The 57671-nt window shown below is 39.4% G+C and carries 51 protein-coding genes and 1 pseudogene (2 of these 52 cut by a window edge); 17 read left to right on the forward strand and 35 right to left on the reverse strand.

What is annotated here, in order from left to right; translation table 11 throughout:
- Positions 1-1908: the 3' portion of an adenosylcobalamin-dependent ribonucleoside-diphosphate reductase gene (locus HMPREF9455_RS05620; protein WP_006798651.1), read on the forward strand. The gene continues 639 nt to the left of window position 1, outside the view; 1908 of the gene's 2547 nt are visible here — the last part of the coding sequence; the start codon falls outside the window, past its left edge; it ends in the stop codon at positions 1906-1908.
- A 92-nt stretch (positions 1909-2000) separates the two neighbouring features.
- Here HMPREF9455_RS05620 and HMPREF9455_RS05625 read toward each other — a convergent pair whose 3' ends face one another.
- Positions 2001-3248 carry an ABC transporter permease gene (locus HMPREF9455_RS05625; RefSeq protein WP_006798652.1) on the reverse strand — a complete coding sequence of 416 codons (1248 nt, stop codon included), beginning with the start codon at positions 3246-3248 and terminating at the stop codon, positions 2001-2003.
- 71 nt (positions 3249-3319) lie between these two features.
- A complete protein-coding gene (gene ruvB / locus HMPREF9455_RS05630) occupies positions 3320-4342 on the reverse strand; it encodes a Holliday junction branch migration DNA helicase RuvB (RefSeq protein ID WP_006798653.1) in 1023 nt (340 codons plus the stop codon).
- A 626-nt stretch (positions 4343-4968) separates the two neighbouring features.
- Between ruvB and HMPREF9455_RS05635 the strand changes: the two genes are divergently transcribed.
- Positions 4969-5538: a phosphatase PAP2 family protein gene (locus tag HMPREF9455_RS05635; RefSeq protein ID WP_006798654.1), complete on the forward strand. Its 570-nt coding sequence runs from the start codon at positions 4969-4971 to the stop codon at positions 5536-5538.
- Here HMPREF9455_RS05635 and HMPREF9455_RS05640 read toward each other — a convergent pair.
- From HMPREF9455_RS05640 to HMPREF9455_RS05655, 4 genes are all read right to left on the reverse strand, one after another.
- The gene (locus HMPREF9455_RS05640) at positions 5527-6300 is read right to left on the reverse strand and encodes an SDR family NAD(P)-dependent oxidoreductase (RefSeq protein WP_006798655.1); all 774 of its coding nucleotides are present in this window, start codon (positions 6298-6300) and stop codon (positions 5527-5529) included. The genes HMPREF9455_RS05635 and HMPREF9455_RS05640 overlap by 12 nt on opposite strands.
- A 4-nt stretch (positions 6301-6304) precedes the next feature.
- Complete coding sequence (locus HMPREF9455_RS05645) at positions 6305-7201, reverse strand: YitT family protein (protein WP_006798656.1); 897 nt, start codon at positions 7199-7201, stop codon at positions 6305-6307.
- Between the two features lie 6 nt (positions 7202-7207).
- Positions 7208-10009: a leucine--tRNA ligase gene (leuS, locus tag HMPREF9455_RS05650; RefSeq protein ID WP_006798657.1), complete on the reverse strand. Its 2802-nt coding sequence runs from the start codon at positions 10007-10009 to the stop codon at positions 7208-7210.
- A 453-nt stretch (positions 10010-10462) separates the two neighbouring features.
- Entirely contained in the window at positions 10463-11722 is a 1260-nt protein-coding gene (locus HMPREF9455_RS05655) for a DNA recombination protein RmuC (protein ID WP_006798658.1), read from the reverse strand.
- A 115-nt stretch (positions 11723-11837) separates the two neighbouring features.
- Between HMPREF9455_RS05655 and HMPREF9455_RS05660 the strand changes: the two genes are divergently transcribed.
- The 3 genes and pseudogenes from HMPREF9455_RS05660 to HMPREF9455_RS20975 all read left to right on the forward strand — a co-directional run.
- Complete coding sequence (locus HMPREF9455_RS05660) at positions 11838-12176, forward strand: hypothetical protein (RefSeq protein WP_044215480.1); 339 nt, start codon at positions 11838-11840, stop codon at positions 12174-12176.
- A 2-nt stretch (positions 12177-12178) separates the two neighbouring features.
- Complete coding sequence (locus tag HMPREF9455_RS05665) at positions 12179-13111, forward strand: bifunctional methionine sulfoxide reductase B/A protein (protein WP_006798660.1); 933 nt, start codon at positions 12179-12181, stop codon at positions 13109-13111.
- A 147-nt stretch (positions 13112-13258) separates the two neighbouring features.
- A pseudogene (locus tag HMPREF9455_RS20975) lies at positions 13259-13648 on the forward strand (DUF5606 family protein); the annotation flags it as partial.
- 13 nt (positions 13649-13661) lie between these two features.
- Here the strand turns inward: HMPREF9455_RS20975 and HMPREF9455_RS05670 are convergent.
- The 10 genes from HMPREF9455_RS05670 to pyrH form a co-directional block, all read right to left on the reverse strand.
- A complete protein-coding gene (locus HMPREF9455_RS05670) occupies positions 13662-14813 on the reverse strand; it encodes an OmpA family protein (RefSeq protein ID WP_006798662.1) in 1152 nt (383 codons plus the stop codon).
- Between the two features lie 35 nt (positions 14814-14848).
- Positions 14849-15946 carry a GDP-L-fucose synthase family protein gene (locus tag HMPREF9455_RS05675; RefSeq protein ID WP_280985159.1) on the reverse strand — a complete coding sequence of 366 codons (1098 nt, stop codon included), beginning with the start codon at positions 15944-15946 and terminating at the stop codon, positions 14849-14851.
- Between the two features lie 23 nt (positions 15947-15969).
- On the reverse strand, positions 15970-17124 hold the full coding sequence (gmd, locus tag HMPREF9455_RS05680) for a GDP-mannose 4,6-dehydratase (protein WP_006798664.1): 1155 nt from the start codon (positions 17122-17124) through the stop codon (positions 15970-15972).
- 163 nt (positions 17125-17287) lie between these two features.
- Entirely contained in the window at positions 17288-18484 is a 1197-nt protein-coding gene (locus tag HMPREF9455_RS05685; protein ID WP_006798665.1) for a peroxiredoxin family protein, read from the reverse strand.
- Between the two features lie 21 nt (positions 18485-18505).
- The gene (cls, locus tag HMPREF9455_RS05690) at positions 18506-19939 is read right to left on the reverse strand and encodes a cardiolipin synthase (protein ID WP_006798666.1); all 1434 of its coding nucleotides are present in this window, start codon (positions 19937-19939) and stop codon (positions 18506-18508) included.
- A 69-nt stretch (positions 19940-20008) separates the two neighbouring features.
- A complete protein-coding gene (locus tag HMPREF9455_RS05695; RefSeq protein ID WP_006798667.1) occupies positions 20009-20401 on the reverse strand; it encodes a hypothetical protein in 393 nt (130 codons plus the stop codon).
- Positions 20402-20408: 7 nt separating this feature from the next.
- Positions 20409-20774: a ribosomal maturation YjgA family protein gene (locus HMPREF9455_RS05700; RefSeq protein WP_006798668.1), complete on the reverse strand. Its 366-nt coding sequence runs from the start codon at positions 20772-20774 to the stop codon at positions 20409-20411.
- A gap of 70 nt (positions 20775-20844) precedes the next feature.
- The gene (rsgA, locus tag HMPREF9455_RS05705; protein ID WP_006798669.1) at positions 20845-21771 is read right to left on the reverse strand and encodes a ribosome small subunit-dependent GTPase A; all 927 of its coding nucleotides are present in this window, start codon (positions 21769-21771) and stop codon (positions 20845-20847) included.
- A 104-nt stretch (positions 21772-21875) separates the two neighbouring features.
- Complete coding sequence (gene frr, locus HMPREF9455_RS05710) at positions 21876-22439, reverse strand: ribosome recycling factor (RefSeq protein WP_006798670.1); 564 nt, start codon at positions 22437-22439, stop codon at positions 21876-21878.
- Between the two features lie 93 nt (positions 22440-22532).
- Positions 22533-23243 carry a UMP kinase gene (gene pyrH / locus HMPREF9455_RS05715; protein ID WP_006798671.1) on the reverse strand — a complete coding sequence of 237 codons (711 nt, stop codon included), beginning with the start codon at positions 23241-23243 and terminating at the stop codon, positions 22533-22535.
- 702 nt (positions 23244-23945) lie between these two features.
- Here pyrH and HMPREF9455_RS21315 point away from each other — a divergent pair.
- The 5 genes from HMPREF9455_RS21315 (at position 23946) to HMPREF9455_RS05735 (ending at position 27183) form a co-directional block, all read left to right on the forward strand.
- Positions 23946-24095: a hypothetical protein gene (locus HMPREF9455_RS21315; protein WP_157256592.1), complete on the forward strand. Its 150-nt coding sequence runs from the start codon at positions 23946-23948 to the stop codon at positions 24093-24095.
- Positions 24096-24690: 595 nt separating this feature from the next.
- Positions 24691-25395: a hypothetical protein gene (locus HMPREF9455_RS05720; protein ID WP_006798672.1), complete on the forward strand. Its 705-nt coding sequence runs from the start codon at positions 24691-24693 to the stop codon at positions 25393-25395.
- A 37-nt stretch (positions 25396-25432) separates the two neighbouring features.
- Complete coding sequence (locus HMPREF9455_RS05725; RefSeq protein WP_006798673.1) at positions 25433-26251, forward strand: peptidylprolyl isomerase; 819 nt, start codon at positions 25433-25435, stop codon at positions 26249-26251.
- An 18-nt stretch (positions 26252-26269) separates the two neighbouring features.
- Positions 26270-26605, forward strand: coding sequence for a cupin domain-containing protein (locus tag HMPREF9455_RS05730; RefSeq protein ID WP_006798674.1), 336 nt, complete (start codon positions 26270-26272; stop codon positions 26603-26605).
- A gap of 14 nt (positions 26606-26619) precedes the next feature.
- Positions 26620-27183 (forward strand): NUDIX hydrolase, encoded by a 564-nt coding sequence (locus tag HMPREF9455_RS05735; RefSeq protein WP_006798675.1) that lies wholly within the window; start codon positions 26620-26622, stop codon positions 27181-27183.
- Between the two features lie 240 nt (positions 27184-27423).
- On the opposite strand, the gene HMPREF9455_RS05740 is transcribed toward HMPREF9455_RS05735, so the two are convergent.
- The 13 genes from HMPREF9455_RS05740 to purD form a co-directional block, all read right to left on the reverse strand.
- Positions 27424-28071 (reverse strand): NAD(P)-dependent oxidoreductase, encoded by a 648-nt coding sequence (locus HMPREF9455_RS05740; protein ID WP_006798676.1) that lies wholly within the window; start codon positions 28069-28071, stop codon positions 27424-27426.
- A gap of 64 nt (positions 28072-28135) precedes the next feature.
- Positions 28136-28381, reverse strand: coding sequence for a hypothetical protein (locus HMPREF9455_RS05745; RefSeq protein WP_006798677.1), 246 nt, complete (start codon positions 28379-28381; stop codon positions 28136-28138).
- Positions 28382-28831: 450 nt separating this feature from the next.
- Entirely contained in the window at positions 28832-29335 is a 504-nt protein-coding gene (locus tag HMPREF9455_RS05750) for a pyridoxamine 5'-phosphate oxidase family protein (protein ID WP_006798678.1), read from the reverse strand.
- 66 nt (positions 29336-29401) lie between these two features.
- Positions 29402-31690 carry an alpha-L-rhamnosidase-related protein gene (locus tag HMPREF9455_RS05755; RefSeq protein ID WP_006798679.1) on the reverse strand — a complete coding sequence of 763 codons (2289 nt, stop codon included), beginning with the start codon at positions 31688-31690 and terminating at the stop codon, positions 29402-29404.
- A 144-nt stretch (positions 31691-31834) separates the two neighbouring features.
- Entirely contained in the window at positions 31835-32788 is a 954-nt protein-coding gene (locus tag HMPREF9455_RS05760; protein WP_006798680.1) for a hypothetical protein, read from the reverse strand.
- Between the two features lie 209 nt (positions 32789-32997).
- Positions 32998-34803 (reverse strand): translational GTPase TypA, encoded by a 1806-nt coding sequence (typA, locus tag HMPREF9455_RS05765; RefSeq protein ID WP_044215482.1) that lies wholly within the window; start codon positions 34801-34803, stop codon positions 32998-33000.
- 124 nt (positions 34804-34927) lie between these two features.
- Complete coding sequence (locus HMPREF9455_RS05770) at positions 34928-35692, reverse strand: FkbM family methyltransferase (protein WP_006798682.1); 765 nt, start codon at positions 35690-35692, stop codon at positions 34928-34930.
- 69 nt (positions 35693-35761) lie between these two features.
- Positions 35762-36547 (reverse strand): acyl-ACP--UDP-N-acetylglucosamine O-acyltransferase, encoded by a 786-nt coding sequence (lpxA, locus tag HMPREF9455_RS05775; protein WP_006798683.1) that lies wholly within the window; start codon positions 36545-36547, stop codon positions 35762-35764.
- Positions 36548-36649: 102 nt separating this feature from the next.
- Positions 36650-38035, reverse strand: a complete 1386-nt coding sequence (locus tag HMPREF9455_RS05780; protein ID WP_006798684.1) for a bifunctional UDP-3-O-[3-hydroxymyristoyl] N-acetylglucosamine deacetylase/3-hydroxyacyl-ACP dehydratase — start codon at positions 38033-38035, stop codon at positions 36650-36652.
- A 20-nt stretch (positions 38036-38055) separates the two neighbouring features.
- Positions 38056-39096 (reverse strand): UDP-3-O-(3-hydroxymyristoyl)glucosamine N-acyltransferase, encoded by a 1041-nt coding sequence (lpxD, locus tag HMPREF9455_RS05785; protein ID WP_185095951.1) that lies wholly within the window; start codon positions 39094-39096, stop codon positions 38056-38058.
- 124 nt (positions 39097-39220) lie between these two features.
- On the reverse strand, positions 39221-39691 hold the full coding sequence (locus HMPREF9455_RS05790; RefSeq protein ID WP_006798686.1) for a DUF4251 domain-containing protein: 471 nt from the start codon (positions 39689-39691) through the stop codon (positions 39221-39223).
- Positions 39692-39780: 89 nt separating this feature from the next.
- Entirely contained in the window at positions 39781-40788 is a 1008-nt protein-coding gene (locus tag HMPREF9455_RS05795) for a hypothetical protein (RefSeq protein WP_006798687.1), read from the reverse strand.
- Entirely contained in the window at positions 40789-42060 is a 1272-nt protein-coding gene (gene purD, locus HMPREF9455_RS05800; RefSeq protein WP_006798688.1) for a phosphoribosylamine--glycine ligase, read from the reverse strand. It abuts the gene before it with no gap.
- Between the two features lie 136 nt (positions 42061-42196).
- Here purD and HMPREF9455_RS05805 point away from each other — a divergent pair, with 136 nt between their 5' ends.
- The 5 genes from HMPREF9455_RS05805 (at position 42197) to HMPREF9455_RS05825 (ending at position 49407) form a co-directional block, all read left to right on the forward strand.
- On the forward strand, positions 42197-42961 hold the full coding sequence (locus HMPREF9455_RS05805; RefSeq protein WP_006798689.1) for a tRNA threonylcarbamoyladenosine dehydratase: 765 nt from the start codon (positions 42197-42199) through the stop codon (positions 42959-42961).
- A gap of 152 nt (positions 42962-43113) precedes the next feature.
- Entirely contained in the window at positions 43114-43569 is a 456-nt protein-coding gene (locus tag HMPREF9455_RS05810) for a hypothetical protein (RefSeq protein ID WP_006798690.1), read from the forward strand.
- Between the two features lie 530 nt (positions 43570-44099).
- Complete coding sequence (locus tag HMPREF9455_RS05815; protein ID WP_006798691.1) at positions 44100-46103, forward strand: OPT family oligopeptide transporter; 2004 nt, start codon at positions 44100-44102, stop codon at positions 46101-46103.
- A 301-nt stretch (positions 46104-46404) separates the two neighbouring features.
- A complete protein-coding gene (locus HMPREF9455_RS05820; RefSeq protein ID WP_006798692.1) occupies positions 46405-48369 on the forward strand; it encodes a carbohydrate-binding domain-containing protein in 1965 nt (654 codons plus the stop codon).
- Positions 48370-48582: 213 nt separating this feature from the next.
- Positions 48583-49407, forward strand: coding sequence for a hypothetical protein (locus HMPREF9455_RS05825; RefSeq protein WP_006798693.1), 825 nt, complete (start codon positions 48583-48585; stop codon positions 49405-49407).
- Between the two features lie 5 nt (positions 49408-49412).
- Here HMPREF9455_RS05825 and HMPREF9455_RS05830 read toward each other — a convergent pair whose 3' ends face one another.
- From HMPREF9455_RS05830 to HMPREF9455_RS05840, 3 genes are all read right to left on the reverse strand, one after another.
- Complete coding sequence (locus tag HMPREF9455_RS05830) at positions 49413-50717, reverse strand: NAD(P)-dependent oxidoreductase (RefSeq protein ID WP_006798694.1); 1305 nt, start codon at positions 50715-50717, stop codon at positions 49413-49415.
- A 443-nt stretch (positions 50718-51160) separates the two neighbouring features.
- A complete protein-coding gene (locus HMPREF9455_RS05835) occupies positions 51161-51706 on the reverse strand; it encodes an RsmD family RNA methyltransferase (RefSeq protein ID WP_006798695.1) in 546 nt (181 codons plus the stop codon).
- Positions 51703-52512, reverse strand: a complete 810-nt coding sequence (locus tag HMPREF9455_RS05840; RefSeq protein WP_006798696.1) for a DUF3822 family protein — start codon at positions 52510-52512, stop codon at positions 51703-51705. Before HMPREF9455_RS05840 ends, HMPREF9455_RS05835 begins: the two co-directional genes overlap by 4 nt.
- A gap of 196 nt (positions 52513-52708) precedes the next feature.
- On the opposite strand from HMPREF9455_RS05840, the gene HMPREF9455_RS05845 reads away from it, so the two are divergent.
- Both HMPREF9455_RS05845 and HMPREF9455_RS05850 read left to right on the forward strand, forming a co-directional pair.
- A complete protein-coding gene (locus HMPREF9455_RS05845; protein ID WP_006798697.1) occupies positions 52709-54121 on the forward strand; it encodes an ATP-dependent DNA helicase in 1413 nt (470 codons plus the stop codon).
- Positions 54122-54304: 183 nt separating this feature from the next.
- Complete coding sequence (locus HMPREF9455_RS05850; protein WP_044215615.1) at positions 54305-55300, forward strand: family 43 glycosylhydrolase; 996 nt, start codon at positions 54305-54307, stop codon at positions 55298-55300.
- Between the two features lie 30 nt (positions 55301-55330).
- Here HMPREF9455_RS05850 and HMPREF9455_RS05855 read toward each other — a convergent pair whose 3' ends face one another.
- The 3 genes in view from HMPREF9455_RS05855 to HMPREF9455_RS05865 are tightly spaced (at most 8 nt apart) and all read right to left on the reverse strand, a layout consistent with a single transcriptional unit that may run on beyond the window.
- The gene (locus HMPREF9455_RS05855; RefSeq protein WP_006798699.1) at positions 55331-56272 is read right to left on the reverse strand and encodes an alpha/beta hydrolase family protein; all 942 of its coding nucleotides are present in this window, start codon (positions 56270-56272) and stop codon (positions 55331-55333) included.
- A gap of 8 nt (positions 56273-56280) precedes the next feature.
- Entirely contained in the window at positions 56281-57285 is a 1005-nt protein-coding gene (holA, locus tag HMPREF9455_RS05860) for a DNA polymerase III subunit delta (RefSeq protein ID WP_006798700.1), read from the reverse strand.
- A gap of 5 nt (positions 57286-57290) precedes the next feature.
- Positions 57291-57671, reverse strand: partial view of an AMP nucleosidase gene (locus HMPREF9455_RS05865; protein ID WP_006798701.1) — the final stretch only. 393 nt of this gene lie beyond the right edge of the window; 381 of the gene's 774 nt are visible here — the last part of the coding sequence; its start codon lies off the right edge, out of view — the gene reads right to left on this strand; its stop codon occupies positions 57291-57293.

Genomic DNA, 57671 nt, shown 5'->3' on the forward strand with positions numbered 1-57671 from the left:
GTTTCGGTAAGGATAGACGATGCTTTCATGCAGGCTGTTGTAGACGGATCCAAATATACACAGCAATATCCTATCGATTCATCGAATCCCACTACAGTAAAAGATATCCAGGCTACGGAACTTTGGAGAAAAATAGTTCATAATGCATGGAAATCAGCTGAGCCGGGGGTTCTTTTCTGGGATACCATTATTAAGGAATCTGTCCCTGATTGTTATGCAGACCTCGGATTCAAGACTATTTCAACTAATCCTTGCGGCGAAATACCTCTGTGTCCCTACGACAGTTGCCGCCTGTTAGCTATCAATCTATATTCATATGTGGTAAACCCGTTCAAAGACGATGCCCATTTCGACTTCGAACTATTTTCGAAGCACGTTGGACTGGCCCAACGTATTATGGATGATATCATTGATCTCGAAACCGAAAAGATTGACAAAATATTACAGAAAATAGATGACGATCCCGAAACAGACGAAGTAAGATGGCCTGAAAGACACCTTTGGGAGAAAATCCGCACAAAAACCCTTCAGGGACGTCGTACCGGAGTAGGTATCACTGCCGAAGGCGATATGATTGCGGCTATGGGACTCCGCTATGGTACAGAAGAAGCGACTGCTTTCGCCGAAGAAGTACACCGTGTTCTGGCTGTTGCAGCCTATCGTTCATCTGTAGAACTGGCTAAAGAGCGTGGAGCATTTGAGATATTTGATTTCAAACGTGAAAAGAAAAATCCGTTCATTAACCGTCTGGCAGAAGTTGATCCACAGCTAATCAAAGACATGGAAAAATACGGACGCCGTAATATAGCCTGTCTTACAGTTGCACCAACCGGAACCACCAGCTTGATGACACAGTCTACATCAGGTATTGAGCCGGTATTTATGCCAGTATATAAACGTCGTCGTAAAGTAAATCCGAATGATAAGGAAGTACGTGTTGACTTTGTTGACGAAAATGGTGACTCATGGGAAGAATATATCGTATTCCATCATAAGTTTGTAACATGGATGGAGAGCAAGGGCTATCCTACATCTAAAAAATACACGAATGAAGAGGTGGAGACTATGGTAGCCGAATCACCATATTATAAAGCAACTTCAAACGATGTTGACTGGCTGCAAAAGGTGAAAATGCAAGGCCGTATCCAGAAATGGGTCGACCACTCCATCAGTGTAACAATCAATCTGCCATCCGATGTATCGGAAGATCTCGTAAACGATCTATACATCGAAGCATGGAAAAGCGGATGTAAGGGCTGTACTGTTTACCGTGACGGTTCACGCGCCGGAGTATTGGTTGCTGCTGACAATAAAAAACAAGCAGACGAGAATTGTGATGACTGCTACGAACGTCCGGAAATCCTACAGGAGCGCCCTCGTGAACTTGCTGCTGATGTTATCAAATTCCAGAACAATAAAGAAAAATGGATTGCGTTCATCGGATTACACAACGGACGCCCATATGAGATATTCACCGGATTGTCGGATGATGATGAAGGCCTGATGCTACCTAAGAATATCAATCACGGAACCATTATCAAGACACTAAATGATGAAGGAAGCCGCTCTTATGACTTCCAGTTCAAGAATAAGAGAGGATATAAAACCACAATCGAGGGATTGAACGGTAAATTCAACCCTGAGTTTTGGAATTATGCCAAACTTATCTCCGGTGTACTTCGCTATGGTATGCCTATCGATCAGGTTGTGAAACTGGTACAAGGTCTGGAACTGAACAGCGAAACGATCAATACGTGGAAAAATGGTGTAGAGCGCGCCCTCAAGAAATACCTGCCTAGCGAAACCGAAGCTAAAGGTCAGAAATGCCCTGTGTGCGGACTGGAAACCTTAGTATATCAGGAAGGCTGTATGAAATGTACGAACTGTGGCGCATCCAAATGTGGATAAACAATTCATATGAGATATAACAGGATGCCCCGTTTTCTAAGAAAACGGGGCATTTTATATAACCTATTCCCTAATATTCTTTGGTGAGTTTACTATTCGAATCTTAATGATTTAGCCGGATAGATCTTAGCTATCAGATAAGATGGACCTATCATGGCTACAATGGAAAGGATCAATGTACCTATATTAATCAATAAGATATATAAGATATTGATATCTACGGGCATTTCTGAGACATAGTATGTTTCGGGATCCAGCTTTACCAGGCCGAAATTCTTCTGAATCACCAATATCGCAATAGCAATAACATTCCCCCAGAACATACCCTTCAGAATGAGGAATGAGGAAACATACAGAAAGGTTTTGCGAATACTGAAGTTACGCGCACCGAGGGTTTTCAGCATACCTATCATATTAGTCCGCTCAAGGATTATGATTAGCAATCCCGATATCATGGTAAAAACAGATATGACAAACATTAGTATAATGATAACCACGACATTCATATCCAGAAGTTCGAGCCAGTTAAATATCATTGGATTGAGTTCCTTAATGGAACGGGCAAGGAAAGTATTGTCTTTATGGTCACGATAGGTCATCATATCCACAAATACACGCTGATGGATTTCGTCCAGTCTATCATAATCATTTACAAGCAATTCGATACCGCTGACCTCATCATCATCCCAGTCATTCAGCCTTTTGATAAGATTGATATCCGTTATTACGAACAATTTATCATAGTCTTCGAAGTTTGTACTATATATGCCAGTTATATAGAACTTACGGAAACGGATATTCTCTCCCACAAAGTAGCAGAGGAAGCTGTCTCCGGCTTTCAGATTTAACTTACTTGCGATATTCTTAGACAGAATTGCCTGATTGGCATGAGTTGTATCATCCGGATTGACTACCGTACCGGCAACCATATTTTGTTTAAAGAAATCCCAATCATAATCTGTGCCGACTCCTTTCAGAACAACACCCTGGAAGGCACTATCAGTTTTTATTATGCCGGGCTTTGTGGCAAATACCTCTACATGTTTAACCCCTTCTGTCTTTTCGAGCTGGCTTATCAGCTCAGCACTGACGCATACGGGCTGTGTTTCGTAAGTACTGTTGTTTGCCAGATTGGTGATTTGTATATGGGAACCAAAACCTACAACTTTGTTGCGCACCTCTTTTTTGAAGCCCACAACGATAGACAGAGCCAGTATCATAGCCGCCAAGCCTATTGCCACTCCGGCAACAGCGATTTTAATGGCAGGAGAAGAAGCCCGCTTCTCCCCTTTCTCTCCATTAAAATGGATACGTTTCGCTATAAATAGTTCTAAATTCAAAATCAGTTATCAGCCAACAGTTATCAGTTATCAGTAAGAACCACTTATAACTTATAACTCATAATTCATAATTAAAACAAGAATCCCTGCTCGCTTTCTCTTTTCCGGCCCAAATGCTTGTAGGCTAGCTCGGTGACTTCCCGCCCGCGGGGTGTGCGTTTCATAAACCCTTCTTTGATAAGGAACGGCTCATAGACCTCTTCTATTGTACCTCCGTCTTCACCTAAAGCCGTTGCAATAGTAGAGATACCGACAGGCCCCCCCTTAAATTTATCGATAAGGATCAGAAGAATCTTATTATCTATCTCATCCAATCCGTATTTGTCAATATTAAGAGCTTCCAGCGAATAGGCCGCAATGGCCTTATCTATCTTGCCGGAACCTTTTACCTGCGCAAAATCGCGTACCCGGCGCAGCAATGCGTTCGCAATACGCGGAGTGCCCCTGCTGCGGGAAGCTATCTCTACAGCGGCTTCTTTAGAGGTAGGAACATCGAGTATATTAGCCGAGCGCAGGATAATATTCGTCAGTGTTTCTATATCGTAATACTCCAGATGCATATTGATACCGAAACGGGCGCGTAACGGACTTGTAAGTAAACCGCTCCGGGTAGTGGCGCCAATAAGAGTAAACGGATTCAGATCTATCTGTATAGAACGCGCGCTAGGGCCCTTATCTATCATAATATCAATACGGTAATCTTCCATCGCACTATACAGATATTCTTCCACGACAGGCGATAAACGGTGTATCTCGTCTATAAAAAGTACATCGTTTGGCTCAAGAGAGGTGAGTAGTCCGGCCAGATCCCCGGGCTTATCCAATACGGGGCCCGAAGTTATCTTAAACCCCACTCCCAGTTCATTTGCTATGATATTCGACAATGTGGTTTTACCTAATCCAGGCGGACCATGCAAGAGGGTATGATCCAGTGATTCACCCCGCATTTTAGCTGCCGTGACAAAAACCTGTAAGTTTTCCACCACCTTGCTTTGTCCACTGAAACTATTAAAAGTAAGCGGGCGCAAGGCATTTTCAAACTCCTTTTCACTGTCGTTTATATTTCCTCGGTGTATGTCGAATGTTTCTTCCATATGTTCGGATACAAATTTACATCAATATATTTAATTTACACACACTTTTCAGCTAACAGTTAACAGCTTTTACAGTTAACAGTCAGCAGTCAGCAGTAAACAATCCATAGCTTATAAAAACTTTGCGTCTTTGCGTCTTTGCGTGAAATAAAATAAAGTATCTTGTAACCCCTAACTGTTAAAAGGTAACAAAGGTTACAGGGAAAGCAATTAATAATTAAGAATGAACAATTAATAATTAGCTTGTTATGCTGAGCAGAGCAAAGCATCTCGTATCTTTCTCCGAAAAGGTAACAAAAGTAACAGTTTTTACAGTCAACAGTTAGCAGTCATCAGCTAACAACTTGTATCTCGTATAACTTTCAACTTAGTACTTAAAACTTACTACTTGTTAAAAAGTAACAAAGGTTACACCTTTTCATTCATTTACTAATATGCTAATATGCTAATTTACTAATCATTCTTTCAAAGAACTCTTTTTCTTGTAAACTAGTAAACTGATAACTAGTATACTTCAAAATACATAGATAAACTTTTACAAAAAAAGCAAAAGAGATAAATTTTATTATGGCATATAACCATAATATATTTCCTTTGCATTTCCAATTCATTATAAATGAACAAATATGTTAGATAAATTACGGTATTGGGACGAAGAACTTTTTCTATTCCTCAATGGAAAACACGCTAACTGGCTCGATCCCATCATGCTCTTTCTCAGTTCCTACACAAACTGGATTATGGCCTGTCTGGCCATGTCTGCCCTAATCTACTTCAAAGCGGAAGTATGGAAGAAAACAGGAGTATTCTTTTTTCTCTTATCCACCGGAGTCAGCGCCCTGCTTACAAATATAATAAAACTGATTATAGAACGGCCCCGCCCTATTCATAACGAATTATGGGAAGGCACGATTCACGCGATAGAAAAATATAGCAATAGTTTTAGTTTCTTCTCGTCTCATTCAGCTACTACTTTTACGATGGCTGTATTTTTCCTTCTCTTCTTTCGAAAGAAAAGATTCTACGGTTATATTGCCGTCTTATGGGCAGCAGTGGTTGCATATAGCCGGATTTACGTGGCCAAACATTACCCGTTCGACGTAATGATAGGAATTATATTCGGAATAATAATAGGAATAGCGGGCTATATACTTTTCCAAAGGTTCAAAAAGAAAAAGGAACTATTAAAGCCCTAACCACTTCCTCACTTTCTTCCTCTCCAATAGTGAATATACTTTCAGGCAAAAAGGAAACGCTCTACCAATAGGATATAATAAACGGAATAAAGTAGATGGATAAACATTCTTCTTACCTTTCTCAATACCTTTTATATACTTCCTTGCAACAATCTTCGCATCTTGCGCAGGAAAAGGAAGAGGGGTATCTTCTTCACCTGTAGCCTTATCAAAAAAAGCAGTGCGGGTAGCTACAGGATAAACCGCAGTTAATTGGAGGTTATTCGCTTTCTCATATCTGTAAGTCTGTACAAAATGATGCAGAGCGGCTTTTGTAGAACAATAGAGTGAATAGGCCGGCAAGGAAACTAATCCCGCCCCTGAAATAGTACAGGCAAAAGCTACCGGTCTGCCCTTATTGAGAGCAACAAGTCTTTCCAATGAATAAACCGGAGAAAACACATTCAGATCGTAGACTTTTCGGATATGCTGCCAATCGGGGGTTTCCAGCCTTTCTAGATATGCAAACCCTGCATTAGCTATAAAAATATCAATATGTCCGAATATCTGCTGTGCTTGATCAAAAACCTTATCTACTCCCTCTGCAGAACTGACATCAGCAGAGAATGGGTACACCACGCCCTCAACCTCCGGTATTTCATCTATATGACGGGCTACAGCAAGAATTTTCACTCCGTTGTATGAAGCAAGAATATCAAGTATCTCTCTGCCTATACCGGAGGAAGCTCCGGTGAGTATGATATGTTCGCCTCTGAGGTCCATAAGGTCAGGTCCTTATTTTATCAAAACCTTCACCGTAAACGCCCCGTACTGTACTTTGGGATATAAATGCTTTCTCATCTATACTCTTTATCAGGCGGAACATTTCTACAGCCTCTGTTCTTTTAGCCAGTACAATGATCACTTTGGTAGGCTTCTTCGAATACCAGCCTGTGCCATCCAAAACCGTGCATCCCCTATGTAATTCCTGATTTATCGCGGTAGCTATTATTTCGTATTTTTCAGAAAAGATGAGCACCTGCACCGACTGCCGGAAACCATTGATAACCATATCGATGCAATACGTCATCACACCCATCACTATCAGGGCGTAAACGATCTTCTGATAATCGTAAAAAAGAAAATATGAAGAAGAGATGATAATAAAGTCACAAAGAAGCATCCCCCTGCCAAAAGCAATATTCTTATACTTATTTATCAATGCCACTACAATGTCTGTCCCTCCGGTACTACCGTTGGCACTGAAAACAAGGCCTATACCCGTTCCGCACATCATTCCTCCTATTACGCCCGACAGAAGCGGCTCATTCTTCACAATAGGTTCAATTATATATGTCTGGCAAAGGGTGAGCAGGAATGTAAGCACAATAACTCCATAAATGGTCTTTATCATAAACTTAAAACCCAGAAGTTTCAAGGCTACTAAGAGTAAAGCACAATTTGTAAAGAAATAAGTATACTGAAGCGGTATTCCCGATGCATATTCCACAAGAAGGGCTATACCCGTAAGCCCCCCTGTAACAATCCCGACCGGTTTTATAAATCCGATAAGCCCAACAGCATAAAGCGCAAGGCCAAAGAATATGGATACATAATCTTTCCAGTAAAATTCTTTCAGGTATCTTTTAGGCATGCCTTCTATCCGTTTTTTCAGAGCATTCATCTCTATTTACAAAACAACATTAATCATTTTCTTTGGTACAAAGATGATTTTCTTAGGAGTTTTACCCTCAAGCCATTTTTGAGCAAGTTCATGTTTTAATACGGTTTCTTCCACCTCAGCCTGAACAGCGTCGGCCGGGAATTCTATATCGAAACGTACTTTACCATTGAACGCCACCCCATAACGGAACGAATCTTCGGCCAGATATTCTTCTTTAAATGCCGGCCATTCGGCATCGAAGATAGTAGTTGTGTTACCTAAAGCACGCCAAAGTTCCTCCGCGACAAACGGCGCAAACGGTGCAAGAATGACAAGAAACTCTTGTAAAACCGCTCTCTTGCTACATCTAGCGGCAGTCAGTTCATTTACACAGATCATAAAGGCGGCAACAGATGTATTGAATGAGAATGTCTCTATATCGCCCGAAACTTTCTTTATCAGCTTATGCAATGATTTTAATTCTTCCTTTGTCGGTTCCCCGTCCGTTACCACAAAATCATCTCCTTTGTAGAACAGGCTCCATGTTTTGCGCAAGAAACGGTGCACCCCGTCAATACCGTTCATATCCCAAGGTTTGGATTGCTCTAATGGCCCCAAAAACATTTCATACATGCGAAGGGTATCCGCACCATATTTTTCAGCAACATCATCCGGATTTACCACATTGTGATATCTTTTTCCCATCTTTTCAATAGTCCATCCGCATATATATTTACCATCTTCAAAGATGAACTCGGCATCTGCATACTCAGGACGCCATGCTCTGAATGCATCTATATCCAGAATATCATTACTTACAATGTTTACATCCACATGGATTTCTGTTGTTTCATACTGATCTTTCAAATTCACAGATACAAATTTATTAGTCCCGTTTATACGATATACAAGACTGCTACGTCCCTGTATCATTCCCTGATTGATAAGTTTTTTGAACGGCTCTTCTTCACACGAAACTTCTATATCATATAGGAACTTATCCCAGAAACGGCTATATATAAGGTGGCCTGTAGCATGCTCGGTTCCCCCGATATACAAGTCGACATTGCGCCAGTATTCATCTTTTTCTTTCGATACCAATTCCTTCGCATTATATGGGTCCATATATTGCAGGTAGTAAGCGGACGAACCGGCAAAGCCCGGCATGGTATTCAACTCAAGCGGGAATATAGTCTTATTATCTATTTTCGATGTTTCTACCACCACATTGTTTACTGTGTCCCAAGCCCATTTTGTGGCGCGTCCCAACGGCGGTTCACCCGTTTCGGTCGGCAGATACTTATCCACTTCCGGCAATTCCAAAGGCAACTTATCTATTGGAAGCATGTATGGCAAGCCGTTTTTATAATAAACAGGGAATGGTTCCCCCCAATAACGCTGACGTGAGAAAATAGCATCGCGTAAACGATAATTTACTTTTATACGTCCCAGCTTATGTTCTTTGATATATTCACGGGCTTTTTCGATAGCATCTTTTACAGTCAGGCCATCAAGGAAACCTGAATTCATCATAATTCCCTCTTTGGCATCGAAACTTTCTTCCGATACATCACAACCTTCTATCAACGGAATGATAGGTAATCCAAAATGCTTCGCAAAAGCATGGTCACGGCTATCGTGTCCGGGTACTGCCATAATAGCGCCTGTTCCGTATCCGGCAAGCACATAATCCGATATCCAGATAGGGATTTCTTTGCCGTTCAACGGATTTATAGCATATGATCCAGTAAATACGCCGGATACCTTTTTATCCATCAGGCGGTCACGTTCTGTACGGCGTTTTGTAGCCTGTATATAAGCGTCAACTTCTGCTTTTTGTTCCGGCTTGGTGACCTGAGATACATAATCGCTCTCAGGAGCAAGCACCATAAAGGTAACCCCGAAGATCGTATCGGCACGGGTGGTGAAGATATCGAATTTCACATCGGAATCTTTCACGCTGAATTGCATTTCTGCTCCTTCGCTCCGTCCAATCCAGTTGCGTTGGGTTTCCTTGATGGATTCACTCCAGTCTATCTTGTCCAAACCGTCAAGCAAACGCTGGGCATAAGCCGATACACGCAAGCTCCACTGGCGCATCAAACGCTGTTCGACAGGATATCCGCCACGCTCCGACAAGCCATTGATGACCTCATCGTTAGCCAATACCGTACCTAGAGCCTGACACCAATTTACTTTGGTCTCGCTGCGATATGCGATACGGTAGTTAAGCAATATTTCCTGTTTTTTCTCTTCAGAATATGCTTTCCATTCATCCGCGGTAAATTGTAATTCTTCACTGCAAGCTATATTCAGGCCGTTCGTACCCACTTGTTCAAAAGCATCAATCAATTCAGCGATCGGACGTGCCTGATCTTCATCATAGCAATAATAGCTGTTGAACATCTGTATAAATGCCCATTGTGTCCATTTATAATATCTGGGATCGCATGTCTGAATTTCGCGGCTCCAGTCGAAGGAGAAGCCAATCTTATCCAGTTGTTCCCGATAGCGGTTTATATTCTGCGCTGTAGTAACAGCCGGATGCTGACCTGTCTGTATGGCATATTGCTCGGCTGGAAGCCCATAGGCATCATAGCCCATCGGATGAAGGACATTGAAGCCCTTCAAACGTTTGTATCGGGAAAAAATATCAGAGGCGATGTACCCCAGTGGATGACCAACATGCAAGCCTGCTCCTGAAGGATAAGGGAACATATCGAGTACATAATATTTTGGTTTGTTGTAATCTTCTGTTACTTTGTAGGTTTTGTGGTCGATCCAATACTGATGCCAACGTTTTTCAATCTCTTTAAAATTGTATTCCATAACCGGGTATTTATTGCGATTTTTATTGGCGCAAAGATAGTTATTTCTTTACATTAATACGAATTAAGATGTGCGCTTTCTTTCACATACCAATCCCTATACTATCCGGAATTATGGATACATCTTATTCAAAATAGTCAGTTATTATTTTCAGGTTTCTTTATCTATATATCAAAGGTTCTTTGACATCTAATTACAGAATCTAAATGATTTGGGAAAAGACAACAGATAAAAAAGAGTAAAAAGTGTCAGGTTTGTCAACTTTTCACTTAAAAGCAATTTGCAGATAGATTTAGGCACTTCTATAAAATAAGAAAAGGTTGTCATCCCGACAACCAATCTTCATTGTTAACCTTAAATCTAATACCATGAAAAACACAGTACAAAGATAATTGATTTTTATGTTATAAAACATGTTTTGGTGTTTTTCTCTCAAAAATTAATAATATTTAACTATATATTACTATCCGGAAGTTCTTTTTGAGCCTTAACTCCCAATTCTTTAAGCATTTCTGCCTGACGCATCAGATTTCCATTACCTTCTTTTAACTGGGAGAATGCTTTATCATACGATTTTTGAGAACGCTCTATATTCTTGCCTACATCCTGAAGTGTATCCACAAAGCCTGCGAATTTATCATAGAGAGCAGCACCCCGCTTGGCAATCTCAATGGCATTACGGCTCTGATACTCCCGTTTCCACAAGTCGGAAACGACCTTCAATGACGCAATCAGGTTAGTCGGGCTAATCAGCAAGATACGCTTGCGGTAGGCATAGTCCCAAAGAGTTGAATCGAGCTGCATTGCCAGTATATATGCAGGCTCGTTAGGAATAAACATCATTACAAAATCGAGAGACTCTACATAGTCCTGATAAGATTTCTGGCTCAGTTCGTCTATATGTTGCTTAATGGATATCACATGCTCTTTTTCCGCTATCAGCTTAATGTCGTCAGAGTCCGCCTCCACATACCTGACATAAGCGCTCAGGGATACCTTTGAATCTATAATTATCTTCCTCCCGCCGGGATATACAACCACAACATCAGGTTGCATGTACTTATCCTGTGTATTACGGATACGGTTACCATTCTCATCCACAATGAATTCCTGGGTAAAATACTCTTCTCCTTTTTTCAGCCCGGACTTTTCAAGAATAGATTCGAGTATCATTTCACCCCAGTTTCCCTGTATTTTATTATTGCCTTTTAAGGCCTTAGTCAGATTATTGGCATCTTCGCTGATCTGGTTGTTAAGGGCGACAAGTTCCCTGATACGCTCTTCGAGAGAAAAACGCTGCTTAGATTCTTTATCATAGGTTTCCTCTACTTTTACTTTAAACTCTACAAGCTTCTCATTCAGAGGCTTCAGGATAGCTTCCATATTCGACCTGTTCATATCCGTGAAACGAAGCGTTTTCTCTTCCAGTATCTGATTGGCCAGTATCTGGAAATCCTTATTGAGTTGAGCACGGGTATTGAGAAGCTCTTCCTGTTGAAGCCGCAGCTGTTCATCCTTCGACTGTAACAAAGCTCTTGTTTCGGCTATTTCGCGGATTTTCTCCATTTGCTCTTTTTGTACAGCATCTTTATCTGCCGACAAACGGTTGATCTCATTCTTCAACTCCTGCTCACGCTGCTTATTTCCTTTCTGCATAAAAAGGACAAGCACAATTGCCAATACTAGTATAATAGAGGCATAAACTAATTCCATACTGATTTGTTTTAAAGAGAGCGAAAGTTATTCAAAATATAGCCTTTAACAAAATTTGCCTCAAAAAACTTGTGAACATTTGCTTTCGAAGATATTTTTGTTGGACAAAACCAAGATGAGAATAATATATAGTAAACATTTTCCACCAAAAGACTTCGGCGCAATTAATCTGCTTGGATTAATTATTGTACGTAAGGACTATGGTACGTTGAGTGAGGCAGAGAAGAATCATGAACAGATTCACACCCGGCAAATGCAGGAGATGCTGATTGTTTTATTTTATCTATGCTATATACTTGAATGGCTCATCAGGTTGATACAATATAAAAACAGGTTAAGAGCATATGAAAATATTTCATTCGAACGGGAGGCTTATTCCCAGATGTATGATCCATCGTATTTGAAAAAAAGAAAGCTGTTTGCTTTCCGTAGTTATTATAAAAAGAAAGAATAGATATGAAACGGTTGATATACTTATTATGCATAGCCCTGATGGGGATATCATGTGTCCGGAGTCAAAATAAAACAAATAACGAAAATATGAATTATAATAAACTAACACCGGAGGAAGAACGTGTAATTCTACACAAAGGGACTGAAGCGCCATATACAGGTGAATACATAAACAATAAACGGAAAGGCGTATATGTCTGCAAAAGATGTAATACTCCATTATATAATTCATCTGATAAGTTCGATTCGCATTGCGGATGGCCTTCTTTCGATGATGAAATAAAAGGGGCGGTAAAACGTGTACCTGATGCTGACGGGATGCGTACCGAGATTATCTGCAACAATTGCGGGGCACATCTCGGGCATGTGTTCCTCAATGAGGGGTTCACAGCCAAAGAAACAAGACATTGCGTTAATTCTATTTCTCTAAAATTTATTCCGGAAGAAAATAAAATGATTAAGAAAGCTTATTTCGCCTCAGGTTGTTTTTGGGGCACAGAGTATTATTTTATGAAGGCCAACGGTGTAGCGCATACATCCGTTGGCTTTATGGGCGGTCACGTAGACCACCCGAGTTATGAGCAGGTTTGTCAGAAGAACACAGGGCATCTGGAAACCACCGAGGTGGAATATGACGCATCTAAGACCACTTACGAAGACTTGGTGAAGTTATTCTTCGAAACGCATGACTTTACTCAAACAAATGGTCAGGGTCCCGACATAGGCCCGCAATATCTATCCTGTATATTCTATGCTGACGAAAAAGAAAAAGAAGTAGCAGAGAAATATATAAAAATACTGGAAGGTAAAGGATATAAAGTAGCCACTATGCTAAAACCGCTGTCTACATTCTGGAAAGCAGAGGACTATCACCAACAATATTATGAGCATAAGGGGACAAAGCCTTATTGCCATGTATATAAAAAGATATTCTAAAAGCAAATACGCTGTATTTTAATATCTTAACAAATACTTTTATATTTTTCTATATAGTAAATATGGTTATTAATAGCTTTAGCATTATTTTTGTCGCTTGACTGAAAGAATAAAACAATAATAATACTAAAACTAAATTAAATTGTTATGTTAAAAACAATCTTATCCGTTTCCGGTAAACCGGGGTTGTATAAACTTATTTCGAGCGCAAAAAACATGGTTATCGTAGAGTCATTGGTAGATGGCAAGAAAATGCCTATACATGCACGAGACAAAGTTGTATCCCTTGGAGATATATCTATTTATACAGAAACTGATGACGCCCCATTGAAAGGCATTCTGGGATCCATCAAACAAAAGGAAAACGGAGAGAAAGCTTCTATCAACACCAGTGCAAAACCGGAGGAATTGAAGAAATACTTTCTTGAGATACTTCCTGACTTTGACAGGGACCGTGTGTATCCAACCGACATTAAGAAGATAATAGGATGGTATAATATTCTTATTAATGCAAATATCGACTTCGAGAAAGAGGAATTTCTGACTCAGATTATTGAGCTACGAAAATTGCAACACGGTTCCATGCATTTTCAGCATATGGTTGTACTGTGTCACCTTTCCATTCTACAGTTACACGGTTGCTATCGATGTTGTACTTCTTGATCAACTCGTTTGCTACATTCTTAGCACGTTTTTCAGAAAGTTTTTCATTGATAGAAGGAGTACCTGTTTTCTTGTCTGCGTAACCTACAACTTTAACTTTAGCGCTAGGATTATCTTGAAGATATTTAGCTGTGTTAAAGATGCTAACTTCTTGGTTCTTGTCGATATTAGCGCTACCTAGACGGAAGAACACTACGTTAGACACGAATGAACCTTTAGTTTCAGGACATTTAGGACAGTCTTTAGTAACAATTTTCTCAACAACTTCTGGTTTTTGGTTACGAAGTCTGTCGTTTTCCTGACGAAGTTTGTTGATCTGACCATTCAAGTCATCGATAAGACCTTGATCCATCAATAAAGCTTCAGAGAAATCAGTTTTCTTACCTACTTTGAATACCAAGCTGGCAGAAGCAGCCACCAAACCATCATAAGAGTTTGCCCCCCCGTGGTTGAAAGCTTCTTTAAGCAACATAGCAGACAAATCGATATCCAAAGCTACTCTGTTAGAGAATTTGAATTTGTTGATGATACCACCGTTGATAGTGAAGTTTCTTTGTTTTCCACCTGGGTGAGTGTTACCATCCAATTTGTAGTCCCAACCGATAGCACCACCGATACCTACATAAGGGATAAGGCTATAAACACGTTTTTCGTTGTACTTTCCTAGATAGTTAGTTACATCCCACATAACATCAGCTTCTACACCGAAATATTTGTTATGGATCATGTCAGTAGCATTGTTTTGGAAATTGTGCAAAGAACCTCCTTGGAATTTCAAACGACCTCCAATATAAGGGTTGTACCATTTACCAACCTGAATAGTTGGAGCAACTGTAAGACGATTCAGGAAATCTGCATCTTTGTTGCTATCGCCTTGTACAAAATTAGCTCCAGCACCAAATCCAATAAACCAATTGTCCCAAAAACCGTTACGCGCAAAAGTTGCTTTACGGCCAGCTTTTGTGCTAAATCCACTCTCCTGAGCAGAAATAGTAATAGCCGCAAAAACTAAAACTAAAAGTAAACTTACTTTTTTCATAATCAATCTTTTAAATTATAATTAAACACTATTTATTAATCTACTATATATTTATTGTACCACGAATACATCCGGTTTAAACCTTCTTCTACTTCAACCTTATGTTTCCATCCCAATGAATTCAACTTAGAGACATCTGACAATTTTCTCATAGTTCCATCAGGTTTTTCTGTATTAAACCACAGCTTTCCTGAAAAATCCACTATTCTTTTTATAATATTCGCGACATCTTTTATCGATATTTCAACACCTGCCCCCACATTAATATGTGTATTTCGGATTTCTTTACCTTCTATAACACTAATTAAGTCTAAAAAGTTTACAGACTCCATTACAAAAACAGTTGCATCAGCCATTTCATCACTCCAGAGAAATTCCCGCATAGGTTTTCCTGAGCCCCATAACTCAACCTGAACATCAGGTCCAACTTTCTTAACACCATATTTAGACATAACATTAAGAATCTCTGCTTCTGAAGACTTTCCTGTTGTACCTTCTATCGGGCGTAAGTCAAAATCTTTCCTTATGATATCCCAGGCATTTGCTTCGAGACACTTCCCTAAGTGAATCTTGCGAATCATGGCAGGCAGGACATGTGATGTTTCCAAATTAAAATTATCATTCGGTCCGTACAGATTTGTGGGCATTACAGCTATAAAATTTGTATTATACTGAATGTTATAACTCTCACACATTTTTAATCCTGCGATTTTCGCTATAGCATACGGTTCGTTCGTATATTCCAAAGGCCCTGTCAGCAGAGCGTTTTCAGACATCGGCTGAAATGCTTCTTTGGGATAAATACAAGAACTGCCCAAAAATACTAATTTTTTCACATTATTTACATATGATTGATGAATAACATTATTCTGAATCATCAAATTTTCATATATAAACTGGCCGCGATATGTATTATTAGCCACTATACCCCCAACTTTAGCTGCTGCTAAAAAGACGTATTCAGGTTTTTCTTTTGCAAAAAAATCGGCAACTTCCGCTTGACTAGTCAGATCAAGTTCTGCATGGGTTTTTAATATAAAATTAGCATACCCTTTTTCCTTCAGATTCCTGAGAATTGCAGAGCCAACTAACCCTCTGTGTCCGGCTATATATATTTTATCGTCTTTTTTTATCATTTATTATCTACCGTTCCTCCTTACTCAAAGTAATTCAAAATCCGATATCCACCATTTTTCAAGAACTCCTCTTTTTTCATCAGCTCAATATCATGAACTACCATATCCTGGCAAAGAGCCTTAAGATCATAGGTTGGTTCCCATCCTAGCTTAGTTCTGGCTTTAGTATTATCTCCAATCAATATTTCAACTTCTGTGGGACGAAAATAGGCCGGATCAACACCGACTACAACTTCTCCTACTCTTTTCTTAAAGGAAGATAAATATTCTTCACCAACTACTTTTGAGAAAACATCGTCATTTATACTAACGATATAACCTTCTTCTTTTTCATTTTCTCCCTTAAATTCCACTTCAACACCCAACTCCATAAATGACATTTTTATAAAGTCCCGGATTGTTGTGGTTACTCCTGTGGAAATTACATAATCATCGGGAGTATCTTGCTGAAGAATGAGATACATCGCTTTTATATAGTCCTTAGCATGCCCCCAGTCTCTTTTGCTAGATAAATTCCCCATGTATACTTTCTTCTGAAGCCCGAGAGCTATACGGGAAACAGCACGGGTAACCTTTCTTGTTACAAAAGTTTCACCTCTCAATGGAGATTCATGGTTGAACAGAATGCCATTGCTGGCATGCATACCATATGCCTCCCTATAGTTTACAGTAATCCAATACGCATACAATTTTGCAACTGCATAAGGACTTCTAGGGTAAAACGGCGTTGTTTCTTTCTGCGGTATCTCCTGCACCAATCCATACAATTCGGATGTTGATGCCTGATATATCCTGGTTTTTTCTGTCAGGTCTAATAAACGAACCGCTTCTAAAATCCTGAGTGGACCTATCCCATCGGCATTAGCTGTATATTCAGGAGTATCGAAACTAACCTTTACATGACTCATCGCTGCAAGATTATAGATCTCATCAGGCTGAACATCACCGATAATACGAGTAAGATTCATACTATCCGTCATATCTCCATAATGAAGTATCATATTTCGGTTCTCATCATGCGGATCTTGATACAAATGGTCTATACGATCTGTATTAAACAAAGATGATCTTCTTTTAATACCATGGACTGTATACCCCTTTTTTATCAAATATTCAGATAGATATGCTCCATCCTGTCCTGTAACGCCTGTGATGAGTGCAACTTTTTTGCTCATATAAATTACTTAATAAATAACTTATTAAGATTTACTATTTCAATAATTATTTCTTTAACTCTATAAATCTAAGTCCAGTTATCCAAACAGAACATACAAGCCACAAAGATATAGTTTTTTTAACTAATACAAATAAAAATATCTTTATTTTGGTGAAAAAACTTCATTTTTCTTCTTTCAGGCTGGTATTGAAATCAATCCCTGCGACTAAAGCATAGCGTTTTATTACCACTCCTTTCTCATCTAATAAAAAGAATGTAGGAGTGCTCATTATTCCATATCCGACAAAGTTAACACCGGCAAAGCCCTTATAATCACAGAGCTTGTCAGAATCAGGCCATGGAAAATGCTTTACATCTTCGGCAAACAGATCCTTATTTGTATCCGAGGATATGGACACTATGCGGATATTTTGTTCCTTTAGTCTTGGATAATCACTTATCAATCGTTCTATTTGAGTATGACAATTCTCACAATCGGGCTGATAGAAAACTAATAGTGTACGGTTATATCCGGCTTCTGTTAACGACGGCGACAAACCCTCCAAAACCGGAGCGGGTGTTCCTTTGCGAACTTTAGCTAATGCAAATGCATCAAATATCCGACCTTGCGGAACAGCTATTCTCCCCGATTCTTCTATATAAGGTACTATAATATCAAAAGCATCATCCCATCCGTATTGTTCGGCAATAAGAATTAAATTATCAGCGAGATGCTCAAAAGCCTCTTGTGATTTTATACGTTTCATCAGACGTACCATATCTTCGGCCATCAACTGCTGATCGGCTGTCAAACGGGTCAATCCGTCTATAATATTATACCATATACCGCTGGAGTAGAGCTTATCCACATCGAGCTGATTTAACGCATACAAGCGGGCATTAGCTTTATCCATAAGGCTTCCGCCCTGAGTAATCAGCCTGTTCAATTGCTGCATATAACGAACCAATCCGATAAAAGATGAAGCATAGAGCGTTGTATCCTGAACCGGCCGGGCCCCTTCTTGTATCACAGAATATAAATATTCATTTTCCGGGGAATTTTTGAATATATATTTCTGATCGGAGGCTTGCTCTACGCTAAAATCTTCATTATTAACAATTATATTTAATGGCATAGCATCTTTTATCTGAAGCGATCCCATGCCCACATAATATTTTTCTTCTTCAGGTATGTTAATTATCACATCACCGGCAAACGAAAATGTCCCTCTTTGAATAGTATCTTGCTTTATACCTTTACTCAGGATAAATGCATATTCCTTATTTGACTGTTCGGGTAGCGATATATTTATTTTCTGAGCGCTCACCGCAAAAGTAATCAGATAACCTAAACACAATATCGATAGTTTCTTATTCATTCTATTTTTATAAGGCTTGAGTTATAACAACGGGGAGAACAACCGCATAACCGATTCTTTAAATTTCTCAAATCTCGACCTCTTATCCCACTCTTCGGCCGATAACAGAGAGGATTGCTCCATATCTCTGAAAAATATATCCTTTGCCGCATCACAAGTATTTTCATTATATATAAATGCGTCTATTTCAAAATTATGCTCAAAACTCCGCACATCCATATTTGCCGAACCGGTTATCGTCAGAGAATTATCAATAACCATCAACTTTGAATGCAGGAATCCGGCTTCATAGAAAAACACACTTACTTTTGCATCCAGTACATCCTTCAGGTATGACATAGATGCGATATGCACAAATGTAGTATCTGAATGCCGCGGAAGCATCAGCCTTACATCTACTCCTCGCATCGATGCCATCTGAAGAGCGAGCAATAATGCATCGGTTGGTACAAAATAAGGAGTTTGAATATAAATGCATTCCTTTGCATTGGATATCGCCTGCAAAATGCCGAGATGAATATCTTTAAACGGGCCTACGGGCCCACTGGTAACAAGTTGTATCAGATTATCGCCCTTACTTTCCAAAACAGGGTAATATGTATCGGAAGCCAGAAATTCTTTACGGGAAGAGTACCAGTCTATCAGAAAAGATGTCTGTAATCCGGCTACAGCCTTACCTTCTATCTTAATATGACTGTCGCGCCAAGTCCCGAAGCTCACCCCGTTAATATATCTGTCGGCAATATTCATTCCTCCAACAAATCCTACTTTACCGTCTATAACTACAATTTTTCTGTGATTACGATAGTTAACCCGGCTGGTTAAAAACTTAAATGCCACTTTAAGGAACGGCTGGACTTCAATGCCCTGCACCTGCATTTCCTTAAAAAAGCGACGTTTAGCTTTCCATGATCCCACATCGTCATATATAAGACGCACCTCTACACCTTCTGCTGCTTTACGCACAAGAATATCACGGGTTTTCCGGCCTATCTCATCGTCAAGGAAAATATAATACTGTATATGGATGTGCTTCCGTGCTTTTTCAAGTTCTTCGAAAAGGGCATCAAATTTTGCTATACCACTCGAATAAAAAATAACATTACTCCCCCCGTATAAGGGTGCGCCCTTTAATCTGTTCAGAAGATTTACCAATCCTTTTTGTTCGGCGGGCGGATTCAATGTCTCGAGTAATTCTTTGCGGCCTATAGAACGGCGGTTAAGCTTCTTGTACATCTTATGGGAGATAAGGCGCTGTTTGCGACTATCCTCTCCAAAAAAATAATAGATAATGAGTCCGACCAAAGGCAGTAGCAACAAGATAAGCACCCATGAAATAGTTTTCAAGGGATTCCTGTTTTCCGAGATGACAACTATCATCGTACCTAATGCTGTAACTACATACAGAATTTGGAAAATAAGAATTAAATTATCTGCAGCTTCCATCGATTCCATTGGCTCACAAATAGCTTATAGCACCAAAGTTATAATAAAATATGAGTTCTAGGCATTAACCTTTTAAATTTAATCGTTATTGTCGAGGCGATGAAGAATATCTTCACGCAGAACGACCCTATCCCAAGAGTAGGAGACATCTGTATTTTGCAAATACTCGATAAGAACAAGAGCTTTTTGCAGGTCTGCCTTATTCCTCTCCTCCGACAAATCATATTGCATCATCAAGAGTTTCGGATACTGTTCCAGCAAATCTCTGTCATTTATCTTTTCTATCAATATATCTGAGTCGTCAGTAATTGATGTACGAAAATTGGTGGAAAAGAAAGTAAAGCATTCGTTCAATATACCTTTCTGCTCCGAATCGCTCAGCTTCTCCCTGTTGTCTGTAAGTTGCTGCAACTTCTTCATGAATTCTTCGAGAAGCCGCATTAAAAAATCTTTCCTCCGTTGTTGTAGCATAACCTGATCATTTTTCTCTGTCTATCAAATAACAAATGACTCCTCCAATCGTATAACAGAGTATATCCATCCAACTGAATGAGGAACCGATAACTACACGCATTATTTTATTATCCTGCATACCCAGCACTTCTACCAAATGGAAGTATTGCCCTATTTCTACAAGGTAAGCAAATAAAACGACACCTGTAATTATATAAACAGCTTTCGTTTCTACAAAGGTCTTTACAAAATAATACATAAGAATAACAACCAGAATATCTCCCCCATATGGACGAATGAAGCTGTCATCTACAAATTTTGCGATAAGTACCTCTATTACAAATATAATAAGAAAAATGATAAAAGACTTTAGGTCGAATCTCCATTTCATATGTGTCAGGTTATTTTGATGGAATGCAAATATGACAAATTTTTAATGCTCCATTATTTAATGCATCAGGCTATTTCCTGTATTTCTCGTCAGCCTCCTCTTCCATCATATTCAGATACGACTTATAACGACTTTCACTTATATAATGCTTTTCGACAGCAGCCCTCACCGCACAGTCCGGTTCATTGATATGAATACAGTTGTGAAAACGGCAGTCTTTCGAGAACTTGAAAATATCGGGGAAGAAATGAAAAATCTCGTCCTTCTCCATATCCACCGTGCCAAAACCTTTAATACCGGGAGTATCTATTATAAAACCGCCCTGAGATAGTTCTATCATTTCGGAAAAGGTGGTTGTATGCATCCCTTTGCCATGATATCCGGATATCGCTCCGGTCTTCAGGCCTGTATTGGGGATAAGGGTATTAATCAGAGTAGACTTCCCGACACCTGAATGTCCGGAAAACAAAGTTATCTTCCCTTTTATCTTTTCTTGCAGGGCTTCTATTCCGTCTTTTTCTAAAGCTGATATTTTGAGACCCGGATAACCTATATGATTGTATAAATCAATCAGGGCATCCATATACTCTGTCTCTTCCTCTGTATAGACATCCGTTTTGTTAAATATAAGATTCACGGGAACCCGGTAGGCTTCTGCCGATGCCAAAAAACGGTCGATAAAGACTGTGGATGTCACCGGATGATTGATTGTAACGATAAGAAAGCACAGGTCTATGTTCGCTGCCAGGATATGGGATTGCTTTGATAAATTGGAAGAACGGCGGATAATATAATTCTTCCGATCTTCTATTTCGGTTATCAGAGCGGTACCCTCATTGTTTTCAACAATGCTGACCCTGTCCCCTACTGCGATAGGATTGGTACTGCGTATACCCTTCAGGCGAAAGTTTCCTTTTACCTTACATTCGATATTTTTACCGTCATCTGTACGTACCAGATACCAACTACCCGTATTTTTTATTACAAGACCATTCATATATCAATTAGCAAATAAGCAGATTCGGAGATTAGCAAATTAGTAAATTTTAAACTCGATTTGCTCATTTCCGAATCTGCTAATCTCCGAATTTGCTTATTATTTTACACTGTCAATATTTCTTTTTCTTTCAAAGCAAATACATCGTCGATTTTCTTAATGTATTTATCGTGGAGTTTCTGCATGTCATTTTCAGCATCCTTAGCCATATCTTCTGCAACCCCGTCTTTTACCGACTTCTTGATTGAATCGATAGCATCACGGCGCGCATTACGGATACTTACTTTTGCGTCTTCAGCTTCTTGCTTGGCTTGTTTTACCAGTTGCTTACGCCGCTCTTCGGTCAAAGGAGGAATAGACAGGCGGATAATCTCCCCGTTGTTATCAGGAGTAATACCCACGTCGGAGTTAAGAATAGCTTTCTCCACCTCTTTCAGCATTTGTTTTTCCCATGGTTGAATGACAATAGTCCGCGCATCCGGTGTATTAATAGCTGCTACGCCGCTAAGTGGGGTAAGTGAACCATAATATTCAAGTTTTATCCCATCCAGAATATGGGGATTTGCTTTTCCCGCACGTATACGGGATAGAGTTTCATCAAGAAACTCTACAGAAGCCTGCATTTTCTCTTCTGCTTTTTGTCCGATTTGTTTTAGGTCTGCTGCCATAATTTATATTTCAAGATTTAATAATTTCAAGATTTGCAAAATAAGATTGTAATTTATAGTCATCTTTTTAGGGAGATCAGAGATACTAAGTATCTACGCATGCACATAAGTACCTATATTCTCGCCTTTCATCAGCCGTTCCAGATTACCCGGAGTATCCATATCGAAGACAACAATAGGCAAATTATTTTCTTTACACATCACGGTAGCTGTCATATCCATAACTTTCAGCCCGCGAGTGTAAACTTCGTCATACGATATACGTTCAAATTTAGTCGCAGTCGGGTCTTTCTCCGGGTCTGCCGTATATACGCCGTCTACACGTGTTCCTTTAAGCATAACGTCAGCTTCTATTTCTATTCCCCGCAGCGACGAGCCTGTATCTGTAGTAAAGAATGGATTTCCTGTGCCGCATGAAAGAATAACAACTTCGCCGTTTTCCATAGACTCTATTGCTTTCCATTTGCTGTAGATCTCACCGATAGGCTCCATCCTGATAGCGGTCAGAACTCTGGCTTTTTGACCGATAGCAACCAATGCCGAGCTTAAAGCCAGACTATTGATAACTGTCGCCAACATACCCATCTGGTCGCCTTTCACTCTGTCGTAACCTTTCGAGGCCCCACTCAATCCGCGAAAAATATTTCCTCCTCCTATAACAATGCTGATTTGGATGCCCATATCAGCGACAGATTTTATCTGCTCGGCATAAGAGTTCAACCGGTTAACATCTATACCATATTGCTGGTCACCCATTAGGGATTCACCGCTTAACTTCAGGAGTATTCTTCCGTATTTTGCCATATTTCATTTTTTATACATGCAAATCTAGCACAATTTACTAAATTATGAAAACGAGCTTGAATAACAATTCACAAAAGACAAAGATAATTCTGTCTTGCGAGTTTCCTTGTTTTCCTTAAAAATAAAATTATTGGATGAAAAACAAAAGAAAGTATTCGTTTTTTTATTCTTTCAAAACATCAGGACAAGCTACACATGGGTTTTATCTTTTTGGGAGAAGTTTATCTATGTATTTTGAAGTATACTAGTTTACAAGAAAAAGAGTTCTTTGAAAAAATGATTAGTAAATTAGCATATTAGCATATTAGTTAATGCCAATCAGTAGTTAAAGTAACTATTGTAGTATAGAATTGTTCTATTATTTTCAGCTCCACTTCGTTGCGCTCAAACGTTCATTTTGGCATTGCCCAAAACGAACCAAAAGGCTAGCGCTTCGTTCCTCGGCGACCCAAAACCGTTTTGCCGTCTGAATCAAACACACGGGCTACCGCCCCGTTTGATTCTACGCCGTCTGCAACGGATTGGGTACCCCGCCTGCGTCACTAATGCGCAAGGGCTGACGCACGTGGGGATAAAGCAAGAAGAAACTCTATGTCGCCGCATTGCGGTTCTGGCCTCATTCCGCAGGCGGGGTACCCAATCCGTAAAGCGGAGGTGTAGGGCAAAATAGGGTAGCTGCTATACACGACTGATAATCCGGCTATGGATGATTCCGTATTATTTTGCCCCACCGGAGCTGCGGTTTTGGGTCGCCAAAGGGATGCAGCCTTGATTTTTTGTTTCGTTTTGCATCAAGGCAAAATGAAAAACAAGCCGGATGGCGCGTTAGAAAAAATAGAACGTTTTAAGTAGCGAGAGCAGAAGCTAAATTTATTTTGCTTATGCCGAGTCACGAAAAACGACTAATGGAATTGAATATTAAATCTCAACTACTGATTCGCATTAGTAAATGAATGAAAAGGTGTAACCTTTGTTACCTTTTAACAAGTAATGAGTAATGAGTTTTAAGCAATAAGTTGAAGAACTATATTTCTGTTAACTGATGACTGCTAACTGTTGACTGTAAAAACTGTTACTTTTGTTACCTTTTCGGAGAAAGATACGAGATGCTTTGCTCTGCTCAGCATAACAAGCTAATTATTAATTGTTCATTCTTAATTATTAATTGCTTTCCGTGTTACCGTTGTTACCTTTTAACTAAACATGGTTAACGTATACAAAAATGACAAGATAAAACAGTGAAAATTCTGTCAGATGTGTCAGGTTTTAACCAAATATGGTTAATAAACATAAATATGGTGATGGATTAGGCTTTGCACCTTTGTGAAAGAATATTTTTACTGATAACTGAAAAGCCGTTTGCCTTGTTCAAAAGATACTCATATGATAATATTTAGCTATTTTTGTTTCTAAGAATATCCGGAATAGAAATAAAAAATTATGAATTATGGTTATAAAAGGTTTGATTCTTCTGGTAGTAACTCTTTTGTCAGGATTGTTTATGATAGTGGCGATATTCTGGGCTATTGTGAAATGGAGTAACAAAAAGAGCCGTGACACGGGTTGCCTGTTGGCAATTCTTTTCTTTATACTTGCCATCTTTTGTGGGATCTATCTGGTATATAAAGGAGTAAATACCGTTATTGAAAAAGTACCCGAAATAAAAGAACAGGCTGTAGAATCTATCACCGATGCATATACTATGTATTATGACGATTCACCTTATATGAACAGCCTGAAAGCAATGCAGCCGACCGACTCCATCATTCCTGAAACGTATTTCACCTATGCCGGATTCAGGGACAGCTACCGCGTTCCGCTGATATATCCTTATTCTATAAACGCCATAGACGATATGGAATATGGTTCTCTGGATGATGAAAGCGGCATAAAAAATATAGTCAAGGAGAAAAACAAAGCTAAAAATGCACTCTCCAACATCACATTTTTTGCTTTCGATAAAAATATGCTGCTGGCAAAGACTGTATTGTATTCCAAGGCCGAAATAAAATATGTCATATTCCATTTTGCGACAAAACAGGCAGAAGTATTCGACAATGAAGTGGACATGAAAAAGAAAGCGGAAGTGGCAGGCTTTGATATGACAAAATCCATGGAAAGGATGAGTACATATTATTATGACTTGTTTTAAGAATGAGTACATTTGTACCTGATTTAAAGAAACCGATATGAAAAAACTTTGGTTTATACCTATAATCCTATTAACAATAACTATGTGCAGTAACAAACCCAAAGAACCTGTCGTGCTATTACAGACCAGCTATGGCAATATAAAAATCAAACTGTATAACGAAACGCCTATCCATAGAGACAATTTTCTCAGATTGGCTGAAAAAGGTTTTTATAAAGACCTGACGTTTCACCGGGTAATAAAGGATTTTATGATTCAGGGCGGTGATCCCAAAACCCGCAATATAGCTGATGGAGATTCCATCCCCGAAGATAAAACGATGGGAGATACCATTCCTTCCGAAATAAAATTCCCGCTGCATTATCATAAACGGGGAGCACTGGGCGCAGCCCGCTGGGGTGACGCTGAGAATCCGACAAAGGCTTCTGATGCTTCGCAGTTTTATATCGTTACCGGCGAGTTGGCTTTCGATAATAAATTGAACGAACTGGAAAAAACACGTTTCGAACGTTTGAAACAAAGTATCTATAACCGCTTGCAATCAGCGAATATGGATACAATCAAAGCTTTGTATAAAACCGGTGATCGCTCAGCCATAACAGAATTGAAAAATAAGATGCTGTCGGATGCCGAAGAGCAGGCAAATACACAAAAGCCGGAAATAACATACAGTGACGAACAACGCGAATATTATAAGACCAGAGGAGGTGCGCCGCATCTGGATAATGAATACACAGTCTTTGGAGAAGTAATAGAAGGCATGGATGTTGTAGACAAAATACAGAACGTGAAAACGAATGAGAAGGATAAGCCTCTGAAAGGCATCCTTATGAATATTATAGTACTGGAAAAATAAGTTTGGAATTACTTAAATATGAAAAAAAGTAAAGAATTCATTCTTCAAAAAGATATAATAACCGAAACTGTCGGAGATGGTGTTACCAGGCAGATACTGGGATATAATGATGAACTGATGCTGGTAAAAGTATCTTTCGAAAAAGGAAGTATTGGCGATATGCACAGCCATCCGCATGTGCAATCGTCGTACATAGAGAGCGGCAGATTTGAAGTTACTATAGATGGGAAAACGCAGGAACTTGCGCAAGGCGATGGCTTTTACGTGCCTTCCGGTGCTGTGCACGGACTTATCTGTCTGGAAAAAGGTGCAGTTATAGACGCATTTTCTCCTATGAGGAAAGATTTTATATAAGACAAACTACAATAATGAACAATAAAACTGATGACAAAGCCTGGAAAGTATTAAAAAGCGAATATCTCTTTCAGCAACCCTGGCTTACTGTCCGGCGTGAGCATATACAACTACCGAACGGGAATGAAATCCCTGATTACTACCTGCTCGATTATCCTGACTGGGTAAATGTTATAGCTATCACAAAAGACAAGAAATTTATTCTTGTTAGCCAGTACAGGCACGGGCTCGGATACACATCGATAGAATTATGCGCAGGTGTAGCTGAAAAGTATGACCCTTCATTTGAGATTTCTGCACAACGTGAGTTGCTCGAAGAAACGGGATACGGGAACGGTAACTGGACAAAATATATGGAAATATCGGTCAATCCTGGGACACATACCAATATGACTCATTGTTTTCTGGCTACTGATGTAGAAAAGATAGCGGAACAGAATCTGGAAGCTACCGAAGATATATCGGTACATTTATTATCAGCAGACGAGCTTGTGGTATTATTGAAAAAAGATGGTATCAAACAGGCTGTCCAGGCTGCTCCATTATGGAAATATATAGCTGAGAATCATTTGATTTGAGAGAATCTATTCTAAATTAGGTTCACAAAAGGCACTTCTATAAAATAAGAAAAGGTTGTCATCCCGACAACCAATCTTCATTGTTAACCTTAAATCTAATACCATGAAAAACACAGTACAAAGATAATCGATTTTTATGTTATAAAACATGTTTTGGTGTTTTTCTCTCAAAAATTAATAATATTTAACCAATTACGCAATTTTTGAAAAAATAACGAATAGATATATCCTATCCAATTTTCAATATCCCACAGTGAAGTGCTGGCGAGAAAGCTTTCGACTCTCAACCTCATCAACAATAGCCATAGCTAAATCCTCAACCGAGATAGAAGCGACACCTTCCTTTATTATGGGTTCATCCCGGCCTGTCCGGAACCGTCCGGTACGCCCCACCGATATATCTTTATTCATCTCTATCTGAGGTGAGAGATACAGCCAGTCAAGATAAGTTTCGCGTCTCAACTTATCAAAATAATCCCGCGATGCTTTAGCTCCTTGTATCATTTCTTTAGGAAATTCCGGGGTATCCACCAATTGCTTCCCGCCAATATATAAGCTACCTGCATTCCCTACTACAAAGTAACGCCTTATATTTGCAGCTCTTATTGCTTGCTGAATTGATTCGTATCCATTGAGATAATCATTATAAAGATCCGGGTTATCCCAACCCGCGTTGAAAGCACTGACAACAATTGAATTGTCCCTTAATATTTCTGTCAACGCTTCTTTATCATTTACATCTATACTTGCGACCTTTAAGCCTGTTTCTCCTATATCAATCTTTTCGAGATTACGAGCAATAGCTGTCACCTCATGTTCTTTGCTTAATAACTCTTTCAGAATGTGGGAGCCAACGAATCCCGTAGCCCCAATTAATGCAACTTTCATAATAATAAAAACTATAGTTTGGTAATCATCTCCAGCTACTGAAGAGAGAGTGTTGTTAAATGCTTTACTTTGCAGGTCTGAAGTTCGAATTCTTCAAGTAGTTCTTTATTCGCTTTGCACGATCTTCTTCCGACATACTGGCAGGTACTTCGATCGATGTTCTTTCATCTATTTTAATACATACAACCTCACCCAGGCTTTTCTTATGATCGTCTAAAATCTGCTTCAGGATTTCTTCCTGCGTAAAACGTTCAATTTTTCTCATACTGCGTCCTCTCCCTTTTGAGGGAGCCTTGTTTTGTACATTCATTTTCTAATGATTTTAATTATTACGGATTGTTAAAAATCCTATATGTTATACAGTCACTTATACAGAGCATTATTTTTACATGAATAAAAACGCTCATTTTTAGTGACTTATATAAACATAAGCCTTAAAGTATGGATTGCCAAATATTTTATATATACTTCACAAATAAAGGCTTAATAGGTCTATTAATAACAAATCTTATACATTTGTTATTAAGTAATTAATTTAGAGGAGATTTCATCGTAAGGTAAGAAAAAGTACTCTGGTTAATGACAGAAATCCAAAAATCTATTATGATATTGATTTTTTAATTGCACATGTTGGATATTCAGTATTAAGGCCCATCAGAGGAATTATTTCAGACAAAAGTGCTTTACCTGTAATGGTCTATCAAAGGAATCATTATCCTTTAAATTTTTTCACAACTTATATTATTATATTAATAGCAGGCTAAAACTCCGGTTTATCTTTATAGTTACGTGAATTCGGATGTGGAACGCCAAAAACCTTTGTGGAAACACTTTCGATTTCGACTTTCCATATCCGAACATTATTTATTGAAGGTATGGAATACGTAAATTTTCTTTCGGTATATTGCTGCATTATAATATCCAATGCCTTAATCTTTTCTTCAAAATTCTCTTCGAAAACAACACGACCGCGACATATAACACTACTACCTTTTACCCTATAACTACAGGCTACTTCCTTATTCTGATATGTTAATACAGGCTCTGTACAGAAAGTTATGCATACATTCGGATTTTTCTCCAAAGCCTTGATGCTCCCCCCCTCTTGAGCTGAATGCAAATAAATAATATCGTCCTGATAGCCAAAGTTCATAGGTATGACATATGGCATGCCATCAATATCAATCATACCGACATAACATATTTGGTTCTTTAGGATAATTTCGTTTATCAGAGTACGTTCTTCAACAGTCACTGTCATCATAGCATGCCAAACTTTATTTTGAGGTAAAGATAGCAAGAATATGTTTTCAGAAAAAGGGACTTATTCCTAATTCTTCACAGACAATATATAATCACCTGCCGGAAAAGCCAGTGTATGCTTTATCGGATGTTTATAAATATCCTTCGGTTGATATTGTCCAAGGGAGAGTTTCTTTCCATTTACTGTAATTGTTTTGTCCCGGCTTTCCGGCAAATAAACGACGGCCTGAGTTCCATGAGGTACGGAGAATTTCAGTAGAAACTCATTATCTGTATTTACAAACCCGGATTTTATTTTGCCTGCCACGGATGGTATCGTAATAGATGCATCAGAGAGCGACGCAGGATTTGGCTCTATCTTAAAGACTTTATATCCGGGTTCTAGGGGATAAATACCACAAAGATATTGAGCCAACACTGTTAAAGCACCTCCGCTCCAAGCATGATTTGCGCTACCACCCCCATATCCACCGACATCCCAACCTTCAAATAAGGTAGTATACCCCTTGTCATCCACCATATTAGAGAAACGACTCTTAGTTCTCTCCATAGCATATTTACCTTCTCCCATTATAAACAAAGCTTCCATGACATATTTCTCCATATAAGGACTTGCATAAAACTGTGTATTAAGCAGTTTTATTATATCGGGATATTTTGTTCTATCGGCAATACCGGCTATAACAGCCAAGGCCTGCACACGGTCATCGGTACTATCCTTATAATCATGGTGCCTGTATGCCAATCCGTTCCAACAGGAATTATAACCCGACTTTACTCTATCCATTATAGTCCTGTATTCGTTAGCATCATCGACAAGTCTCAGTTCTTCAGCCATCAGGGCCGCTCCTTTCAATGCCAGGTAATGCCATCCTGCAAATATCAATCGGATATCCTTGTTGTCACCCCAATCGCCCCAAGTCCAGCCTCCTGCACGGAAATCCGTTAAACCGGTATTGTCCAGCGTCCATAATGAAAGATATTTTTTTACGGCAGGATAAACCTCCTTTAACGTTTCTTTATCTCCTGTATTCATATAGTAATTCCAGAAACCATAGTACCCTATGCTGGCCAGCATTTGCCCAGGAAGCTCATTGTCATAATTTCCTGACGGAATAGGCGAGAACAGACTCCCGTCATTTTTCTGCCAAGCGGCAAGTTCTTTTATTGCTTTACTCATCAATGAATGCGTAGAAGGCGAGTATGTATAGAAACTCTGCCCCATAAGTACCACCACATCTCCCCACCATTGGGCCCGTTCTCTGTCTGGGCAATCGAAATATGTATCCCGCATGTTTATGTAAAGTGTACGGAGGGCTTTATCCCAAAAACGCAGATAAAAAGTATCACTACACGAAAATGCCCCTTGCACTTCTGTATTATAGCCGGTTTCCCGGTATCTTATCTCATCTATTTTCACACCCGATGGTACTGTTACATATATCTTTTGTCCATTGAGCCAACCAAGGGATTCATAGTTTTGACTTCCTTTCTTCGTTATATATTCAGCTCTCATGTTTATATCTCCGCCGGCCTCCATATGATCTGTAAAAATAGAGATCAGATTCCCCCCTTCTTTATCAGAAATATCTACAATAGGCGTCATTTGCATATTGTAGGGAAGGTAAGCTATAACCGTATCATTCTTCACACCTTTTATCCGTTGCAATTTGGAAGCTTTTTTAACACCGAAATCCTTCCAAAACGGGATCGGCCTTTTTATAAGGCTATTCCATGGAGCATCTCCCCAGTTGCCCAGTTCAACTGCATTTTCGAAACCATACAAACTTTGGCAATCTGCTGTTTGCCAATTATCAATATCCTCTCGCGCATCGAAACGGATATTTGACTCAGGCAGACGATAGTTAGGAAAAGGCTCCTCCGTATTGCCATAAGCAGGGTGTATCTTACACAACCACGAAGCATCGCTTATCAAGTTCTGAGCCCCCAACTTTGCATCAAAAATGAGTCCTGCTTTACCACTACTCTTATGAGAGAACCCCTCTTTGCCAAAATACCATAAAAGAACGGCTATTTTATTATCACCGCTTTTGAGGAAAGGAGCTATATTCACCTCGTCATAGTATGTGTCTCTCGGGTTAGGCCCACGCTTAAGTCCTCCTTCAAAAACGACCATTTTCCCATTAATCCAAAGCCAGTATTTACTGTCAACCGCAATCCTGGCGATAACTGCAGTCGGCACTTTTTTAACTAATACGTCTTTACGGTAAGCAACCCAGGTATTCGGTTCATTTACTTTTTCTTCAGTCGATGTTATCCATCGGGATTGGGCATTTGTAATTTGAAAGCTAGTGAAATAACAAGCTAATAATAAAATGTTAATAATATTTTTCATGTTCCATAAATTAGTGAAGCATATACAAGTTTAATCTCCGGGCCTCTATCTAAGGGCATTAATATAGAGTAACGAACAATTATATATTATATCAGACAAAGAGGAATCGGGCATAATAATTTACATTCCTCAATCTCTGAATTTTTAAAGCATATCTATAATACTACGCTGATAGTAAAAATATTCATTTCTCTGTAATTCTCCGGATACAGAGATTAAAGTTGAGAACCGTATCAATGACTTTATCCAACGTTTGTGGTTCTCACATATTACAGGATTGTCACAAGACAGAAAATCGACACAATACAAGCCTATCGCACCAGCTTCATAGCCGGCACCGGACATATAAGTGTAGGTACAGTCGAAAGAAATATGGGATATATAAATATCAAGCTTCTTTCCATACAATGATAGTCCCGAGACGGCACATTTCTCCATATCGTTCAGCATCATATGAAGTTCCTTTTTTATCTGTGCAGTCTCGTCATTTGAGATCATTTCCATGCTCTGAAAATATTTAACAATCTCTACAAAATCAGTAAAAATATGCTTGTCGAAAATCAGAACAGAATTAACATTCTGAACTGCTGTTATGGCTTTCTTTTGTAATGCATGGACTTCATTCGGAATCTGAACTTTGGAAAATTCCTTTGATACAGATTGCGGATATAATTGATAAAGTAAAATATAAAGATATACTTTCCCTAATAGTTGATATCTGAATAAGAATTCTTGAGGTAATGCTTTGTAGGCCATATACAGAAAACATGCCGGATCCTTTTTTATATATTCTACACCATCAGCTACCTCCTTCATCATACGGCAATACTCAGCCATAGGTTCTTCGGTAAAGACAGCACTCAGATGAAAAGCATAAGTATTATCATGTTTCACACCGATCAGCAGATCCAGTGATACGTTCATTTTTCGGCAAATACTCACAGCTTCATCTAATGTGAAAGGTATTTCTCCCCGAAGCCTGCGATATGCAGCTTCCTTTCCCACGGGAATAATACTCATCAATAGATCTACGGTGTTTTGATCTTCAGAAGTATTTCTTTTTAATGCTCTAATTAATTCTTCTGTTATTACATCCATAAGATAAATTTATTGGGCAATCTCACTAAGCACAACTAAATTACTACGTTTTGCCTAGATGGCAAAATTAAAAGCCCGAAAACTCAAAGAAAGTTTACGAATCATGCTTTCATACCTCTATAACGGATATAAAAAAACTTCCGGTACAATTAATTGTGTACCGGAAGAACATATATAAATCTGTTTTATCGAATTAAAAAAGAGTTGTTTTAATTGGTATTTTTTGTCATACGCTTACGGTCGTTCTCATCAAGATATATCTTCCTCAAACGGATAGAATTAGGAGTAACCTCTACATATTCATCTTCCTTAATATATTCCAAAGCATCTTCAAGACTAAAAATAATAGCTGGAGCCAATCGTACCTTATCATCTGTACCGGATGCACGCACATTTGTTAATTTTTTGGATTTTGTGAGATTCACGACCAGATCGCCATCCTTATTGTGCTCACCTACAATCTGTCCCATATAAATATCTGTTTGAGGTTCAACAAAGAAACGTCCCCGGTCTTGTAGCTTATCTATGGCATAAGCAAAAGCATTGCCCGATTCGCTGGCAATAATAGAGCCGTTCGCACGCTTTTCAATATCACCCTTCCACGGTTGGAATTCAAGGAAACGATGTGCTATAACAGCTTCTCCTGCCGATAGTGTAAGAGCTGTATTATTCAACCCTATTATACCTCTCGATGGTATGGTAAATTCAAGATATACACGGTCTTTTTTACTTCCCATCATTGTCAGCTCACCCCGACGGCGTGTTACCAGATCGATAATCTTACTGGAATATTCCTCCGGCAAATTAATCGTTAGCTCTTCTACCGGTTCATGTTTAACACCGTTTATTTCCTTTATGATTACTTTTGGTTGTCCGACCTGCAATTCATAACCCTCGCGACGCATTGTCTCTATCAGGATAGATAAGTGAAGGATACCACGTCCGAATACCAGCCAGCTATCGGCATTTGCGGTGGATTCTACACGCAAAGCCAGATTACGGTCGAGTTCCCTCATCAGGCGGTCATGTATATGGCGCGATGTCACAAACTTACCATCCTTTCCGAAGAAAGGAGAATCATTGATTGTGAAAAGCATTGACATTGTTGGCTCGTCGATATCGATAGTCGGTAATGGTTCAGGATTTTCTATACTAGCAATTGAATCACCAATTTCGAAACCCTCTATTCCTACAAGGGCACATATATCTCCGCATTGAACAACAGGGACTTTAGTACGTCCCAGTCCTTCAAATGTATTTATTTCTTTTATCTTAGTTTTAATTATGCTGCCATCCCTTTTGCAAAGAGAGACATCCATATTCTCCTTTAATTCGCCACGATGAACACGCCCTACAGCTATACGTCCTACATATTTGGAGTAATCGAGCGATGTGATCAGCATTTGCGGAGTACCTTCCAAAATTTCAGGGGCAGGTATATGCTTTACAATGGCATCGAGAAGCGGGGTGATATCTTCGGTGGGCTTACGCCAATCATCAGACATCCAGCCTTGCTTGGCCGAACCGTATATGGTTGGAAAATCTAACTGTTCCTCTGAAGCATCCAGGCTGAACATAAGGTCGAAAACCATTTCATGTACTTCATCCGGACGACAATTCGGTTTGTCTACTTTATTGATAACCACAATCGGCTTCAGTCCCATCTGAATAGCTTTCTGTAAAACAAAACGCGTTTGCGGCATAGGTCCCTCAAAGGCATCGACCAACAACAAACAGCCGTCAGCCATATTCAATACCCGTTCTACCTCACCTCCGAAGTCGGCGTGTCCGGGAGTATCTATTATATTGATCTTTGTTCCTTTGTAATTGATGGAAACGTTCTTGGACAGGATGGTGATTCCACGCTCACGCTCCAGGTCGTTATTATCTAGAATAAGCTCACCTGTTGATTGATTCCCTCTGAAGAGTTGCCCGGCAAGCAGCATCTTATCTACAAGGGTAGTCTTACCGTGGTCTACGTGTGCGATAATCGCAATATTTCTAATATTTTGCATATATATGATTTGAGGGTGCAAAGGTACTACTTTTTAATAACATACAATCAAAAACAGTATTAAAAGAGAAGTGTCCTTTCTAATAAAATAGGATATCATTTACCTGCTATATTCAGGGATATAATCAGGATAAGCTTTTACTATCTGTATGTATAAACAGGAAGTCGCCGGATAACTTTTTTATAACCTCTTCATCAGAGGTAAGGAGTCCGTCTTGCAATTTATGAGAGATATAACCCAGTTTCTTAAATAAGTTTTTTACAGGCTCTTCGTTTTCACCCCAGACTTCTACCTGGACTACCGGTCTAAACTTATCTATAATATTTTCCATATCGGACAAGACAACGTATTCAAATCCTTCGATATCACATTTGATATAATCAAGTCTTTCTATCGATGAAAATAACTTTGACGGAATTTTCATTCTAGCATCAAATGTAAATTCCTGAGTCTGAATATTTCCATCTCTCCGGGAATCATATACATGAGGTAAACCCGTCCTTAAATATCCGACGTTAGGAGAACAGACCAATGTTACATCTTTTTCTTCTTTTCCCAATGCGTAGGGATACAATACGATATTCTTTCTTTTACGGGCTTTTTCATTAAATATCTTATTATACAAGGCGATAGGCTCCACCGAATATACCACCCCCGACTTTCCTACCCACGAAGACATCAATATAGAGTAATAGCCCAGATTAGCGCCGATGTCTATAACGACATCTCCTTCATTTATGAGATTTTTTATGTAATAATGATATTCGTATTCCTTTTTATTCTTTAGTAATCCCCATCTATACATTACAAAAAATAATCTTTGCAACAGCCGTAAGTAGTTTTCAATACTCAGGTAGCGAAAGATTATTTTTTGTATGCTATTTTTCATATGTTACGCAGATCTGATTATTTACAGGACTTTATCCTCAAAGCCATTTATAATCAAAAAAGAGATCAATTATCCCATATATCCTCTAACGATTCCGCGAGGTGAGTTTTTTACAAAATCTACGATTAATCTCATTTCAGGAGTTTCTTCAAACTCTTTCTCTATTTTGCTTACGGCATCCGAGAAATTGAACCCTGACTGATAGATGATACGGTATATTTCCTGTATTTCGTTTATTTTCTCATTGGAATAGCCATTTCTTCTCAGTCCGACCAGGTTTACACCTGAATAACAAACAGGCTCGCGTCCTGCAATAATATACGGAGGGATATCTTTTCCTAAACGTGTACCTCCCTGAATCATTACATGCGCTCCGATACGTGTAAACTGATGTACCAATGTACCGCCACTCAAGATAGCATGATGATCGACCTCTACCTCTCCGGCTAATTGCGTTGCATTACCAACTATTGCATAATCGTTTATAACACAATCGTGCGCAATATGGCTATATGCCATTAACAAACAATTACTGCCGACTTTTGTATATCCCTTCGATGCTGTTCCACGATTTACGGTAACGCACTCTCTAACGGTAGTATTATCTCCTATAATAGCCAGACTGTCCTCTCCTCTGAATTTTAGATCTTGAGGAAGACCTCCTATCACTGCTCCCGGAAATATGCGACAATCTTTCCCTACACAGGCCCCATAGCGTATATTAGCGCCGGACATGACTAGCGTGCCATCTCCGATTTCTACATTTTTATCGACAAAAGCGAATGGTTCTATTACTACATTCTCTCCTAATATTGCCTCAGGATGTACATATGCCTGATGAGATATATTTGACATGATATACTATATTAAGGTCTTAGACCTATTTATTACTTTTGTACCAGATGCAGCTATAATCGACCATAATCGAATAATGTTGCATTAAATACTTTATTTTACTTATTTATTTTTTACTATTTGGGCAGTAAATTCCGCTTCAGAAACGAGCTTATCGCCAATAAAAGCATATCCTTTCATATTAGCAATTCCCCTGCGTATTTCAGACATCATATTGAGCCTGAAAATAAGCGTATCACCCGGTACAGCCTTACTCCTGAATTTAACATTATCTATTTTCAGGAAATAGGTAGAATATCTTTCCGGTTCATCAACCTGCGAAAGCACCAGCAGCCCTCCTATCTGTGCCATAGCCTCTATCTGAAGTACTCCCGGCATAACAGGTTCCTGAGGAAAGTGACCTTGGAAGAACTGCTCATTTACACTAAGGTTCTTAATACCGACAATATATTTTTGTCCGATCTCAATTACCTTATCTACCATCAAAAATGGATATCGGTGAGGTAAAAGCTCTTTTATTCTGTTTATATCAAAGACAGGCTCTTTGTTTGGTTCGTATACGGGTGGTTGCACTTCGTTGAGCTTAATTTGTTTACGAACTAAACGTGCCAGTTTGTTATTTATTTTATGTCCGGGACGAGTTGCTATTATGCGCCCTTTTATCGGTTTACCAATCAGAGCCATATCTCCAATGATATCGAGGAGTTTATGTCTGGCCGGTTCATTTGGATACTGGATCTGTTTGTTATTAAGATAACCTAGTTCCGATGCATTCTTATGCGGCACACCTAGCAGATCGGCAAGGCTATCCAGATCTTGCTGAGATATCTGGCGTTCGTAGATAACGATTGCATTATCCAGGTCGCCACCTTTTATCAATCCGGCATCACGTAATTTCTGTACTTCACGAACAAAGACAAAAGTACGGGCGGTTGCAATCTCTTTTGTGAAATCTTCCAGATTATCAAGAGAAGCCGATTGATTTGGTATATATTTCGATTCGAATTCTATGAATGAATTTATACAGAAACGGTCGTCCGGCAACAAGGTCAACTTTGACCCTGTTTCTTCGTCTACGACTTCCATCTTCTGACGAACAACAAAATAATCTCTTTCCTCTGTTTGCTCTACTATTCCTACTCCATATATCGCCTGAACATATTGTATGGCACTTCCATCCAGAATAGGAAATTCAGGAGCATTTACTTCGATAAGACAATTATCTATCCTCAAAGCATACAAAGCAGCCATAGCATGCTCTATAGTGCTTATCTGCACCCCGTCTTTTACGAGTACTGTCCCACGTTGAGTATTACCAACATTTTCGGCCAGAGCGTCTATTACAGGCTGGTTTTCCAGATCTACTCTTTTAATTTTGTATCCGTGGTTTTCAGGAGCCGGATTAAATGTTATCGTAATTGGTAGTCCTGTATGTAAACCTTTCCCCTGTAAAGTGAAACTGCCTTTCAGCGTATGTTGCTTGCTCATTATTAATAAATAAATGGTTCTTATTTGTTTTGGTTAGATTTTAATTCTTCTACTTCCTTCTGTAGCTGGGCCAATTGACGGTACATATCGGGCAGCTTAGGAAATACAACACTTGATTTGAAGAAATTCTTGACAGGTATGGCGGGAGATCCTAAGATTTTGGAATCTGATTCAATATTGCTTATAATTCCGGATTGGGCACCCACACTGGAATTATCTCCGATAGTAATATGTCCACCGAGTCCTACTTGTCCTCCAAATACACAATGCTTACCTATTTTTGTAGAGCCGGATACGCCGACCTGGGCGGCCATTACTGTATTTTCTCCAATTTCTACATTGTGGGCTATCTGGATAAGGTTATCCAACTTAACACCTCTGTGCACCACAGTAGCGTCCATCACGGCACGGTCTATGGTTGTATTTGCCCCTATCTCAACATCATCTTCGATGATTACAATACCCATCTGCGGAATCTTCTTATATATTCCATCTTCAGGAGCAAACCCAAAGCCATCACTGCCTATTACAGCTCCTGCATGAATTATACAATTATTACCAATGGTACATCCCTGATACACCTTTGCTCCGGGGTATATGATAGTATTGTCCCCAATTGTAACATTTTCACCAATGTATACCTGAGGATATATTTTAGTGTTATTCCCTATTAGTACATTTTCTGCAATATAAGCAAATGCACCGACATATATATTCTCTCCATATTTAACATTCGTAGCAATATAAGACATAGCTTCTATCCCTGATTTCTGAGGCTTCGTCTTCTCTACCATATCCAACAGGATAGCCAGTGCCGCATATGCATTAAAACAACGGATAAGAGTCGCCTTTACAGGCTGATCGGCTATAAAATCGTTATTTACCAGAACAATGCTGGCATCTGTACTATATATATAGTGCGTATATTTGGGATTCGCTAAAAAAGTCAGCGTTCCCGGCTTACCGTCTTCTATTCTGGAAAAATTATTCACCACAACTGAAGAATCACCTTCAATTGTACCATTTAATACTGTAGCAATTTGCTCTGCAGTGAAGGATATTTGCATAAATAAATATTCAAAAGTATTTGGCGTCCCTTTAAGAGATGCGAAATAAATAATAATTTTCCAAATATATGACTTTTATACTTAAAAAAACAGTTGGCGAAGGTGAAATATTATATATTTATTCTATCTTTCCATAAAAACTTATGGTCTGCCGATTCGTATCCTGCACTGTCAGAGTGGCATATCCGGTATTCCCTATTTGTAATGTGAGGGTGTATTTTTTGGCATTATCCCGCGGTTTTATCGCAACCTCCCACATATCTTTCTTTCCTTTGGTCTGCGTATATTCAAAGTCGGTACTGATAAACTTTATCCCCCCTTCATCCGTCGACATCGGAGCCACATATGCCCGGCCAAAGTAAGGTAAATACGAATCTACCGTATCTTTGGAAATACGTAACGAATATGAATAATTAAGATTTATTGATTTGCCGGATGTAGGAAGAGCTGTAGTGGGGACAAATTTATAATTCTGACTCTCCACTTTATTCGTAATCTGCGATATAGTTTCTTGCTTCGACAGGCTTTCTCCCGATTTACAACTAATCATAAATAATGCAATCAGTGCAGTTGCTATGAGTGTTTTCATGCTGAAATTCCTCCTTTATTAGTTTATGTTTCACATTCGTGGATACAATTCACTAAATAGAAACGTGTAAAATGTTACAAATGTTTTATTTATAAGGATAAAAAAGGTAAAAAACAGACAAGAATATAAAAAAGCATCGAAACATAAAAGAGAATAACACTCCCTCTTTTTTCGGCCAAAGCAAAAAAATGCGATAATAAAAAGGCGCCGGCAACCAAAGCTATAAATAAATATACAATAAAGTCAATGCTTAAAAAGAGGTAGGCCAATATACAGAAAACCACTGTAAAAGTGAGCAGTCTCAGATAAGCCCGTGTTTTTATCTTATCCTTATGGCGATTGATATAATTATCGCTCACAATCACAGCTAATAGAATGAGTGAAAATCCAAGAATGATCCAGTTTCCTGCATTTAATTGATAGAATGAGAAATCTGCCAGTTGCTGCACATTCACAGATACGAAAGGGATAAGGAATGTATCCAGGCTGTCGGTCAGAAAATAATAGGAAAATGCCGGAAAGTATAATATAGATACACCCAAAAAGGATGCCAAGAGTGATTTGAAATTAAAGCATCGCATCATACCCAAAACAATCCACAGTACAGGTAAGTATATCAGTAGTGCAGGTGTAAACAGGCTACCCAGAGCCAGGATAAAACTTACTTTAAAAGCGTATATCTGCTTGCTTGTACTGTTATATGCCCCAAATAACATATATATTATAACAAGAAAAAGCATCGCGCTTATACACTCGGCAGACATTAGCATAAACCGGGGATGGCAACTGAATAATAATATAACAACGGCCGGCAATAATACGGTTTTCCTACGGATAAATACATGTGTTGTATTTATATGTGTAGCCAGAGTAGCCATGCCTGCAATAAACAGGCTGCTGCATATCAAGGAAACCAGATGGTTAGTAAAAATAGTTGATAAAGGTCTCCACAGATAACCGTTTGCCGGGCTACTGTGTTCAAAATCAAAATATAGAAAATAGACAAGACGAATGATAATAGCAAACACAATGGAAAAAACAAGCATTCCATTCCCATCTGCAACATTTTTCTTATATGATTTGGGTACTGCTGCCATTTATTTCAGGTCAAAACCGATATCTTTTCTATAATATTTCTTGTCGAAAATTACTTTTTCCGCATTCTTGTATGACTTAGCCAATGCCTCGTCTTTCGTGTCCCCATACGAACTGATGGCAATAACGCGTCCGCCACTGGTCAGCACTTTATCCCCTGTTGATTTTGTCCCTGCATGAAAGAGAATACTATCCGAAACAGAGTCTAACCCTGTCATTTCCTTGTTCTTTTCATAATCCCCGGGATAACCTCCGGAAACAAGCATGACTGTGACAGCATAACGATTGTCTATCTCCATTTTTTTTTCTCCGAGAGTGTTTTTAGCCACACCTTCCAATAATGATACAAAATCCGATTTGATGCGTAACATCACCGCTTCAGTTTCAGGATCTCCCATCCGTACATTGTATTCTATTACCACCGGCTCGCCCTTTACTTCTATCAATCCAAGGAAAATAAAGCCTTTGTAGACAATATTATCTTTCTTCAATCCCTCAACTGTAGGGATGACAATGCGTTCCTCCACCTTCTTCATAAACACATCATCGGCAAAAGAAACAGGAGAAACTGCACCCATACCGCCTGTATTCAATCCTGTATCGCCCTCGCCTATACGTTTATAATCTTTGGCTACAGGAAGTATTTTGTATGAATCACCATCTGTAAGAACAAAAACCGAACACTCTATACCCGAGAGGAATTCTTCAATGACAACCGTTTTACTGGCCTCACCGAACATACCTCCAAGCATCTCTTTAAGCTCCCTTTTGGCTTCGTTCAGATCATTGAGAATAAGTACACCTTTTCCGGCTGCCAGCCCGTCAGCTTTCAGTACATAAGGAGCTTCCAGTTCTTCCAGAAAAGAATAAGCATCCTCAAGCTGCTCCAATGTAAAACTCCGGTAGCGGGCGGTAGGGATATTATGCCGCATCATAAACTGCTTTCCGAAATCCTTGCTGCCTTCCAGTTTAGCGCCTTCTTCCGAAGGTCCGATCACCGGGATATGATTAATTTCGGCATCGCTTACAAAATAATCATAAATACCGCGTACCAACGGTTCTTCCGGTCCTACCACAACCATATCGATATTATTTTCCAACACAAACTGTTTTATTGCAGGAAAATCGGTAATAGACATTTCCACATTTTTTGCAATCAGATGTGTGCCTGCGTTACCGGGCGCTACATACAGATTGTCGACTTTTGTACTTTGTACTATTTTCCATGCAAGTGCATTTTCGCGTCCTCCGCTCCCTAACAATAAAATGTTCATAGTTGTTATTAATAAAGTGGTATCTCAAAACTTTGGATTGCAAAGATACATGATTATTTTCTTAACAGAATAATCAGAAATAATTATTGTAAATTTGCCCGCCGAAAAATTAAGAAAAAACAAGTAACTTAGATATATGCAAGAGGAAAAAGGAATATTTAAAAGAGCTGAATTGCTGCTCGGGAACACATTAATGAACCGAATTGCCGATACCCGGATTATATTATTCGGAATAGGCGGAGTCGGTAGCTGGTGTGCGGAGAGTCTTGTTCGCACCGGTGTAAAGCACCTTACAATAGTGGATTCGGATTTTGTTTGTGAAACGAATATCAACCGCCAGCTAATGGCCACAACCAAAACCGTAGGGCTAAGAAAAGTAGATGTACTGAAAGCCCGCCTGCTAGATATAAATCCGGATGCTGAAATTACAACAATCGCGGGAGTATACAGCGAAGAAACTTCGGCATCTTTCGACCTTGAAAGCTATGATTACATTATCGACGCCATAGACAGCCTCAAACACAAAGTGAACTTAATACTGACCGCCACCCGTACCAAAGCTAAAGTCTTTTCGTCGATGGGAGCGGCTTTGAAAATGGACCCTTCCCGCATAAAAACCGCTGAATTCTGGAAAGTAAAGGGCTGCCCATTGGCTGCCGCCATCCGCCGGAAGATGAAACAAGGAGGAAAGCCTTCTAAAAAAGTGATGTGTGTTTACAGCGATGAAGTCCTCGATAACAAGGGGCTGAAATATGAAAACGATGAATCGAAAAGTTCTCAGTTACTTAAACAGGATAACCCTAGTGTGAAAGCGCAAACAAATGGTACATTGGTACATATAACAGCTATATTCGGGTTTACGCTGGCCGGATTGATAATAAAAGATATTTGCAAAGATTAAGTGCCTGTTTTAATTTTAGCGGAAAATATTATAATAAGTTCTGATAAATAAACCTTAGTAACTTTTTTTACTATAAAATTTAAACAGACTCTAAAGCTGTCTTCAGTTTTATTTTGCACTTTTGTATTAACAAATTAAACAACATAGAGATTATGAACGAGCTGAATATTAACTACGAAGGAATATCGTCAACCAGAAAGGTCGCGAATATAGTTACAGGTATATATCTGGCTGCCTTTACGCTGTATTTTACAGTTACGGAAGGAATTGCCAGCAGGTTCGGATTTTTTTTCTTCTGCGCTATTATCGGGTTTATTCTTGCGGCTATATTGATTTTAAGTAATACCCTATGGCTACAGGGTTCAATTCTAAAGATTGATACCGGTTCGGTTACATCCGCTTTACCCAAACAAAGTAAAGTGACAATTGACTGGACCAGTGTAAGCCGTGTAAATATCGGTATAAGCTATATCGTTTTCCTGATAAACGGGGAGAAAAAACAAAGACGGCTCGACCTTGTAACCCTCCGATATGAGGATGTACTGGCCACTAAAGCTAAAATAGTGGAAATATGCGAATACAAAAATATCCCGTATCAGAACGATTAACTGAAAAAACTTTATCTATGTATATAGCTTTTAGCCTTTAGCTATCAGCTGATAGTTCTTTGAAAGATTGATGGCCCCCTAAATCCCCCAAGGGGGACTTACAATGAGGGAAAAAGTAATAATTAGAAAAAGTGTAACCTTTGTTACCTTTTATACAGTACCCTTTGTGTAACCTCTTTGTGTCCCTTGTGGTAAAGAGTTTTAACCACCAAGTACACGAAGGAAATCACAAAGGACACAAAGGCTAAAAAAATGTTACATGTGTTACCTTTTTAAAAAGTTACAAGTAGACAAGATATGAGTAAATAAGATACAAGATGTTAACTGCTAACTGATGACTGATGACTGTTAACTGATATATCTGTTACCTTTGTTCCTTTTTAACAGTTACGGGTTGTTTATTGCTAGTTGTTTACTGAAAGATATCCGCTCCCGCTTTTTTCTTTCCGGGAAAAAAATGTAGTTTTGTATTGTCCAAAATTTAAGACGCTCTGTCTTGAATCTTTTGTAACCGATAAAACAGCTAACGCGTGAAAACAGAACATGAAGAGAAGGTGACCGGGCTACCTGAAAATGCCTTCCGTGAACTGAAGTCCGGTGAAGAATACAAGCCGGTAATGTCTCCCGACAAACAGTATAAAGAAGTAACTCCATGGTCGGTACTGTGGGGGCTGGTAATGGCTGTACTCTTTAGTGCCGCCGCAGCTTACCTCGGTCTGAAGGTGGGGCAGGTCTTTGAAGCAGCCATCCCGATAGCCATTATTGCTGTGGGGTTATCGACAGCTACCAAGAGAAAGAATGCTCTGGGTGAAAATATAATTATCCAATCCATTGGAGCCAGCAGCGGGGTTATTGTGGCAGGTGCGATATTTACGCTTCCGGCTTTATACATCCTGCAATCCAAATATCCCGAAATTAGTGTTGACTTTTTTCAGGTATTCTTAAGTTCCTTGCTGGGTGGTATATTGGGTATTCTCTTCCTTATCCCGTTCCGTAAATATTTTGTATCCGATATGCATGGAAAATATCCTTTCCCCGAAGCTACAGCAACTACACAGGTGCTTGTATCGGGTGAAAAAGGCGGGAGTCAGGCTAAGCCGCTTATATTCGCCGGAATCATCGGTGGTGTTTACGATTTTGTTATTGCCACATTCGGCGCATGGTCAGAAACATTCACTACGCGCGTTTTGCCTTTTGGTGAAGAAATTGCAGATAAAGCCAAAGTGGTCTTCAAAGTAAATATAGGTGCGGCCGTTCTAGGGCTGGGTTATATAATAGGATTAAAATATGCTGCGATAATCTGTGCCGGTTCCGCATTGGTATGGTTCGTTATCGTTCCGCTTCTTCCTTTTCTGGGAGATACTATGCTGGCAACTTTAAATCCTACTTTTGCAGGAGTCATTTCTAGTATGACGCCGGAAGCAATATTCACTACTTTTGCCCGCCATATCGGTATCGGAGGTATTGCAATGGCCGGAGTTATCGGTATTATAAAATCGTGGGGAATTATAAAAAGCGCAGTCGGTCTCGCTTCAAAAGAACTTAAAGGAGGAGCATCCGAGACTAAACAGATAGACAAACGCACACAACGCGACCTGCCGATGAAGATTATCTCTATCGGTATCATTGTTGCACTGATTGTGACATTCCTGTTCTTCTACTTCGGAGTGATACATAACTTATTGTATGCAATAGTGGGTATTCTTGTTGTGGCCATTATAGCTTTTTTGTTTACTACGGTTGCTGCTAATGCAATTGCGATTGTAGGTACAAATCCGGTTTCGGGCATGACTCTGATGACTCTGATCTTAGCCTCAGTGGTTATGGTAGCCGTAGGATTGAAAGGGACATCGGGTATGGTTGCCGCCCTTATTATAGGGGGTGTGGTTTGTACGGCGTTGTCGATGGCGGGAGGTTTCATTACCGACCTTAAAATAGGTTACTGGCTGGGATCAACACCCGCGAAACAACAGTCATGGAAGTTTTTAGGTACACTGGTTTCCGCAGCAACAGTAGGCGGTGTAATACTGATATTGAATAAAACATACGGATTTACAGGAGCCAATGCTCTGGTAGCACCACAGGCCAACGCCATGGCAGCGGTTATAGAGCCATTGATGATGGGAGCCGGGGCCCCGTGGGTATTATATGCAGTAGGAGCTCTGATAGCTATTTTACTCACTTTATTACGCGTGCCTGCACTGGCATTTGCTTTAGGGATGTTTATTCCGATGGAACTGAACGCACCTTTGTTAATTGGTGGTGCTGTTAGTTGGTACGTTGGCAGTCGCAGTAAGGATGAAGCCCTGAATGCCGCACGGCTGGAGAAAGGTACATTATTAGCCTCCGGATTTATAGCGGGAGGTGCATTGATGGGTGTAGTTAGCGCTGCTATGCGTTTTGGAGGTATAAACCTTGTGAATGAAGAATGGTTGGCTAACAGTGGTTCCGAATTACTGGCTCTGGCTATGTATCTGGTCATAATTGGTTATCTGGGTTATTCTTCGTTGAAAGCAAAGAAAGAAATGTTGTAATACTCTGTATTCTTAAATATAAGGAAAAGGATGGGGCGATTGTTCCATCCTTTCTTTTGTTAAAAAAAGTCCGTATTTTTTTCTGGAAACTTTATCTATGTTATAGATTACCTTATAAAGGTTTTTTGACTTTCTGGAAAAATTTATTTGTTTCTGATTGCAATTAAATGAATTTTGGTAAAAAATATCAGACAAACTAAACTATTCGTCGATAAAACTATCCCATTTGTCGAACATTCTTGTCGTATTCTTTGAATGGTAGTAATATTGAAAGCTCAAATTCACAAAAACTTATTAAAGTATGAGAATCCATAAATTCGTTTTTAGTTTATTCTGTAGTATATGTCTATTTATCGTTTCATCCTGTAGTGATAGTACAGACGACATTATTACTGATGAAGATGGAGTTGACGATGATACTGAAGTTGTTATTGATGACGATTTTGAGACCAACTCCCGGGACTCTGTGTTTTCAAATGCAGTTACCATTACCTTTTCTGATAATGCAGCAATAATTACGAACCCGTATGAAAATGACGGAGTGAATATTACCCAAAGTGATGGCAATGTAGTTGTTACCTCTACAAATCTGGTGACAGAAATTAATTATGTCTTGTCAGGAAGCATACAAAACGGTTCATTTAAGATTTACAGCGATTATAAATTCGGACTTATGATGAACGGGGTGGATATTACCAGTAGCGATGGCCCTGCCCTCAATGTTCAATCCGGGAAAAAAGTAACTGTAACTCTCGTAAACGGAACAAACAGCAGACTTATCGACAGTAATACCTATACGGCATATGCTGATGAAGATATGAAAGCTGCATTCTTTAGTGAAGGGCAGTTGAACTTCGAAGGAGAAGGAAGCCTGCTTGTGTATGGAAGATATAAACATGCTATTTGCAGTGATGATTATATAAGAGTGAAAACGGGAAATATCACAGTAGCCACAGCCGTCAGCGATGGTATCCACGCCAAAGATTATTTCCGTATGGATGGTGGAACCCTGAATATTAAAGCTTCGAGCGATGGCATAGATTGCGATAAGGGATATATCCGGATAGATGCCGGAAATATAACAATAAACAGTAGTGATGATGGTATAGTAGCTTCATATGAAGACACCGATACAACTATCGATCCATATATAACTGTAGGTGATGCCACCATAAATATTACTACCACAGGCCAAAAGGCTCAGGGTATAAAAAGCGACTTAGGTTCTTTGTCCGTTACTGCCGGAACAATCAACGTAACCACTAAAGGGATTGCCGCCAAAGCCTTCAAGACAGGGAGTGATATGAATATAAGCGGAGGTAATATTACATTGGTTACAACCGGAGATGCTTTTTATGATACAGATGATAAAGATATATCATCTGCAGCAGGTATAAAATGTGACGGCAATCTGACCATTGATAAAGGAACAATCACTATAGAAAGTTCCGGCGCAGGAGGAAAAGGCATCAGTGTAGATGGTGAACTTGTCATTAATGGAGGAACTATAAAAGTCACAACAACAGGGGGGCAGTTTAAATACGGTTCGGATGATACTGCCGCCAAAGCTATAAAAAGTGATGGAAACCTGACTGTCAATAGCGGAAATATCACGATCAAGACCTCCGGCGTGGAAGCTGAAGGACTGGAAAGTAAAAAGACCCTGACCATCAATGACGGCACAATAGAGATAGAGGCATATGATGACTGTATCAATGCATCCAATCACATAGGGATCAATGGTGGAAATATATACTGCTATAGTGAAAGTAATGACGGAATCGACTCTAACGGCACATTGACGGTTACAGGCGGGGTTGTTGTTTCGTCGGGTACAAAATCTCCTGAAGAGGGTTTCGACTGCGATAACAACACGTTCAAGATTACAGGCGGAATACTTGTAGGCACCGGCGGAGCAACCAGCAACCCAACAACGAGTGTCAGTACCCAACGGTCGGTTGTTTATGGAACTACGGGCACAGCCAACCAGATTATACATATAGAATCTGCGGATGGGAAGAGTGTACTAACTTATAAAATACCACGTACATATTCACCGCTGACGCTATTGTTCAGCAGTCCCGATCTGGCAGCAAATACGAGTTACACTATATATACAGGCGGAAGTGTTTCGGGCGGAAGCGATTTCCACGGACTGTATTCAGGAACGACATATACAAAAGGTACGGCAGCTACGACTTTTACAACAAGTTCTATGCTGACAACTATCGGAACATCTTCAGGAGGGCCGGGAGGACGGCCCTGATTAATACGTTTTTTAGGTTAATTGTAGAGAGCTATTCCGGGATGGAATGGCTCTTTATCTTTTTCAGATAACTTTATCTATATATAAAAACAGGACTATAGACTGATTTCCGGGGAGAATTATTATTGAGTTTAATCTAAAATGATAATTTGTATATATCAGGATTTAATAATATACTTGTATAAGAATAAACCGTTTATAAAATTTAGCTGTATGAAACAAGCTATTTGTTTTATCTTTATTTTATTGACTGCCACATCCTGCAGTTCTACTTACTTCTTTTCTACATTGAATACGAATAACGAATATGTAGAGAAAGTAGACAATGGAGATTTCCTTCTTGAAACCGATAGTTTATGGATCGCCTATTGCTTCAAAGGAGAAAGTGCTCCCATACAGATTACGGTTTTCAATAAATTGTCTGTTCCACTATATGTAGATTGGCAACGCTCTGCACTTATACTGGATGGTACAGCATATTCTTATGCGAAAGACAGACTTAATTTCTCTGGAAGCGCTCAAGTATTTGTGGATAATTATAACCTTTCGCCAGATAAAACATACAGTTTTGCTGACGGAAGTTTTGCCGGAGATATAGAATCGCCTCAAAATATCAGCTTCATACCACCCAAGACAATGATTAGCTATATTCCCTTAAGGTTGAATATGAATTTTGAAAAATTGGATAAGAAGCTATTTCGAAATTCTTATCTGGGAGATAAAAACAGTAATGCAATAAAAGTAAAAAGAATAGATTACTCCGAATCTGACAGCCCATTACATTTCGAAAGCTATCTGACTGTTTATGCTCAGCCAAAACAGCACATGACATTTCACCAAAGCTTCTATATGTCGAATTTAATTAAAACCCAGTCCATAAAACCATCCAACCTTCCGGGAGATATGGCAGAGAGAGGAGATTTCTTTTATATAGAAAAACCCGCTAACAATACTTTCTGGGAGATACTGTTGGGCACAACACTCGTTGTTGGAGCTGTAGCAATTGAAGTTGCTGTTGACGCAAATACCAGATATTAAGAAAATCATCCTTCCAACAGCTTAACAGCATCAATGTACCGGGCTATTCCCCGTGCCACTTGCTTAGCTTCGCGCATCGCCAAAACAACAGTTTGTGGTGTATGCACCACATCTCCTCCGGCGAAAACTCCTTTGCGGGTAGTCATACCATAAGGATGTTCTTTAGTTATTACATAGCCGCTATCATTCACTTCAATACCCAGGGATGTAGAAACTATACGGTTGGCGGGCTTTGAGCCTATAGCAATGAAAACACGTTCCATCGGCATTATCTTTTCCCCTTCTGGAGTTTCAACACGGATAGCTTTCAATGTATTGTTCTCACCAATACATTCTACAGTTCTGCTCTCCCAAAGGAAATTCACTCCTTCCTCCACCGCTTCGTTATATTCGGTCTTTAGCGCAGGCAATTCATCTTCTGTCTTGCGATAAATGATGTTTACCGAATTCGCCCCCATCCTCAAGGCTGTGCGGGCAGCATCCATCGCTACATTTCCGGCACCGATAATTGCCACATTTTCGCCTTCTACCAATGGCACGGCATTCCGACTTATGTCTCCGTTGTTATAGAGGTTGACCATCCGTAGAAAATAAGATGATTGTAACACCTTATATAGATTGATGCCTGGAATATCTAATCTGTTTGGGACGGAGGTTCCTGAGCCTATAAATACAGCATCGAATTCATGAGATAACATCTCATCTACGGTCATCTTTTCACCAACCAGAAAGTCATTGATAAAGGTGACCCCTAAGGCTTCTATTTTATTTATCTCCCTGCGGACAATATCTTTAGGGAGCCGATACTCCGGTATGCCATACATCAATACTCCTCCGGGTTCTTTTTGCCCTTCAAATACAACTACATTAAATCCTTCCCGGGCCAGGTCTCCGGCAACAGTCAGTCCTGCCGGTCCGGAACCTATCACTGCCACTTTCCCTCTTGTCTTTGCTTTCAAGCGCTCTTTTATGAGGTTCATATCACTGTCGAAGTCCGCGATAAAGCGTTCCAATCTGCCTACCCTTACCGGATTGTCTTTTTTATTAAGGATGCAATGACCTTCGCATTGTTTCTCATGAGGACATACTCTTCCACATATAGCCGGAAGGTTGCTCTTCTCATTTATTATTTGCATTGCCGCACCAATATTTCCCATTGACAGCTGATTCACAAAGCCCGGGATATTATGCTCTATAGGGCAACCTTGTATACATAGCGGGTTTTTACAGTTAAGGCATCGCTTGGCCTCATCAATAGCTTCTTTAGTGGTGTAACTTACATTTATTTCAGCAAATTTATTACTTCTCATTTTTATCAGGGTATTTATTTATCTAATTTTGCAATCTTAAGATTGCAAATATATGCATATTTATGCTATATTAAGATTACAAAACAGACTTTTTTGAAAAAATAGTGAAAATAAAGGAGAGTTACAGAAATAGAATTTTACTAATTAAAAATAAAATCCGGATTCAGCCATCCCTTGATTCTTTCTATATAGATAATCCTTTGAGAAGAAAATAATAAATCAGAGTGTAAAGTTTATAAAATAATGATTTGAAGGCTTAAAACCGAACAGTTCAATCAAAGGTCACGTCAGAAACAAGTTAAATAAAGTTAATAAATAAAAGAAAAACACCAATACATGTTTTATAACATAAAAATCAATTATCTTTGTACTGTGTTTTTCATGGTATTAGATTTAAGGTTAACAATGAAGATTGGTTGTCGGGATGACAACCTTTTCTTATTTTATAGAAGTGCCTTTCTGAAAATACTGAAATTCACGCTTCCATATACTCTTTTATCTTCAAACAAAGGGAACCCGGAAAAATCATGGTCTTTCGGATGCTCCAGTATAAATATGCCTCCCGGCTTTATTAAATCCTTTTCAAATAAAATACGCGGAACATCCAAAAAGTTTTTCATATCATAAGGAGGGTCTGCAAAAATAAGATCGAATTGCTCCCTGCATCTTTCCAAGTAACTGAAAACATCCATTTTAAGCAATAATAATTCTGATTTTATTTTCAATTCCTCTTTCGTTTTTTCAATAAATGATGCATGATTGAAGTTTTTCTCAACGCATGTGACCTGCGGGCATCCTCTCGATACCAGTTCGAGACTTATCCCCCCTGTCCCTCCGAATAAATCGAGAGCAATGGTATCTTCCCAATCTATCGTGTTATTCAGCACATTGAAAAGATTCTCTTTTGCAAAATCGGTAGTTGGCCGTGCTTTAAAACTTTTAGGCGGATCGAATCTGCGCCCCTTATATTTTCCGCTGATAATTCTCATAATACTAATGCCAATAAATCGAGTGGAGCTTTTTGAGCATCCTCATTCCATAAATATACTTCGCTTGGAGCATTTATCCTTTCTATATTCTTAATATACTCCTGCAATCGGATAACAACCAGTTCGTCAGGTTTTCCGCTTATATATATATAATCTTCCAATTGATTAAAACCACAATTTTCCCATAATTTAAGAATATAATAAACTTGATTGGCTGCCGGTTCGTTTTCATAAGTCAAACAATGAACAAGCTTTGATCCTGAAAAACAAATAACATCCATAAAGCTACCATGAAAGTTCAAATACATCTTCGACCTTGAGTTTATCACCCCTCTCTTGTCCTCTAATAGATTAATAAGTAGATTGGAATGATGAAAAAAGTGAGGATTCCATAAATTACGCGAAAGAAACTCAAAAATATCTTTCTCTACGTTAAACAAGCTTATTATATCCTGTTTATCAATCAATCCTGACATTAACTGTCCGGCTTCCTGATTATGTGTAAAATTATATAATTGCTCCTTCTCCTTTATATTGAAATAAGATGCAGGAACCAGCTCATAGTCAGGAGAAACAATAATAACATTTGTCTGTTTAAACTCCTGGGTAAGAAAATTCAGATCGAAAATAATCCGCTGAATATTACTTAACAGTTTATCATTTGCCGAAAATGTAGTTTCACGCAGACAATATCCTTTCCTATTATCCGTATCGGAAATAGAAAACATAAATTCATCCGTTTTTATACGAATAGATAAAACGTATTTTTCTGACTGTCCAAGATCTATATTTTCGGGTAAGAACATATTTAAATTTTATATTGCAAAGTAAACAGAATAATATTCAATCATACATGCTATCCAATACTTATTTCCCTGTTTACAATATATAGATAAATCTTTTTATAAAGATTGATACATTTTCCTGATTTAATACGTACAAAGTTAGAAAAAGATATTTTTATCCACTATTTTTGACCTTCAATTCACTTAACCCTCCATTATGATCAATAAATTCTTTCTGGATAAGATAAAGCAGAATTTCCCATTCGAACCTACTTCCGAACAAGATAATGCTTTGGAAAAGATCGTGGATTTTCTTTTTTTACAGAAAGAGGAATCTTTATTCTTATTGAGAGGTTATGCAGGTACGGGCAAATCCTCCCTTTTAGGGGCATTAGTAAAAACAATGACCGAATTTAAGCAAAAAACTGTCTTACTTGCTCCTACGGGACGTGCCGCCAAAGTTTTCTCCTCATACTCCAGCCACCCTGCGTTCACTATTCATAAGAAAATATACCGCCAGCAAAAGTATTCCGGCGAGCTCGGTAGTTTCGGAATAATGGACAATCTGCATAAAGATACTTTGTTCATCGTTGATGAAGCTTCTATGATTAGCAACAATGGGCTCGATTCATCCGTTTTCGGTACGGGACGATTGCTGGATGACCTTATTCATTACGTTTATTCGGGAGAAAACTGCCGGTTATTATTGATCGGCGACTCTGCCCAGCTACCGCCTGTAGGCGAAGATGACAGCCCGGCATTACAAACCGATGTACTTACCGGATATGGACTGGAAGTGCGGGAAGCTATGTTATCACAAATCGTCCGTCAGGCCGAAAGTTCCGGTATATTATATAATGCTACCAGCATCCGGAATGCGCTTAACAAGGGGAAAACAGAAGCTTATCCTAAACTAAAGCTAAAAAAGTTCGCAGACATTGTCCGCATATCGGGAGAAGATCTTATAGATGAAATATCGGCTGCCTACGATCGCGACGGACTGGAGAATACGATAATTATCTCCCGGTCTAATAAACGTTCCAACATCTATAATCAAGGCGTAAGAAACCGTATACTTTACCGGGAAGAAGAACTCTCTGCCGGCGATATGCTGATGATTACCAAGAACAATTACTTCTGGACTGAGAATACCGAAGGCATAGACTTTCTTGCCAATGGCGAAATAGTAGAAGTACTGCGTGTCCGCGGCGAACAGGAGTTGTATGGTTTCCGTTTCAGGGATGTACTTATAAAGAGCATAGATTATGACATAGAACTGGAGCTAAAAATACTGATGGATACGCTTCATTCCGACGTGGCAGGACTTACACGCGAACGCTCCGAAGAACTATTCGTGAATGTAATGGAAGACTATGCCGATATATCTACCCGTGCAGGCAAGATGAAGAAGCTGAAAGCAGATCCCTATTATAATGCGGTACAGGTTAAATTTGCCTATGCCGTGACCTGCCACAAAGCTCAGGGGGGAGAATGGTCTAATGTATTTCTCGACTTAGGCTATATCCCGGAAGAGCATCTTGGTGTAAACTTTTATCGGTGGCTATATACTGCAATTACCCGGACCAGCGCAAAATTATATCTGGTTAATCTGCCTGATGAATTTGTGTAGGATAAACGGTATAAGCTGCCATTTATAGTAAATTTCAACCAGCGAAAGGTAATTTCTAGTCAATCTTAATCTCCCATATTCATTTGTACACTAATGGCTTCTGTTCTTCAAAATATATGCATTATATTTGAAGCATCCGGAACATTTATCCGTTCCTATTTGAAGAATTCCAATTTGTATATTATGAAGAAAACTGAACCATTATTACTTTCCATTATCCTTTTTCTAATACAATCTATCTGTATTAGTACATCAGCTCAGAACTCCAATACATATCAGAATCCGGTAATCAATACCAGCTTACCCGATCCTACTATCATCAAGACCAAAGATGGCAGCTTTTACTTATATGCAACCGAAAATACCCGCAATATACCTATCTACAAGTCTGATAACCTCACCGATTGGACATTCACCGGCACTGCCTTTACAAACGATACCCGCCCTAATTTCGAACCGAAAGGCGGATTATGGGCACCCGATATCAACTACATCAATGGAAAATATGTCCTATACTATTCCATGTCGGTATGGGGAGGCGAATGGACATGCGGCATCGGTGTTGCCGTAGCCGATAAACCGGAAGGGCCGTTCCTCGATAAAGGAAAGCTTTTCCAAAGCAAGGATATAGACGTCCAGAACTCCATCGACCAGTTCTATATAGAAGACAAAGGCAAGAAATACCTTTTCTGGGGCAGCTTCAGAGGTATTTATGCCACTGAACTCAGCAAGGATGGCCTAAGCCTGAAACCGGACGCCGCCAAAAAGCGGATAGCGGGAACTGCTTTCGAAGGAACATATATTTACAAGAAAGGAAAGTACTATTATATGTTTGCGTCCATTGGCAGTTGTTGCGAAGGAATAAAGAGTACCTACCAACTTGTTGTAGGACGATCCAAATCTCTATTTGGCCCATATGTGGATAAATCGGGAAAAGATATGATGGACAACGGATATTCAGTTGTCATTGGCTCCAATTCCCGGTTCGTAGGCAATGGCCATTGTTCCGAGATAGTACAGGACAAGAAAGGGAACGACTGGATTTTCTATCATGGAGTAGATGTGGAAAATCCTAAAGGCCGTGTATTATTGCTGGACCAGGTAAAATGGGATAAAGACGGATGGCCGTATATAGAAGGTGGCAGCCCCTCACTATCTGCCGACAAGCCTGTATTTTAAAAGAGATTGTTCCTTTAGAAAAGGGATCTGTCACTTAAAATTGGTCTTTATATAGTCTGTCATCTGAAAGTCTTTCTTCATTTCCGGTTTACCGATCTGCTGTACTTCCGTATGAATCATCAGTGGCTGCCTGCCAGCCACATATTTTTCAAGGAAGCTGTCTATCTCCTGTAAGTTGGAAGTCATCGGACTCTCTGATATTTCATGCGCTGCATTTTTCACATCAAAGAAATAATAAGGCGAGGTTATCTTATTTAGTTGCCCTGCAATACATTTCGATCCGTAAAAGCCGTAGTTATAGAGTTCTATCTTATCATAAGGCACATTACTGTCGGCATCGCCATGGAATAACTGCATCGGAGCAGGGGCTGTCTGCCACTGCAACTCCCCGTCTGTACTGAATATTGCGCCGGCAAAAGAGATAATCCCGGCATAATTAAACCCAACAGGAAGTTTCTCCGTTACTTTTGCCCGGGTACAGATAGCATATTCGCCGTGTAAAACAGATACGGCACCTGCACTGGAACCATTGGCGACAATCATATCCTTATCAATATTCCAATCTCCGGCATTATCCACTACAAAAGCCGTGGCATCGAAGAGGTCTTCCACTGCCATAGATATACTTTTATTAAGAGCGGCTACGATACGCATCGGGTCTTGGGTATTCAGGTTCTTCATACCCAGCCTGTAATCAATAGAGACTACGGTAAAGCCCTTATTCGCCAAATGGTTGAAATACCCAATGTAATTCTTATTATCACGAACCCCGCCGACAAAACCTCCTCCAAACATAAAAACGATGCATGGCTTTACTTTTCCTGACCCGGGCAAATCATATTTATCGAGACGAAGGGTGTCTGTCCCTTTTACGGAATAAGTATATGTTTCCTTCCTTAACGGGTCATTTGCTCTAATAGTGATACTTAGCAATAATAAGGCCGACAGAATGGATATAAAACTCTTTCTCATAAGGCAGACTAATGTGTTATTTTATACAGTAACTCTTTTAGCAACTCCCCGTCGGGTGTGGATACATTATCCACCCCTTTGCACTTGGCGTCGTATGTCCTCAGCAGGCTAAGTATCTCCATACATTTAAAAGCATTGTAGTTGCGTATCGCCGCAACATAATCTTTTGCCTGATATGGATTCCTGAATCCCAGTTCGGCGGCGATACCCTGCTCTGTTTTATTCTTTGCCCAGTAACATATCATCAGGTTGCTGAAGAAGTTGAAAAGAACTACCAGCGTCACAATCAAAGGATTGTTCTTGGGATTCTTTTCAAAATAATCCGCTATCTGGTTCACTTTGAACGTATTCTTTTCTATAACAGCCTTTAGCAACTCGAAGTTGTTAAAATCCTTACTTATACCAATATTCTCTTCTATCAGATTAGGAGTAACCTGTGTCTGACCTTTAGGCATGGCAATCAGCAACTTCGCTATCTCATTGGTCAGTTTGCTCAGGTCGTTCCCCAGGTAATCGGATAGCATCTGCGCCGATTTCGCATCTATAGCTAATCCTTTTTGTTGCATGTAAGAAGAAATGAAGGCCGGTATTTTATATTCCGGTATCTTCTTCGACTCGAACACGATACCGTTCTTATCTATTTCCGCATACAGCTTCTTACGTTTATCCAGCGTCCCGTTCTTGTAGTTGAGTACAAGGACGGTTGTATGAAGCGGATTCTTTGCATAAACCTCCAGTTCCTCTATTTTACTCAGATTTTGAGCTTCTTTTATAACAATCAACTGATAATCGGACATCATCGGGAAACTACGCGCCATAGTAATAACAGAAGCCACATCAGTCTCCATTCCATAGCGGATAGTTTGGTTAAAGTCCTTTTCTTCCTCGGGCAGGACAGTGCTTACCAGCATATCTGTTATCTCGTCGATGTAATACGGCTCATCACCCATTAATAAGTAAACAGGCTTAAATTTACGGGCTTTTATATCGGCTATAATTTGCTCAAAAGTCATAGTCCTTATTCAAATTTCAGGTGTTTAACGGTTTGCCCGTTGTTTATCAGTGTTGTAAGAGACTCTATGCCTATAAGCACATGCTCATCCACAAAACTTTTAGTGACCAGGCTGTCACTCTTTTCAGTTTTCACACCGTCCGAAATCATTGGCTGGTCAGATACCAACAGCAATGCTCCGGTCGGGATCTGGTTAGCAAACCCGCAGGTAAACAATGTCGCTGTTTCCATATCCACAGCCATTGTACGAATCCGCCTCAGGTAGTCTTTGAATACATCGTCATATTCCCACACCCGGCGATTGGTGGTATATACTGTCCCCGTCCAGTAATCTCGGTTGTGATTACGGATAGTTGACGACACCGACCTCAACAGGCTGAAAGCCGG

This window comes from Dysgonomonas gadei ATCC BAA-286 (assembly GCF_000213555.1).
Lineage (GTDB): Bacteria > Bacteroidota > Bacteroidia > Bacteroidales > Dysgonomonadaceae > Dysgonomonas > Dysgonomonas gadei.

Bases quoted from the DNA above. Each gene is read 5' to 3' on its own strand.
- HMPREF9455_RS05770 (WP_006798682.1), bottom strand. From the start codon at position 35,692: ATGAAAAATAGCATACAAAAAATAATCTTTCGCTACCTGAGTATTGAA.
- cls (WP_006798666.1), bottom strand. From the start codon at position 19,939: ATGGAATCGATGGAAGCTGCAGATAATTTAATTCTTATTTTCCAAATT.
- HMPREF9455_RS05645 (WP_006798656.1), bottom strand. From the start codon at position 7,201: ATGAATGCTCTGAAAAAACGGATAGAAGGCATGCCTAAAAGATACCTG.
- HMPREF9455_RS05835 (WP_006798695.1), bottom strand. From the start codon at position 51,706: ATGAGAATTATCAGCGGAAAATATAAGGGGCGCAGATTCGATCCGCCT.
- HMPREF9455_RS05820 (WP_006798692.1), top strand. From the start codon at position 46,405: ATGAGAATCCATAAATTCGTTTTTAGTTTATTCTGTAGTATATGTCTA.
- HMPREF9455_RS05740 (WP_006798676.1), bottom strand. From the start codon at position 28,071: ATGAAAGTTGCATTAATTGGGGCTACGGGATTCGTTGGCTCCCACATT.
- HMPREF9455_RS05780 (WP_006798684.1), bottom strand. From the start codon at position 38,035: ATGAGCAAGCAACATACGCTGAAAGGCAGTTTCACTTTACAGGGGAAA.
- lpxA (WP_006798683.1), bottom strand. From the start codon at position 36,547: ATGTCAAATATATCTCATCAGGCATATGTACATCCTGAGGCAATATTA.
- HMPREF9455_RS05750 (WP_006798678.1), bottom strand. From the start codon at position 29,335: ATGATGACAGTGACTGTTGAAGAACGTACTCTGATAAACGAAATTATC.
- HMPREF9455_RS05700 (WP_006798668.1), bottom strand. From the start codon at position 20,774: ATGAAATGGAGATTCGACCTAAAGTCTTTTATCATTTTTCTTATTATA.
- HMPREF9455_RS05830 (WP_006798694.1), bottom strand. From the start codon at position 50,717: ATGAGAAGTAATAAATTTGCTGAAATAAATGTAAGTTACACCACTAAA.
- gmd (WP_006798664.1), bottom strand. From the start codon at position 17,124: ATGAGCAAAAAAGTTGCACTCATCACAGGCGTTACAGGACAGGATGGA.
- typA (WP_044215482.1), bottom strand. From the start codon at position 34,803: ATGCAAAATATTAGAAATATTGCGATTATCGCACACGTAGACCACGGT.
- frr (WP_006798670.1), bottom strand. From the start codon at position 22,439: ATGGCAGCAGACCTAAAACAAATCGGACAAAAAGCAGAAGAGAAAATG.
- HMPREF9455_RS05640 (WP_006798655.1), bottom strand. From the start codon at position 6,300: ATGGACCTCAGAGGCGAACATATCATACTCACCGGAGCTTCCTCCGGT.
- HMPREF9455_RS05850 (WP_044215615.1), top strand. From the start codon at position 54,305: ATGAAGAAAACTGAACCATTATTACTTTCCATTATCCTTTTTCTAATA.
- HMPREF9455_RS05845 (WP_006798697.1), top strand. From the start codon at position 52,709: ATGATCAATAAATTCTTTCTGGATAAGATAAAGCAGAATTTCCCATTC.
- HMPREF9455_RS05795 (WP_006798687.1), bottom strand. From the start codon at position 40,788: ATGGCAGCAGTACCCAAATCATATAAGAAAAATGTTGCAGATGGGAAT.
- HMPREF9455_RS05725 (WP_006798673.1), top strand. From the start codon at position 25,433: ATGAAAAAACTTTGGTTTATACCTATAATCCTATTAACAATAACTATG.
- HMPREF9455_RS05695 (WP_006798667.1), bottom strand. From the start codon at position 20,401: ATGCTACAACAACGGAGGAAAGATTTTTTAATGCGGCTTCTCGAAGAA.
- holA (WP_006798700.1), bottom strand. From the start codon at position 57,285: ATGACTTTTGAGCAAATTATAGCCGATATAAAAGCCCGTAAATTTAAG.
- HMPREF9455_RS05840 (WP_006798696.1), bottom strand. From the start codon at position 52,512: ATGTTCTTACCCGAAAATATAGATCTTGGACAGTCAGAAAAATACGTT.
- HMPREF9455_RS05805 (WP_006798689.1), top strand. From the start codon at position 42,197: ATGCAAGAGGAAAAAGGAATATTTAAAAGAGCTGAATTGCTGCTCGGG.
- HMPREF9455_RS05660 (WP_044215480.1), top strand. From the start codon at position 11,838: ATGAGAATAATATATAGTAAACATTTTCCACCAAAAGACTTCGGCGCA.
- HMPREF9455_RS05670 (WP_006798662.1), bottom strand. From the start codon at position 14,813: ATGAAAAAAGTAAGTTTACTTTTAGTTTTAGTTTTTGCGGCTATTACT.
- HMPREF9455_RS21315 (WP_157256592.1), top strand. From the start codon at position 23,946: ATGGATGATTCCGTATTATTTTGCCCCACCGGAGCTGCGGTTTTGGGT.
- HMPREF9455_RS05685 (WP_006798665.1), bottom strand. From the start codon at position 18,484: ATGAATAAGAAACTATCGATATTGTGTTTAGGTTATCTGATTACTTTT.
- HMPREF9455_RS05735 (WP_006798675.1), top strand. From the start codon at position 26,620: ATGAACAATAAAACTGATGACAAAGCCTGGAAAGTATTAAAAAGCGAA.
- HMPREF9455_RS05720 (WP_006798672.1), top strand. From the start codon at position 24,691: ATGGTTATAAAAGGTTTGATTCTTCTGGTAGTAACTCTTTTGTCAGGA.
- HMPREF9455_RS05755 (WP_006798679.1), bottom strand. From the start codon at position 31,690: ATGAAAAATATTATTAACATTTTATTATTAGCTTGTTATTTCACTAGC.
- HMPREF9455_RS05790 (WP_006798686.1), bottom strand. From the start codon at position 39,691: ATGAAAACACTCATAGCAACTGCACTGATTGCATTATTTATGATTAGT.
- HMPREF9455_RS05810 (WP_006798690.1), top strand. From the start codon at position 43,114: ATGAACGAGCTGAATATTAACTACGAAGGAATATCGTCAACCAGAAAG.
- ruvB (WP_006798653.1), bottom strand. From the start codon at position 4,342: ATGGAAGAAACATTCGACATACACCGAGGAAATATAAACGACAGTGAA.
- HMPREF9455_RS05665 (WP_006798660.1), top strand. From the start codon at position 12,179: ATGAAACGGTTGATATACTTATTATGCATAGCCCTGATGGGGATATCA.
- pyrH (WP_006798671.1), bottom strand. From the start codon at position 23,243: ATGGCAAAATACGGAAGAATACTCCTGAAGTTAAGCGGTGAATCCCTA.
- HMPREF9455_RS05855 (WP_006798699.1), bottom strand. From the start codon at position 56,272: ATGAGAAAGAGTTTTATATCCATTCTGTCGGCCTTATTATTGCTAAGT.
- HMPREF9455_RS05825 (WP_006798693.1), top strand. From the start codon at position 48,583: ATGAAACAAGCTATTTGTTTTATCTTTATTTTATTGACTGCCACATCC.
- HMPREF9455_RS05635 (WP_006798654.1), top strand. From the start codon at position 4,969: ATGTTAGATAAATTACGGTATTGGGACGAAGAACTTTTTCTATTCCTC.
- rsgA (WP_006798669.1), bottom strand. From the start codon at position 21,771: ATGAATGGTCTTGTAATAAAAAATACGGGTAGTTGGTATCTGGTACGT.
- HMPREF9455_RS05730 (WP_006798674.1), top strand. From the start codon at position 26,270: ATGAAAAAAAGTAAAGAATTCATTCTTCAAAAAGATATAATAACCGAA.
- purD (WP_006798688.1), bottom strand. From the start codon at position 42,060: ATGAACATTTTATTGTTAGGGAGCGGAGGACGCGAAAATGCACTTGCA.
- HMPREF9455_RS05745 (WP_006798677.1), bottom strand. From the start codon at position 28,381: ATGAATGTACAAAACAAGGCTCCCTCAAAAGGGAGAGGACGCAGTATG.
- leuS (WP_006798657.1), bottom strand. From the start codon at position 10,009: ATGGAATACAATTTTAAAGAGATTGAAAAACGTTGGCATCAGTATTGG.
- HMPREF9455_RS05655 (WP_006798658.1), bottom strand. From the start codon at position 11,722: ATGGAATTAGTTTATGCCTCTATTATACTAGTATTGGCAATTGTGCTT.
- HMPREF9455_RS05760 (WP_006798680.1), bottom strand. From the start codon at position 32,788: ATGGATGTAATAACAGAAGAATTAATTAGAGCATTAAAAAGAAATACT.